The sequence below is a fragment of the Streptomyces sp. 1-11 genome, from assembly GCF_007176755.1.
GTDB lineage: Bacteria > Actinomycetota > Actinomycetes > Streptomycetales > Streptomycetaceae > Streptomyces.
On sequence record NZ_BJTV01000002.1, the window covers coordinates 1 to 56,075 of the forward strand.

The following is a 56,075-nucleotide window of genomic DNA, read 5'->3' on the forward strand; positions in this document are numbered from 1 at the left end:
GAGCGGCGGCCGGCCCGCCTTCGAGGTCCGCGCCGTCCTCGCCGCGACCCTCTCCCCCGCCTGGGGCGTCTACAGCGGCTACGAACTGTGCGAGAACACCCCGCTCAGGGAAGGCAGCGAGGAATACCTCGACTCCGAGAAGTACCAGCTCAAACCCCGCGACTGGGAAGCCGCCGCACGCGAGGGCCGCACCATCGCCCCCCTCATCACCCGCCTCAACGCCATCCGGCGGCAGCACCCCGCGCTACAGCGTCTGCGGAACCTCCGCTTCCACCGGACCGACAACGACAACGTGCTCGCCTACAGCAAGAGCACGGGCCCGGACACGGTCATCGTGGTCGTCAACCTCGACCCGCACCACACCCAGGAGGCCACGGTCTCGTTGGACATGCCGCAACTCGGCCTGGACTGGAACGCCGCCCTGTCCGTGCACGACGAACTGACAGGTGAGAGCTATCACTGGGGCAGGACCAACTACGTGCGCCTGACGCCCGGCCGGACGCCGGCGCACGTGCTCCACGTCGGGCGATCGACGCCCCAGATCGGAGGGCCCTCAGCGTCATGACTGTCAACGACCCCGTGCCGGACACTTTCGAGGACACTCCCGCGAAGGACCGGGATCCGGAGTGGTTCAAGCGCGCCGTCTTCTACGAGGTCCTCGTCCGCTCGTTCCACGACAGTGACGGCGACGGCATCGGCGACCTGAAGGGCCTGACCGCCAAGCTCGACTACCTCCAGTGGCTCGGCGTCGACTGCCTCTGGCTGCCGCCCTTCTTCAAGTCCCCTCTGCGGGACGGCGGTTACGACGTCTCCGACTACACCGCCGTACTGCCCGAGTTCGGCGACCTGGCCGACTTCGTGGAGTTCACCGACGCGGCGCACCAGCGCGGCATGCGCGTGATCATCGACTTCGTCATGAACCACACCAGCGACCAGCACCCGTGGTTCCAGGAGTCCCGCAAGGATCCCGGCGGCCCCTACGGCGACTTCTACATGTGGGCCGACGACGACAAGGGCTACGAGGAAGCACGGATCATCTTCGTCGACACCGAGGCCTCCAACTGGACCTTCGACCCGGTGCGCGGCCAGTACTACTTCCACCGCTTCTTCTCGCACCAGCCGGACCTCAACTACGAGAACCCGGCCGTCCAGGAGGAGATCCTGGCCGCCCTGAAGTTCTGGCTGGACCTGGGCATCGACGGGTTCCGGCTCGACGCGGTCCCCTACCTCTACGCGGAGGAGGGCACCAACTGCGAGAACCTGCCGGCGACGCACCAGTTCCTCAAGCGGGTCCGCAAGGAGATCGACGCCCAGTACCCCGACACCGTGCTACTCGCCGAGGCCAACCAGTGGCCCGAGGACGTCGTCGACTACTTCGGCGACTTCACCTCCGGCGGCGACGAGTGCCACATGGCCTTCCACTTCCCCGTCATGCCGCGCATCTTCATGGCCGTGCGCCGCGAGTCCCGCTACCCGGTCTCCGAGATCCTCGCCAAGACCCCGGCCATCCCGTCGAACTGCCAGTGGGGCATCTTCCTGCGCAACCACGACGAGCTGACCCTGGAGATGGTCACCGACGAGGAACGCGACTACATGTGGGCGGAGTACGCCAAGGACCCCCGCATGCGCGCCAACATCGGCATCCGCCGCCGGCTGGCGCCGCTGCTCGACAACGACCGCAACCAGATCGAGCTGTTCACCGCCCTGCTGCTGTCGCTTCCTGGCAGCCCGATCCTGTACTACGGCGACGAGATCGGCATGGGCGACAACATCTGGCTCGGCGACCGCGACGCCGTCCGCACCCCGATGCAGTGGACCCCCGACCGCAACGCCGGCTTCTCCAGCAGCGATCCCGGGCGCCTCTTCCTGCCCACGATCATGGACCCGGTCTACGGCTACCAGGTCACCAACGTCGAGGCGTCCATGTCGTCGCCGTCCAGCCTGCTCCACTGGACGCGCCGCATGATCGAGATCCGCAAGCAGAACCCCGCGTTCGGACTCGGCTCCTACACCGAACTGCAGTCGTCCAACCCCGCGGTCCTGGCGTTCCTGCGCGAGTACGGCGACGACCTCGTGCTGTGCGTCAACAACTTCTCGCGGTTCGCGCAGCCCACCGAACTCGACCTGCGGGCCTACGACGGACGGCACCCGGTGGAGCTGATCGGCGGGGTGCGGTTCCCGGCCATCGGCGAACTGCCCTACCTGCTGACCCTCGCGGGCCACGGCTTCTACTGGTTCCGGCTCACCCGAGTCGCATCCCGCATCGGCCGCCGCCGCTGAGCGCCCGGCGCCGAGGAAAGGACGCGTCACCATGCCGAAGACCATCACCCTCCGACCGAGAATCGCGGCCGGGTCCGGGGCCGACCGGCCGCTGGCCTCGCTCGGCGGGCTGCTGCGCGAATGGCTGCCCGAGCAACGCTGGTTCGCCGGCAAGGACCGGCCCGTCACCGATCTGTCGGTACTGTCGGTGACCGAGCTGTTCCCCGGGTGCCTGCACCTGCTGGTGCACGCCTCGCACGCGCCGGTGCCCGCGCCGGGCGGCACTCCCCCGCCCGGCGACTGCTACCAGCTGCTGCTCGGGATGCGCGAGCACGTCACACCGCGGCTGGAGCGGGCGTTCATCGGCCGGGCCGGGGAGGGACCGCTGGCCGGGCTCGCCGTCTACGACGCGCTGCACGACCCGCGCTCCGCCCATCTGCTGCTGGAGCGGCTGCGCCACCCCGGATCGGCGGGTCCGCTGTGCTTCGAGACCGCCCCCGCGCTCGAGCTGCCCGGCGGGCTGCCGCCGCGGCTCCTGGACGCCGAGCAGTCCAACTCGTCGATCGTCTACGGCGACGCGTACATCCTGAAGCTGTTCCGCCGCATCCAGCCGGGCGTCAACCCCGACCTGGAGGTGCCCGGCGCGCTGGCCGCGCAGGGCTGCGCCCGGGTGCCGGCGCCGGTCGCCTGGTTCAGCACGACCGCGCCCCGGCCGGCCACGCTGGGCGTGCTGCAGCCGTTCCTGCCGGACGCGACCGACGGCTGGACGCTGGCCCTGCGCGCACTCGCGGCCGACGACGACTTCACCGCCGAGGCCCGCGAACTGGGCGGGGCCATGGCCGAGGTGCACCTGGCGCTGGCCGAGGCCTTCCCGCCCGCGGGGCCGGGCGAGAACGGGCGCACGGCCGAGGCGATGTGCGCCCGGCTGGACGCCGCCGCGCACGCCGTGCCGGGCCTGCGGCCCTACGTCCCCGGGCTGCGGGCCGCGTTCGGCGCGCTGGCCACCTGCGACACCGGGCCGCCCGCCCAGCGCATCCACGGTGACCTGCACCTCGGCCAGGTGCTGCGCGCCGGACGCGACTGGTTCGTCATCGACTTCGAGGGGGAGCCGTCCCGGCCGCTCGCCGAGCGGCGGGCCGCGCAGTCCCCGGTGCGGGACGTGGCCGGGATGCTGCGCTCCTTCGACTACGCGGCCCGGCAGCGCCGCCCCTGGCGTCCCGAGTGGGCGCGCCGCTGCCGGGAGGCGTTCTGCGCGGGCTACGCGGCCCGCGCCGGCTGGGACCCACGCAAGAAGCACGCGCTGCTGCGCGCGCACGAGACGGACAGGGCGGTCTACGAGGTGCTGTACGAGGCGAGACACCGGCCGGACTGGCTGCCGGTACCGATGGCGGCGATCAAGCGGCTCGCCGTGTGGGGAGGCTGACGTCATGGCACTGCGCGACACCGTGCCCCCCGAGTCCGCCGGGCCCGGCACGGCCCCGCCGCTCGACCCCGCGGAGCGCGACCGGCTGCTGGGCGGCGCGCACCACGATCCGCACGCCCTGCTGGGCGCCCACCCGGTGCCGGGCGGCGTCCTGTTCCGGGCGCTGCGCCCGAACGCCCGTACCGTGAGCGTCGTCGTGGACGGCGAGCGGCGGGACCTCGTCTCGGAGGGCGGCGGGCTGTTCGCCGCCGTGCTGCCCTTCGCGGAGATCCCGCCCTACACGCTGCGGGTCGTGTACGACGACGGCGAGCAGGAGGTGCACGATCCGTACCGCTTCCTGCCCGCGCTCGGCGAGCTGGACCTCCATCTGATCCGCGAGGGCCGGCACGAGCACCTGTGGCAGGCGCTCGGCGCCGAGCCCATGACCCACCAGGACGTGACGGGCACCCGCTTCACCGTCTGGGCGCCGAACGCCCAGGGCGTGCGGGTCGCCGGGGACTTCACGTACTGGGACGGCACGCAGTACCCGATGCGCTCGCTCGGCGCGTCCGGCGTGTGGGAGCTGTTCCTGCCCGGCATCGGCGAGGGGGCGCGGTACAAGTTCGAGATCACCTCGCGGTACGGCGCCCGGTTCCTCAAGGCCGACCCGATGGCGCGCCGTACCGAGGCGCCGCCCGACACCGCCTCCGTGGTGACGGCCGCGCACCACGAGTGGGGCGACGGGGACTGGATGACGCGGCGCGCCGGCACCCGGGTGCACGAGGCGCCGTTCTCGGTGTACGAGGTGCACCTGCCGTCCTGGCGGAAGGGGCTGACCTACCGCGAGCTGGCCGAGCAGCTCCCGGCGTACGTGAGCGACATGGGCTTCACCCACGTCGAGCTGATGCCGGTCATGGAGCACCCCTACGGCCCCTCCTGGGGCTACCAGGTCACCTCGTACTACGCCCCGACCGCCCGGCTCGGCACCCCGGACGACTTCCGGTACTTCGTGGACGCCTGCCACCGGGCCGGGATCGGCGTGATCATGGACTGGGTGCCGGCGCATTTCCCGAAGGACGACTGGGCGCTGGCCGCCTTCGACGGGGACCCGCTGTACGAACCCGGGAACGACCAGCGCGCCACGCACCCGGACTGGGGCACCTTCGTCTTCGACTACGGGCGCACCGAGGTGCGCAACTTCCTGGTCGCCAACGCGGTGTACTGGTGCGAGGAGTTCCACATCGACGGGCTCCGGGTGGACGCCGTCGCCTCCATGCTCTACCTGGACTACTCCCGTGACTCCGGTCAGTGGACGCCGAACGTCTTCGGCGGGCGGGAGGACCTGGACGCGGTCGCCTTCCTGCAGGAGATGAACGCGACCGTCTACCGGCGCTGCCCCGGCGTGGTGACCATCGCCGAGGAGTCCACCGCCTGGGACGGGGTGACCCGGCCGACGGACAGCGGCGGACTCGGCTTCGGGCTGAAGTGGAACATGGGCTGGATGCACGACTCGCTGGAGTACATCCAGAAGGAGCCGGTGCACCGCAAGTACCACCACAACGAGATGACGTTCTCGATGGTGTACGCCTACACCGAGAACTACGTGCTGCCCATCTCGCACGACGAGGTCGTGCACGGCAAGCAGGCGCTGGTGTCGAAGATGCCGGGCGACTGGTGGCAGCGGCGGGCCAACCACCGCGCCTACCTGGGCTTCATGTGGGCCCACCCCGGCAAGCAACTGCTTTTCATGGGGCAGGAGTTCGCGCAGGGCGGCGAGTTCTCCGAGGCGCACGGGCCCGAGTGGTGGCTGCTGGACCCGGAGTACTGCGCGGCCGGTGACCACCGCGGTGTGCAGGACCTGGTGCGGGACCTGAACACGCTGTACCGGGACACCCCCGCGCTGTGGCGCCGGGACACCGACCCGGGCGGCTTCCGCTGGGTGCTGTGCGACGCGGCCGACGACAACGTCTTCGCGTTCCTGCGCTTCGACACGGACGGGTCCCCGCTGCTCTCGGTGTCGAACCTCTCCCCGGTCGTCCGGCAGGACTACCGCCTGTGGGTGCCGGAGGAGGTCCCGGCCTGGTCGGAGGCGCTCAACACCGACGACGTCCGCTACGGCGGCGGCGGTGTGGGCGTCGGCGCCCCCGGGGCGCTCAAGCCGGAGGACGGGTCCCTGCGCCTGACCCTGCCGCCGCTCGCCACCGTCTGGCTGCGCCCCGAGCGCTGACCGGCAGGTGTCGACCGCCGCCCCAGGGGCAGTCGGGGTCGTACAGACTCGGCTACCGCCCCTGGGGCGCGGACGGAAGGACGGCACGGCCTTGCGCACGGTGGGAGTGGAGGAGGAGCTCCTCCTTGTGGACCCGGACAGCGGCGAGCCAAGGGCCTTGTCGGCAGCCGTCCTCGCCCGGGCCGCTCAGGACGATCCCGGACAGGACGTCTTCGAGAAGGAGCTGTACGGGCAGATGCTGGAGTTCGCCACGCATCCGCAGTCGGACATGGCGGCTCTGGGCGAGGAGATCGTGCGCTGCCGCAAGGAGGCGGGCCGGCACGCCGGGGAGATCGGCTGCGCGGTCGCCGCGCTCGCCTCCTCCCCGCTTCCGGTCAGCCCGTCGATCAGCATGAACGACCGCTACCAGTGGATGGCCGGGCAGTACGGCATCGCCACCCGGGAACAACTGGTGTGCGGCTGCCACGTGCACGTGTCGGTGGAGTCCGACGAGGAGGCGGTCGCGGTCCTGGACCGCATCCGGCCGTGGCTGCCGGCGCTGACCGCGCTGAGCGCCAACTCGCCCTACTGGCAGGGGCGGGACACCGGGTACGCCGGGTACCGCAGCCAGGTCTGGGGGCGCTGGCCGTCGGCGGGGCCGACGGAGCTGTTCGGCTCGGCCGAGCGGTACCACCGCCGGGTGAGGGACATGGTGGAGACCGGGGTCATCCTCGACGAGGGCATGATCTACTTCGACGCCCGGGTGTCTGCGAACTACCCGACCGTGGAGGTGCGGGTGGCGGACGTGTGCCTGCGCGCGGACACCGCCGTCCTGGTCGCCACGCTGACCCGCGGCCTGGTGGAGACGGCGGCGCGCGAGTGGCGGGAGGGCCAGCCGCCGGCCGACCACAGTGTGAGCCTGCTGCGGCTGGCCGCCTGGCAGGCCGCCCGGTCCGGCCTGGACGAGAACCTGCTCGACCCCCGCACCATGCGGCCCCGCCCCGCCACCGAGGTGCTGCGGGCGCTGCTGGAGCACACCTCGGACGCGCTCGCCGAGAGCGGGGACGCGGACCGCGCCGAGGAGGCCGTCGCCGGGCTGCTGCGCCGGGGCAACGGCGCCCGTGAGCAGCGGCTGCTGATGGAGCGCGGCGGCAGCCTGCGCGACGTCGTCACCGAGTGCGTGCGCCGCACGCAGGACTGAGCGGCCCGGCCGCGGGGCGGATGTCACCCGCCCCGCGGCCGGCGCCGCCCCTCCTCCGGCCGGTCAGAAGATCAGGCTGAGCGCGTAGGCCAGGAAGAAGGCCGCGATCACGACGACGAGGACGAGGATCAGCGTCAGCGGCGCCTTGCCCCAGCCCTTGGCCGTGCTGTGCGTCTCCCGGGGCCCGGCCTCCGGCATGCTGCTCTCGGCGGGCGGCGTCTCGCCGGGCGGGACTCCGCCTCCGGGCTCCAGCCCGGTGGTCCGCTCGGGCTCCGGATCGGGGTTCACATGAGTCATGTCTGCCGAGTCCCCCGGACACGCCCAGATCATCACCCGATCACGACTTGCCTGATCCGGGCCCCGAAACCGCTTCCCTGGGCTACATTCGAGCACCGCCGGCACCGAGCCGACCGGCGCAGTCACCCTCCGTGAACCCCGGGAGCAGCGCATGCGCGACGACGCCCTCGCTCCAGCAGCCGCACGCCCGCTGACCGGCGGGCTCGCCGACAGCGTCTTCGAGACCGCGGAGCGCACCCCGTCCCTGCCGGTCCTGGCCCGCCGTTCGGACGCGGCGCCCGGCGGCTGGGAGGAGGTGACGGCGGTCGAGCTGCGGGACGAGGTGACCGACCTGGCCAAGGGCCTGGTGGCGGCCGGGATCTCGCCCGGGCACCGGGTGGCCGTGATGGCCCGCACCCGGTACGAGTGGACGGTGTTCGCCCACGCGCTGTGGACCGTCGGCGCGGAGGTCGTGCCGGTGCATCCGACGTCGTCCCGGGAGCAGGTGGAGTGGATCCTGCGGGACGCCGGGTGCGTGGCGGTCGTGGTGGAGGACGAACAGGGCGCGATGACGGTCGGGACCGTGTGCGCGGGGCTGCCGCGGCTGCGGCACGTCTGGCAGCTCGACGCGGGCGCCCTGAGCCGGCTGTCCGAGCAGGGCGCGCCCGTACCGCTGACCACGGTGGAGTCGCTGCGCCGGATCGTGCTGCCGGACGCGACGGCGGCCGTCGCCTACACCTCGGGCACCTCGGGCCGTCCGCTGGGCTGCGCGCTGAGCCACCGGGGCCTGGCCTACCCGTGCGACACGCTGCTGGCCGGCTGGCTGCACACCGCCGCGCCGCCGGGCGAGCAGCCGTCGGTCCTCGCCTTCCTGCCCTTCTCCCATGTGTACGGCATCATGATCCAGCTCGTGTGCCTGCGCGGCGGGGTGCTGATGGGGCACGAGCCCGACATGACCGGGGCCGCCCTGGCCTCGGCGCTGCGCACCTTCCGGCCGACGTACCTCTACGGCGTGCCGTCGGTGTTCGAGAAGCTGTACAAGACTTTCCTGCGGACGGCGCACCAGGCGGGCCGCGGTGCCCTGTTCGAACGGGCGGCGCAGACCGCGCGGGACTTCGCCGGGGCCCAGGAGCGCAAGCGGCTCGGCCGCGGGCCGGGCCCGGGCCTGGACCTGCGCCTGCAGCACGCCCTGTACGAGCGGACGGTGTACCGCAGGCTCCGCGACGCGCTCGGCGGCCGGGTGCTGCGGGGCAGCTCGGGCGGCTCGTCGCTCAGCCGCGAGCTGTCCCTGTTCTACGAGGGCATCGGCCTGCGCATCCACGACGGCTACGGTCTGACCGAGTGTTCCGGCGGGATCACCATGCAGCCGCTCGGCCGGGAGAAGTCCGGGACCGTGGGCCGTCCGCTGCCGGGGACCGAGGTCCGGATCGCCGACGACGGGGAGATCCTGGTGCGCGGCCCGTCGGTGTTCCAGGGCTACGTCGGCGACGAGGGGCGTACCCGGGGCGCGCTGCGCGGCGGCTGGCTGGCCACCGGGGACATCGGCCGGCTGGACTCCGAGGGCTATCTGACGATCACCGGCCGCAAGAAGGACGTCCTGGTCACCAGCGGCGGCAAGAGCGTGGCGCCGCAGCCGCTGGAGGAGCGGCTGCGGCTGCACCCGCTGATCCACCAGGCGGTGGTGGTGGGTGAGGACCGGCCCTGCGTGGGGGCCCTGATCACCCTGGACCCGGAGTTCCTCGCGCACTGGCGGGCGGCGCTGGCGCTCCAGGGCGACGCGCCGGGCCGGGAGGCACGCGAGGAGAACGCGCTCATGGAGGAGATCGCGCGGGCCGTCGCCTCGGCCAACAGCGCGGTGTCCCGCGCGGAGTCCATCCGGGTCTACCGAGTCCTGCCGGAGCCGTTCGCCCCGGACAACGGTCTGCTGACGCCGTCGCTGAAGCTGCGCCGCGACGCCATCGCACGGCACTACGCCGCCGAGATCGACGCGATGTACGAGGCACGGTCCCGGACGGCGCGGCGGCCGTCCGTGCGGGAGCCGGCCGACTGGGACGAGCCCGACAGCGTCTTCCGCTAGAGTGCGCGGTCCGCCCGGGCGTCCGGCAGGGCGGAAGGTGCCCGCGGGGCGCCGGGCGACCAGAGGGACGGATATCCCGCCGTGCTGAGGGAACCCGCAGCAGGGACCGACCAGGACTAGACCGCGCCGGTCGGACAGGGCCGAGGCCCCGTCCGACCGGGGCCCGGGGATTTCGATGTCGACGGAGCCGCGTTGGGACGACACACCGCCCTCGGAGGAGAGGTACGAACGCGCCTACTCCTTCCCGGGTGAGCTGCGCAACGTCACGGGCGCCCGGCTCGCCGCCGAGGAGTTCCTGGGCGATCTGGCACGGCACGCCCCGCCGGCCGCGCCGGAGTACTGGGACGACATCCTCCTCGTCGTCACGGAGCTGGCGGCCAACGTCATCCAATACGCTCCCGGGCCGTTCGGCCTGCACATGCGCCGCACCTTCGACGGGGTGCACGTGACGATGCACGACACCAGCACCACCCGGCCCGAGCCGCGGCCCTTCCATCCGGACGCGGGCGGCGGCGGCATCGGCTGGCACCTGGTGCACACGCTGTGCGACCAGGTGAGCGTCGTGGTCCAGGACCGCGGCAAGGACATCCACGTCTTCCTGCCCTGGTGACGGCCGGACCGGTTCACGGGCGCCACGTGTAAGCGCGCGCCATCCGGATACTCCGGCTCCGCGGGGCGCCGGTGCCCCCACCCGTTCGTCTGCCTGCCGCGCCCGGCTGGCGGAACGGCCCTAGTCGCGATGGGATCGCGATGGTGACAGCGATCCGGGGCAGGCGAACGACGTCAGGTCGAACCGCCTGGAGCCGCAGAGAGGGATGGACACCGTGACACGACCCAGGATCCTGGTGGTTGGCGCAGGCTTCGCAGGAGTCGAGTGCGTCCGCCGCCTGGAGCGGAAGCTCACCCCCGACGAGGCCGACGTCACGCTGGTGACGCCGGTCTCCTACCAGCTCTACCTCCCACTGCTGCCTCAGGTCGCCTCCGGCGTGCTCACGCCGCAGTCGATCGCCCTGTCGCTGCGCCGCAGCCGGAAGTACCGCACCCGGATCATCCCGGGCGGCGCGATCGGCGTCGACCTGAAGTCGAAGGTCTGCGTCGTCCGCACCCTCACCGACAAGATCGTCAACGAGCGGTACGACTACATCGTGCTGGCGCCGGGCAGCGTGACCCGCACCTTCGACATCCCGGGGCTCACCGAGCACGCCTTCGGGATGAAGACCCTCGCCGAGGCCGCCTACATCCGCGACCACGTCATCTCGCAGCTCGACCTCGCGGACGCCAGCGACGACCCGGCCGAACGGGCGGCGCGGCTGCAGTTCGTGGTGGTCGGCGGCGGCTACGCGGGCACCGAGACCGCGGCCTGTCTGCAGCGGCTCACGCACGCGGCCGTACGACGCTACCCGCGCCTGGACCCGAGCCTGATCAAGTGGCACCTGATCGACATCGCGCCGAAGCTGATGCCGGAGCTGGGCGACAAGCTCGGCCGCAGCGCGCAGGAGATCCTCAAGCGGCGCGGCATCGAGATCTCGCTGGGCGTGTCGATCGACAAGGCCGGCCCGGAGGAGGTCACCTTCACCGACGGCCGGGTGGTGCCCACCCACACCCTGATCTGGACGGCCGGCGTGGTGGCCAGTCCGCTCATCGCCACGCTCGGCGCGGAGACGGTCCGGGGCCGGCTGGCGGTGAACGCCGAGATGAACCTGCCCGGTCAGGACGGGGTGTTCGCGCTCGGCGACTCGGCCGCCGTCCCCGACGTGGCCAAGGGCGACGGCTCGGTCTGCCCGCCCACCGCCCAGCACGCCCAGCGCCAGGGCCGCAAGGTCGCCGACAACGTCATCGCGGCGCTGCGCAACCAGCCGCTCCAGCCCTACGTCCACAAGGACCTGGGTCTCGTCGTCGACCTGGGCGGCAAGGACGCCGTGTCCAAGCCGCTGGGCATCGAGCTGCGCGGTCTCCCGGCCCAGGCGGTGGCCCGCGGCTACCACCTCGGCGCGCTGCGCACCAACGTCGCCAAGACCCGGGTCGTGACCAACTGGATGCTCAACGCGATCGCCGGCGACGACTTCGTGCGCACCGGCTTCCAGTCGCGCAGGCCGGCCCGGCTGAAGGACTTCGAGTACACGGACTCCTATCTGACGCCGGAGCAGGTCCGCGCCCGGGTCGAGGGTCAGACCGCGGGCAGCCCCTGATGTGACCGGGATCACCGTGGACCGCCGATCATTCCCCAGCGGATCGGCGGTCTCACACGGTGATCAGGAGACATCGACCAAGGGACACCGGCATGACCGAGAAGACCGTGAAGGGCCCGGCGAGCTACTTCCCCGCCATCGAGAAGAAGTACGGCCGTCCGGTCGGCGAGTGGCAGGAGCTGATCCGCTCCTCGCCGCTGACGAGGCACATGGAACTGGTCGCCTGGCTGAAGGACGAGCACGGTCTCGGGCACGGCCACGCCAACGCGCTGGTCGCGCACACGCTGGCCGGGGGCGAGTAGTCCAGGTCCTCGTGCCATGCTGGACCGTAGATCAAGTTCTGGCACGGGAGAGAGCGCGGCGGCGTGAGGCGAGCGGTTCGGTCGGGGTGGGCAGGCATGTGGGACCGGCTGGCCGCGTCCGACCCGGGACTGCTCCGGCTCACCGCGGGCCTGCGCACGGTGACCGCCATCGCCCTGACCCTCGCGGTGCTCGGCGTGCTCGGGGTCCCGGTGCCGCAGCTCGTCGCGGGGGCCATCGCGGCGATGGTCGCGACCTTCGCCATCCGGGAGAAGCAGCGTTCCCAGCAGGCCGTCACCCTCGCGCTGGGACTGCCGGTGGCGCTCGCCTCGGTCTCGCTGGGCGCGCTGCTCAACCAGCGGGTCGTCGCGGGCGACCTGTTCTTCGTCGTGCTGATCTTCTGCGCCGTCTACGGCCGAAGGTTCGGCGACCGGGGCACGGCGCTCGGCCTGGTCGGCTTCCAGGTCTACTTCATGTCGCTGTTCGTGCACGCGACCCCGGCCGCGCTGCCCGCCCTGTACGCGGTGATCTCCGTGGCGTTCGGCTGCGCCGCCGTGGCCCGCTTCGTCCTGCTGCCGCAGACCCCGGCGGGCACCCTGGACCGGCTGCGGCGCGCCTTCCGCGCCCGGCTGGGCCAGCTCTTCGGCACCCAGCTCGAACTCCTGGACGCCGGCCCCGACGACGTGGACAAGGTGCTCGGGGAACTGCGCACGCGTACCGCGCGGCTGCACGAGACGGCGCTGATGATCCAGGGCCGGCTGACGGACGGCACCTCCGACGAGGCGACGGCGCGGCTGCTGCAGCGCCGGATCGCCGACGCCGAGATCGCCGCCGAGCGGCTCGGGCTGCTGCTGCTGACCGCGCGCAGCGCCGAGCGGACCGACACCCTGACCCTGCACCTGCCCGGCGCTCCCCTGCCGTCCGGCGGCGAACTGCCGGTGCGGGACGGGGCCACCGCGCAGTTGCGGCGGGACCTGGCGGCGCTGCGCCTGCTGGTGCTGCGGCCGGCCGGCGAGGCGTCGGGCACGGCGCTGGCGCACGTGCGCAACCGGCTGCTCGGCTACCGCGAGGAGGAGAACCTGCCGAAGGCCTCACCGGCCGTGCAGGACGTCTTCCGGGGCATCGGCGAGGCCGGGCGGGCCGTGCTCGGACTGCGGATCGCCCTGGACGGGCCGCAGGACGAGTCCGACGACTCCCCGGCGACGGCCCGCTCCCGCGAGGAGCTGGACGCCGAGGACGCGGCCATCGGGGGCAGCGAGGAGGCCGAGGCGGAGAAGCCGGAGCCGGACGGGCTGGGACGGCCCACGACCAGGGCCGCCGTTCAGGTCGCGGTCGGTTCCGCGATCGCCATCGCCGGCGGCGAACTGCTGTCCAGCCAGCGCTGGTACTGGGCGGTGCTGACGTGCTGGATCGTGTTCATCAACACCTCGTCCACCGGCGAGATCCTGGTCAAGGGCTACCGCCGGCTGCTCGGCACGGTGCTCGGCGTGGTGGCCGGCATCGTGCTCGCGGGTCTGGTCGGGAACCACACGTGGACGGCGTTCGCGCTGGTGCTGCTGTTCGTGTTCGCGATGTTCTACACCGCGCCCCTGTCGTACACGCTGATGTCGTTCTTCGTCACGGCGATGCTGGGGCTGCTGTACACGCTGCTGAACACCTACAGCCTGTCGGTGCTGGTGCTGCGGGTGGAGGAGACGGCGCTCGGCGCGGCCTGCGGGGTGATCGCGGCGGCGGTGGTCCTGCCGATCCACACCGACCGGCGCACCAACGACCTGCTCGTGGACGTGCTGGAGAAGCTGGCGGAGGTCACCCGCGCCGCGTCCGACCAGCTCAGCGGCGGTCCGCCGGTGGACCTGGTCGACAAGGCCCGCGAGCTGGACCAGGCGCTGGCGGACCTGCGGGCCGCAACCCAGCCGCTGACCCACCCGGTGACCCCGATGCGCTCACGCCGCGACACCGCCCGGTACGTCATGGCGCTGCTGGAGACCTGCGCCTACCACGCCCGGTCCCTCGCGGCCACCGCCGAGCTGCTGCCCACGCACCCGTCCATCGCGGCGGATCCGCGGCTGCGCACGGCGGGCCGGCGGATCGTGGGGAACATCGACGCGATCGCCACCCACGTGGCGGACCCGCGGTCCGCGGCGACGGTCGAGACCGGCCCCAGCATCGCGTCGCTGCTGGAACCGGGCACCCTGCGCAGTCCGCGCTACGGCCGGGTGACGGACCGGGTGCTGCGTCATCTGCAGCGGCTCGACGAGGCGGTGTCCGGCCTCGGCCGCCCGCTCGGCGTCACGCCGGAGCCCCGCGGTCGGTGACCGGCGCGCAGGGACCGGGCCCGTCGGCGCGGGCCCGGTCCGGACCGGGGGGTCACCGGGGTGTCACCGCGGCTTCCGCACGCCCCGCTGGCCCAGCACCTCGTCGCGTACCCGGGCGCAGCTGCGGCTGATGAGCCGGGAGACGTGCATCTGGGAGATGCCGAGCCGGTCGGCGATCCGGCTCTGCGTCATGTCCTCGAAGAAACGCATGTAGAGGATGGCCCGCTCCCGTTCGGGCAGCCGGCGCAGTCCCTCCTTGGCGGCCTCGCGGTCGACGACGACGTCGAACGCGCCGTCCGCCGCGCCGAGCGTGTCGGCGAGGCTGTAGCCGTCGTCGCCGCTGGAGAGTTCGGCGTCCAGGGAGAGGGTGCTGAAGCTCTCCAGCGCCTCCATGCCCGCGGCGACCTCCTCCTCGGTGAGGCCGGTGTGGGCGGCGATGTCGGCGGAGGTCGGCTCGGGGGTGCCGGGGTTCTGGGTGAGCTCGCGGCGGGCCACCCGGACCCGGTTGCGCAGCTCCTGCACCCGGCGGGGCACCCGGAGCGCCCACATCCGGTCCCGGAAGTGCCGCTTCACCTCGCCGGTGATGGTCGGCACGGCGTAGCTCTCGAAGGCTCCCCTGGACGGGTCGAACCGGTCGATGGCCTTGACCAGTCCGAGTGCGGCCACCTGCCGCAGGTCCTCGACGGCTTCTCCGCGGTCGCGGAACCGGCCCGCTATCCGGTGGGCCATGGGCAGCCAGGCGGTCACCAGCTCGTCGCGCACCGCGTCCCGCTCGGGCCCCTCCTCCAGCTCCGCCAGCCGGGCGAAGAGGGCCGCGGTGTCGGGGGCGTCGTCGTGCGTCCGCCGCCCGGACGCGGGGGTCGCGGCGGCGGCGGTGGTGGCGGTGCCGGGGGTGCCGGAAGGGCTTGTCGAGATGTCGGTCAGCATGCGGAATCGCTCCTGAACGTGGTTTCAGGGCATGGGAGGGAACCGCGGTTCCCGAGTCCTGGCCCGAACGGTGCTGTCAGGGTTCGCCGCGGGATGGGTGTCCGGCCCTCCGGAGGGGGGGCCTGCGGCGATCACATCCCGCCGGGCGCGCGCCTCCGGTCCGAAGCACGAGGTTCCGTCTGCCCCTGCCCATGTATGGCAAACGCCGCTAACGGAACTTCTCCTACCGTTCTCAGTGGAGCGGTACGACGGCGGTGATCCGCTTGCCTCCGCGGGGCAGCCCAGCCACGCTGACGTCGCGGGCCAGCAGGCACACGATGGGCCAGCCGCGGCCGCCGAGCCGGTTGCGGCCCCGCTCGTCCACGGGGGCCTCGACCACCGGGACGTCGTCGCTGCGGTCGCTGACCGACACGCTCACCCCGGCGCTGTCGACGTCGACGTCGAAGCCGGTGATGCCGCCGCCGTGCAGGATGGCGTTGGTGGCGAGTTCGGAGGTGACCAGCAGGACGTCGTCGAGCGCGTCGTCGTCGCAGGGGATGGCGCGGGTCCTGCACCGCTCGGCCACCACGCGCCGGACGGTCCTGCGGGCGTCCACCGGGCGGCACGGCACCGGCCGGTGCGGCCGGCGGAGTTCCGCCGGGGAGTCGGTCCTGTGCGTCTCGCGCATCCCTTCCCTCCCTCGGTTCTGCCCGGATCGGGTCTCTTGTGTCGGCTCACCCCTGCGGGCGCGCTCAAACACCCTGGGTGGCGTTGTCATCACCCGGCGCGTGCCGGGTAGGCGGACGGTATGACGGATGTCGTGGACGCGGACGAACTGCTGCGGCGGATCAGGCGGGGCAGGGACCGGGCCGCCGAACAGGAACGGGCCTGGCGGGAGCAGGCGCAGGGCCTCACGGCGACCGATCCGGAGGGGGCGCGGGAGGCGTCCGTCCGGGCCGGGGCGTACGAGGCGGTGCTGCGGGTGCTGGAGGAGATCGTCGACCCGGGCGGAGTGCCGGCGGAGCGGCCGGGGGTGAGACAGGTCACCTGACCCGCTCCCGATTGGGTGAATGGCGCGGAGATGGTTTATCGTTCATACATACGTGGTGACGGGGTCGACCGGAACCGTCCTCCATCACCACCGCGTACGGCCCTGGCTGGCCTCCCCCGTCCAGCCAGGGCTTTTTCATGCCCTCAGGCACGGCGCCCGGCCGGGATCCGTTCCTTCGAGGTGCCCGGGACGGCGGCAGCGGCTGAAATGAACTTGGGGAACACACCCCGACCGTCGTCGGCGAGGAGTCCCGCGCCATGACCAAAGCGATAAAACTGCTGACCGCCCTGCCGCACGCGCAGCGTGAGCGGCTGATGGAGCTGGCCAAGGAGGTCTCCTTCCCGGAGGACTCCCGGATCTTCGAGCCGGGCGGCACCGCCGACCGCTTCTGGGTGATCCGCTCGGGCGCGGTCCATCTGGACCAGCAGGTCACGTCCCGGCAGCGGGTCACCGTGGCCACGCTGGGCGCGGGCGACATGCTCGGCTGGTCCTGGCTGTTCCCGCCGTACCAGTGGGACTTCGGCGCGGTGGCCTTCAGCAATGTGCGCGCCTACGAGTTCGACGGGCCCTCCGTGCTCGCGCTGAGCGTGGAGGACCCGCTGCTCGGGCTGTCCCTGGTGCGCACGGTCGCGGAGATCCTCGCGCACCGGCTGGAGACCACCCGCGGCAAGCTGATGGACCAGTACGCGGTTCGCAGGCGCGGACCGCTGTGAACCGCCCGCAGGCGCGGACCGCTGTGAACCGCTCGCGGGCGCGGACCGCTGTGAACCGCCGGGCGGGCCGCCGCGGGGGCGGCCCGGGCCCGGCGCGTCAGATCCGGTAGCGGCGCAGGGCCGGCACCGCAGCGGCCAGCGCGAGCATGACCACGACCACCAGCGCGCCGCCGCCCGCCACCGCCGCCCTGGGGCCGAACGCCGAGCCGGCGGTGCCGTGCAGCACATCGGCCAGGCGCGGGCCGCCCGCGACCACCACCGTGAACACGCCCTGCATCCGGCCGCGCATGTCGTCGGTGGCGGCGGACAGCAGGATGGCCCCGCGGAAGACCATGGAGATCATGTCGGCGAGACCGGCGAGGGCGAGGAAGGCGACGGCCACCCAGAGGTTGCCGCTCAGCCCGACCCCGGCGATGGCCGCCCCCCAGGCGACGACCGCGCCGATGACCATCCAGCCGTGCCGCCGCGCCCGTGAGAAGACGCCGGAGAACAGTCCGCCCAGCACCGCGCCGACCGGGATGCCCGCGAAGAGCACGCCGAGCGCCAGGCCCTCGCCCCAGGAGGCGTAGGTCTCCGCGGCGAGCTGCGGGAACAGGGCCCGGGGCATGCCGAAGACCATGGCCACGATGTCGGCCAGGAAGGACAGCAGCAGCACCTTGCGCGTGGAGATGTAGCGGAAGCCGGCCGCGATCTCGCGCACGCCCGCACGCCGGGTTGGCCGATCGCCGAGCGGGGGCAGCGCCGGCAGCCGGAACACCGCCCAGACGGTGAGGCACAGGGCCAGCGCGTCGATCAGGTACAGCTCGGGCAGTCCGATGACCGGGATCAGCACGCCGGCCAGCAGCGGTCCCGCGACCAGGCCGGTCTGCATCACGGTCGAGCCGAGCGCGTTCGCGGCGGGCAGTTGGGCGGCCGGCACCAGACGGGCGATGGAGGCGTTGCGGGCCGGGGAGTTCAGGCCGAAGAAGGCCTGCTGCAGCGCGAGCAGCAGCATGAGCACGACCACGGAGTCCAGGCCCGTGACGGCCTGCGCCCAGAACAGCACCGAGGTCACGGCGATGCCGGTGTTGGTGACCAGCAGCAGCTTGCGCCGGTCCACGGTGTCGGCGACCGCGCCGCCCCACAGCGCGAACAGCACCATGGGCACGAGACCGGCGAGGCTGGCGTAGCCGACCCAGGCCGAGGAGTGCGTGATGTCGTAGATCTGCTTCGGCACGGCGACGGCGGTCAGCTGGCTGCCGACGGCCGTGACGATGGTCGACGACCACAGGCGCCGGAACGCCGGTATGCGCAGCGGCCGGGTGTCCATGGCCCAGCGGCGCCAGCCGCGCCCGGGCGGGGCCGGCGCGGCCGGGCTGTCACTGCCGGTGTCGCCGGGGCCGGCGCCGGTGCTCCTCGGCCCGGCGCCGTCGCTCGCCGGCCCGGCGCCGTCGGTCTTCGGTTCGGTGCCGCTGCTTTCGCTCGTGTCCACGGGGTTCCTGGTCGCTCGTCAGGGTCGTTGAGAGGTTGCTCGATACATCTTTCGATGCGAGGGCAACTATCGCAGGAACTCCCGTGCCGTCCGACTCCTCCCCGCCGCTGTGCTCAGCCGCCGCAGATCCAGCGCAGCGGGCCGCGGTGGGTGGCGAGGGAGCCGAGCAGGAACTCGGTGCGCCGGCGCGCGCCCCGCGGGTCCTCAGGGCCGCGGTCCGCCGAGCCGGCCGGCCGCGCTGTCCAGCAGCATCTCCAGCGCGGTCGGGTAGGCGCTGGTGACCATGCGCCTCGCCAGCAGCGGGGCCGCCTCGGCGATGCGGGGGTGGGTGGCGCGGGGCAGGCGGGCGTAGGTGGAGTGCCACTTGTCCTCGTCGGCGCGCTGGGAGGCGCTGGGCAGGGCCAGTGACGCGGCGTCCAGGGCGGCGAAGGCCAGGGTCTGGTCGATGAACGCGTGGTAGACGCGCACCGTCTCGGCCAGGGAGAACCCGGCCGAGCGCAGGACGTCCAGCACCGCCTCGTCGGCGGCCAGTTCGTGGGCGCGGCCGGTGACCCGGCTGGCGGTGAGCAGGGCGGCCTGCGGGTGCGCGACGTACACGCCGTGGATGCGCAGCCCGATCGTCCGCAGGTCGGCCCGCCACTCGCCGGTCGGCCGCCAGCCGGCCAGCGCCTCGCCGATGAGCGCGTCGCCGATGGCCAGGGTCAGGTCGTCCATGCCCCGGAAGTACCGGTACAGCGTGCTGGGATCGCAGTCCAGGGCGAGACCGAGACGGCGGGCGGTGAGCCCGGTGCTGCCGTGCTCCCGCAGCAGCCGGAGCGCGGTCGCGACGATCAGCTCCTCGGACAGCACGGTGCCGCCGCGGGTCGGACGGCGCCTGCGGCGCCTCTCCTCGGGCACGACGGGTTTGGGCACGGTGCTCGCCTCCTGCCTCCACGGCGCTTATGCCAACGCCATTGACCTTACGCCACCGTCCGGCGTTGGATTCCCGGCAAGGCGCGCCTGCCTCGATGTCCCGTTCCGTTCGTGACCGTTCTCGTCCGTGTCAGGCAGGAGTTTCTCGTCATGCGTGTACTGCTCGTGGGAGCCGGTGGTGTCGGCACCGCCATCACCCGGATCGCGGCCCGCCGTCCGTTCCTCGACCTGATGGTGGTGGCCGACTACGACCCCGCCCGGGCCGAGGCGGCGGTCGCGGCCCTCGGCGCGGCCGGGGACCGCTTCCGCGCCGAGCGGGTGGACGCGGGCGACGAGGCCCAGGTCGCCGCCCTGCTCGCCCGGCACGGCTGCGACGTGCTGCTCAACGCCACCGATCCGCGGTTCGTCATGCCCCTGTTCCGGGCGGCGCGCTCGGCCGGGGCGACCTACCTCGACATGGCGATGTCGCTGTCCCGTCCGCACCCCGAGCGGCCGTACGAGGAGTGCGGGGTCAAGCTGGGCGACGAGCAGTTCGAGCTGGCCGGGGAGTGGGCGGAGGCGGGCGCGCTCGCCCTGGTCGGCATGGGCGTGGAACCCGGTCTGTCCGACGTGTTCGCCCGCTACGCCGCCGACGAACTCTTCGACACCGTCGAGGAGATCGGCGTCCGCGACGGCGCCGATCTCACCGTGGACGGCTACGACTTCGCGCCTTCGTTCAGCATCTGGACCACCATCGAGGAGTGCCTGAACCCGCCGGTGGTGTACGAGCGCGGGCGGGGCTGGTTCACCACCGCGCCGTTCAGCGAGCCCGAGGTGTTCGACTTCCCCGAGGGGATCGGGCCGGTGGAATGCGTGAACGTGGAGCACGAGGAGGTGCTGCTGATGCCTCGCTGGGTCGGCGCCGACCGCGTCACGTTCAAGTACGGGCTGGGCCGGGAGTTCGTCGAGACGCTGAAGACCCTGCACCTTCTGGGACTTGACCGCACCGAGCCGGTGACGGTGCCGGGCCCGGACGGACCGGTCGCCGTCTCGCCGCGCGACGTGGTCGCCGCGTGCCTGCCCGACCCGGCGACGCTGGGCGAGCGGATGCACGGCAAGACCTGTGCGGGCACCTGGGTGCGCGGCACCAAGGACGGGGCGCCGCGCGAGGTGTACCTGTACCACGTGGTCGACAACCAGTGGTCCATGGCGGAGTACGGCTGCCAGGCGGTGGTGTGGCAGACGGCGGTCAACCCGGTCGTCGCGCTCGAACTCCTTGCGACCGGCGCCTGGTCGGGGACGGGCGTCCTCGGCCCGGAGGCCTTCCCCGCCGGCCCGTTCCTCGACCTGCTGACCGCGTACGGCTCCCCCTGGGGCATGCGCGAGCAGTGACCGGAACGCGGCCCGCCGCCAAGTCCCGCGCAAGCTCCCTGTTTCATGCCGTCCTGACCGGTCACCCGAAGTGGAAGCACGCATTCGACTGGCACGGACGACTACGACCGGAGGAGACTTCGATGTACAACTGGCGCGAACATGCCGCGTGCCGTCATGAGGACCCCGACCTGTTCTTCCCCATCGGCACCACCGGTCCTTCGCAGGTGCAGGCACAGCAGGCGAAGGCGGTGTGCGGTCGCTGCCCGGTGCGGGAGCAGTGCCTGGACTGGGCCCTGGACACGGGCCAGAGCATCGGCATCTGGGGCGGCACCACCGAGGTGGAGCGGCGCGCGCTCAGGCGCCGCGTCCGGTCCCGGCAGCGCTCCGGCTGAGCCGGCCCCGCCGCCCCGGCCAGCCCGGGCCCCGGCGTCCGTCCCCGGTCCCGCGAGGCCCCGGCGGCGGACGCCGGGGCCTCGTCGTGCGGCGGGGCGGGCCCGGTCGTACGGAGACGGGCCCGCCCCGGCGGCCCGGCCCTAGGGCCGGGCCGGCTTGCCCCGCTCGTACAGCCAGGTGCGGAACAGCGGGTCCAGGTCCTTGCCGGAGACCCGCTCGGCGAGCCGGGTGAACTGGGCCGTGGTGCCGTGCCCGACGCGGTGGCCGGCCGCCCAGGCGCGCAGGATCCGGAAGAAGTCCCGGTCGCCGACGGCCCGGCGCAGTTCGTGCAGGGTCATCGCGCCGCGGGCGTAGACGGGGGTGTCGAAGATGTTCTCCCCGCTGCCCGGGTCGCCGGGCGGGAAGGCCCACAGGCGGTTGCTCGCGGGGCGGGCGTAGAGGTCGTCGAACGCCTTCTGCGCGCTGTCGCCGCCGTGCTGTTCCGCGTAGAGCCACTCGGCGTAGGTGGCGAAGCCCTCGTTGAGCCAGATGTCCTTCCACGCGGTCAGCGAGACCGAGTCGCCGAACCACTGGTGGGCGTTCTCGTGGACCAGGGTGCTCACGTCGGGCGCCGAGTCGTAGAGGGGCCGGCTCTGGGTCTCCAGGGCGTAGCCGACGTCGGGCGCGTGGTCGACGAGCGAACCGGCGGCCTTGAACGGGTAGGGCCCGAACAGCTTGCTCTCCCACTCCAGCACGGAGGGCAGCTTCTTCAGCACGGGCGCCGCCGCGCGCGCCTCACGCGGGTCGACGGCGTTGTACACCTGGACGCCGTCGTGCGTGGTGTACCGCTCGACCTGGAACTTCCCGACGGTGGCGGTGGCCAGGTAGGCGGCCATGGGCTCGGCCTGGTGCCAGCGGAAGGTGGTGCGGCCGTGCGCGGTGCGCGTGCCGCGCAGGACGCCGTTGGCGACGGCGGTGCGCCCCTCCGGGACCGTGATCGTGAAGTCGTACGACGACTTGTCCTTGGGGTGGTTGTTCGCCGGGAACCAGGTCATCGCGCCCTGCGGCTCGCCGGCGACGAACGCCCCGTCGTCGGTGGGGATCCAGCCGTCCGCGGAGCCGTCCGGGTCGGTGACCGGCCCGGGGGTGCCGTGGTAGGAGACCGCGACCTTGAACTCCTGGCCCGCGCGCAGGGCGTGCCCCGGGGTGACGACGAGTTCCTGGCCGTTGCGGCGGAAGCCGGCGGAGTGGCCGCCGACGGTGACGCCGGTGACCTTCAGGCCCGAGAGGTCGAGGTCGAAGCGGGTGAGCCGCTGTGTGGCGCGTGCGGTGAGGACGGCCTTGCCGTCCAGCCGCCGGGAGGCGGTGTCGTAACGGAGCGTCAGGTCGTAGTGGCCCACGTGGTAGCCGCCGTTGCCGCTGAGCGGGAAGTAGGGGTCGCCCGCGCCGGCCGCGCCGGTCGTGCCGGCCGCCGCGGGGCCGGCCGCCCCGAGCAGCGCCGCCACGGCGACGGGGACGGTGGCGAGGACCGCCTCACGGCGGAGAACTGCGGTGCGTCGGCCGGGGACCTGTCTGCGCGGTGGCCTCACGGGCGCTCCTCCAGGGGGGTGACGAATGATCGTTTCGGCACAGACTAGGCGCGGTGCCGACCCGGTTTCGCCCTCATTCCGGTCAAGTCACGCCGCGTCGCCGCCCGCTGGGACGCGTCCGCGGCAGTACTCTCGCAGCACCGTCCGCGACCCGAGAGGGGCCCCACCGTGAGCGTGCGCGTGCGCCGGATCTACGAACCGCCCGAGGCGGACGACGGACTGCGGGTCCTGGTGGACCGGCTGTGGCCGCGCGGAGTGTCCAAGGACGAGGCCCGGGTGGACGAGTGGCCCAAGGGGCTCACGCCCTCGAACGAACTGCGCACGTGGTTCCACTCCTCGCAAGGCTCCTTCGAGGAGTTCCGCAGCCGCTACGAGGCCGAACTCGCCGCTCCCGAGGCCGCCGCCCTCCTCGACGGGCTGCGGCGCTCGGCGCACGAGGGCGAGATGACGCTGCTCACCGCGTCCAAGGCGCCGGAGCGCAGCCACGCCTCCGTGCTGGCGGAGTTGCTGCGGGACTGAAGGCCCGGCCCCGCTGCGTCCGCCGGCTCGTCCTCAGCCCGTCTGCTTCGCCGCCGCCCGCCCCGCCGCGCGGCCCGAGAAGAGGCAGCCGCCGAGGAAGGTGCCTTCCAGGGCGTTGTAGCCGTGCACTCCGCCGCCGCCGAAGCCCGCCACCTCGCCCGCCGCGTACAGCCCCTCGACCGGTGCGCCGTCGGCGCCGAGCGCCCGGGAGTCCAGGTCGGTCTGGATGCCGCCGAGGGTCTTGCGGGTGAGGACGTGCAGCTTGACGCCGATCAGCGGACCCGCCTCGGGATCCAGGATCCGGTGCGGGGCGGCGACCCGGCCGAGGCGGTCGCCGATGTAGCGGCGGGCGTTGCGGATGCCCTGGACCTGCGAGTCCTTGCTGTAGGGGTTGGCGAGCTGGAGGTCGCGGTCCTCGATCTGGCGGCGCACCAGGGCCGCGTCGAGCAGCGGTTCGCCGGTGAGCCCGTTCATCTTCTCGACGAGCTGTTCCAGGGTGTCCGCGGTCACGAAGTCGGCGCCGTTGCGCAGGAACGCCCGCACCGGCGCGGGGGCGCCCTTGCCGAGCAGCCGGTCCCGCAGCACCGCCTTGCGGTCCTTGGCGGTGATGTCGGGGTTCTGCTCGGAGCCCGAGAGCGCGAACTCCTTCTCCACGATCTTCCGGGTGAGGATGAACCAGGAGTGGTCGTGGCCCGCGAGGTCCTCGGTGGTGCGCAGGTGCCTCAGCGTGCCCAGGGTGTCGTAGCCGGGCAGGCACGGGTCGGGCAGCCGGCGGCCGAGCGCGTCGAACCAGAGGGAGGACGGGCCGGGCAGGATGCGGATGCCGTGGCCGGGCCAGACCGGGTCCCAGTTCCGGATGCCCTCGGTGTAGTGCCACATCCGGTCGCGGTTGACCAGGCGGACCCCGGCGGCCGCGCTGATGTCCAGCATCCGGCCGTCGACGTAGGCGGGCACGCCGGTGACCATCTCTGCGGGCGGGGTGCCGAGCCGTTCCGGCCAGTACCGGCGCACGATGTCGTGGTCGGCGCCGATGCCTCCGGAGGTGACGACCACGGCCTGGGCGGTGAGTTCGAACTCGCCCGCCGCCTCGCGGCTGGAGGCGACGCCGCGCGGGGAGTCGTCCTCGGCGAGGACCGTGCCGCGCACACCGCGCACGGCGCCGCCCTCGGTCACCAGCTCGTCGACCCGGTGGCGGTGGTGGAAGGTGAGCAGCCCGTCCCGGGCGGCCTGCCGGGCGTAGCGGACGAAGGGTTCGACCACGCCGGTGCCGGTACCCCAGGCGATGTGGAAGCGGGGCACGGAGTTGCCGTGCCCACCCGCCCGCAGGTCGCCGCGTTCGGCCCAGCCGACCGTGGGCAGCAGCGAGATGCCGTGCCCGGCGAGCCAGGAGCGCTTCTCGCCGGCCGCGAACTCGACGTAGGCGCGGGCCCAGCGCGCGCCCCAGGAGTCCTCGTCCTGAAGGCGGTCGAACCGCGCGCTGCCCTGCCAGTCGCTCCAGGCCAGCTCCACCGAGTCCTTGATGCCCAGGCGGCGCTGCTCCGGGGAGTCGACCAGGAACAGCCCGCCGAACGACCAGAACGCCTGTCCGCCCAGATTGCGGGCGTTCTCCTGGTCGAGCAGGGCGACCCGCCTGCCCCGGCTGGTGAGTTCGTGTGCCGCGACCAGGCCGGCGAGGCCCGCTCCGACGACGATGACGTCCGCGTCCATGGCGGCCATTGCGTCCTTGTCCTTCCGTCCGCGACTCATTCGGGTACCCGTCCCGTGGCGCCGCTGCCGTCGGTCAGCAGGGCGGTGAGCAGTTGTTTCAGCCAGCGGCGTGCGGCGTCGACGTCCTTGTCCAGCAGGAGCTGGGTGGTGACGCCGTCGTAGGCCGCGACCACCGCGCGGGCGGCGTCCTCGGCTCCGCCGAGCGCGGCGGGCAGCCCGGTGCGGCCCCCGGCCCGGCCGAGCCGGTCGGCGACGGCCTCGCGCAGCCGGGTCCGGTGGTCGAGGAGTGCCTGGGCCACGGCCGGCTCGCGGGCCGCGTGGACCAGGAAGTCGGTCTTGACCAGCAGCCAGTCCACGTCGAGCAGCAGCACCTCTGTGACCCGGTCCACCGAGGCCGGGACGTCGAGGCCGGGCCCGTCCTGGGCGAGCGCCTCGGCCACCTGGCCGGCGATGAGGTCGGCCCGCTCCCGGTAGAGGGCGAAAAACAGCTCGTCCAGGGTGGCGAAGTTGGAGTAGAAGGCGCCCCGGCTGTAGCCGGCGGCCTCGCAGACCTCCTCGATGGAGACGCGCCCGAACCCCTTGGCCGCGAAGACCGCGAAGGCCGCGTCGAGCAGGTTCGCGCGGGTCCGGGCCCGCCGTCTGGTGACGCGCGGGGCCGGCTCGTCCTTGACCGTCATGACGGGACCTCCATTTCGATACGGGAACGTATCCGATACACCGGTGTATGGAAAGAGCCCGGGAGTCGGCACCGGTCGGCGTCCGGCTCGTCATGGAACATACTTTCGATTACGGAGTACGCTGGGCTCATGGCCACGCACCTCCAGGGCTCCCTGTTCGACCAGACCGACGAGCTACGGCTCGGCCCGCTCGACGGGCTGCGCCGGACCGAGCTGGGCCACGGCGCCTGGATCGACATGCTGCCGGGCTGGCTGAGCGGCGCGGACGCCCTGTTCGAAGAGCTGGCGGCCGGGGTCCCCTGGCGGGCGGAGCGCCGCAAGATGTACGACAACGTGGTGGCCGTCCCGCGGCTGCTCGCCTTCTACGCGGCGCACGACCCGCTGCCGCACCCCGTGCTCGACGAGGCACGGGGCGCCCTGTCCGCCCGCTACGCCGAGGAGCTCGGCGAGCCGTTCACCACCGCCGGGCTCTGCTTCTACCGCGACGGCCGGGACAGCGTCGCCTGGCACGGCGACCGGATCGGGCGCGGCGCCCGCCAGGACACGATGGTCGCGATCCTGTCCGTCGGCGCGCCCCGGGACCTGCTGCTGCGGCCCGTCGCGGGCGGCGGCCCGGCCGTCCGGCGTCCGCTCGGGCACGGCGACCTCATCGTGATGGGCGGATCCTGCCAGCGCACCTGGGAGCACTGCGTGCCCAAGACCGCCCACGCGGCGGGCCCGCGGATCAGCGTCCAGTTCCGGCCGCACGGGGTGCGCTGACGCGTCCGGCGGGCCCGGGAACGGGCGTCCCGCCGACCGGAGGCGGGCCTTAGGGTTCCTCCCATGGCATTGCAGATCAGCGCCACGAACCCGGAGCACCCGGCGGTCCTGCTCGAACTGCCCTGGGACGTGCCCCTGGAGAAGTGGCCCGAGGAGTACCTCGTACCGCTCCCCCGGGGCATCTCCCGGCACGTCGTGCGCTACGCCCGCGCCGGCGACGAGGTGATCGCCGTCAAGGAGCTGGCCGAGCGGCCCGCGCTGCGCGAGTACGGGCTGCTGCGCGACCTCGACCGGCTGGGCATCCCGGCGGTGGACCCGCTCGCCGTGGTCACCGGCCGCACCGACGGCGCCGGCGACCCCCTGGAGCCGGTGCTGATCACCCGGCACCTGCGCGGCTCGATGCCGTACCGCTCGATGTTCGAGACCACCATGCGCCCGGCGACCATGCACCGGCTGATGGACGCCCTCGCGGTGCTGCTGGTCCGGCTCCACCTGAGCGGGTTCGCCTGGGGCGACTGCTCGCTGTCCAACACCCTGTTCCGGCGGGACGCGGGCGCCTACGCCGCGTACCTGGTGGACGCCGAGACCGGCGACCTGCACCCGCGGCTCAGCCCCGGGCAGCGGGACTACGACCTCGAGCTGGCCCGGGTGAACATCAGCGGGGAGCTGCTGGACCTGGAGGCCTCCGGGGCGCTGCACCCCTCCGTGGACCCGGTCGAGTTCGGGCACGAGATCTGCACCCGCTACGCCGGGCTGTGGCAGGAGCTGACCCGCACCTCGGTGTACCCGGCGGGCAAGTACCACTACATAGAACGCCGGATACGCCGCCTCAACGACCTCGGCTTCGACGTGGCCGAGATGCAGATCGAGCACTCCGCCGGCGGCGACACGGTGACCTTCGTGCCCAAGGTCGTCGACGCCGGCCACCACCAGCGCCAGTTGCTGCGGCTGACCGGCCTGGACGCCGAGGAGAACCAGGCGCGGCGGCTGCTCAACGACCTGGAGAGCTGGATGGCCACCCAGGACGACCACGCGCCCGGCGATCCCCTCGCCGCCCGCCCCGAGGTGCTGGCCCACCGCTGGGTCCGGGACGTGTTCCGGCCCACCGTGCGCGCCGTGCCGCCGGAGCTGCGCGGCTCCATGGACCCGGCCGAGATCTACCACGAGCTGCTGGAGCACCGCTGGTACCTGTCGGAGCGGGCCCAGCACGACATCGGCCTGGACACCGCCGTCGCCGACTACATCGCGAACGTCCTGCCCAGGGCCCGTACGACCCTGGAGCCGACGACGCCGCAGTAGGTCACTCGTGCGGGACCACGGCCACCGGGCACTCGGCGTGGTGCAGCACGCCGTGCGCCACCGAGCCGATCCGGGCGCCGACGGCGCCGCGGCGGGCCCGCCGGCCGACCACCATCAGCTGGGCCCGGCCGGCCACCGACAGCAGCACCTGCCCCGCGCTGCCCATCTCGACGTGCTCCGCGACGGGCACCTCCGGGAACCGCTCGCGCCACGGGCGCAGCGCGTCGGCCAGGGCCTTCTTCTCGTACGGCTCCAGGCCGCCCGCCTCGTCCAGGAGCTTCAGCGAGCCCGGGCTGTAGGCGAAGACCGGCGGCAGCGTCCAGGCGCGGACCGCCCGGACGGTGGCCCCGCGCTGGGCCGCCGTCTCGAACGCGAACCGCAGCGCGGCGGCGCTGTCCTCGGGGCCGCCGTGCTGGCCGACCACGACCTCGCGCCCGGCGGCCTCCGCCGCGGGCCGGTCGCCGGCCCGTACCAGGACCACGGGCCGGGCCGTCTCGGCGATCACCTGCCGCCCGACCGAGCCCAGCAGGAAGCCCATCACCGCGCCGTGCCCGCGCGAACCCAGCACCAGCAGCTCGGACTTGGCGGCCGCGTCGGTCAGCGCGTCCGCGGCGCCGCCCTCGAGCAGGTCCACGTCCACCCGGAGCTCCGGGTGCCTGCCGAGGACCGCGCGCACGGACTCCCGCAGCCCTTCGGAGACCCAGCCGTGCTGGGTGTCCCAGTCGGCCGTGGCGAGCGCCTCGGCGTAGTGCCAGGCGTGCACCACGCGCAGCGGCAGCTCCCGGCGCACCGCCTCCCTGGCCGCCCAGTCCAGCGCGGCCAGGCTCTCCTGGGTACCGTCCACCCCTGCCGTGATCGGGCGTGTCATGCCTCGGGCCTCCTCGTCGTCCGCTTCCTCGTCCGCGGGTCCAGTCTCCCCCACGTGCTGATCATGTCCTGCGCCTGCCCGCGAAGGGGCGGCCGATGAGCGCTCCCGCCCGATCCGGGCGGTCGGCGCCGTACGGCGCGGCGAACCCGGGCGATCGAACATACGATGGGCGGGAACCGGTGCGGCGGCCGAATCGGCGCCGTCCCGGTGATCCGAGCACGGGGTGGGAGAGGCATGGCACAGGCCGCCGACACAGCGCGGACCGTCATCCTGACAGTCGACGACGATCCGGGGGTCTCCCGCGCCGTCGCCCGCGACCTCAGGCGGCGCTACGGCGAGTCGTACCGCATCGTGCGCGCGGAGTCCGGCGAGTCGGCGCTCGAGGCGCTGCGCGAGCTGAAGCTGCGCGGGGACCTGGTGGCGGTGATCCTGGCCGACTACCGGATGCCGCAGATGAACGGCATCGAGTTCCTGGAACAGGCTCTGGACGTGTATCCGGGGGCCCGGCGGGTGCTGCTGACCGCGTACGCGGACACCAACGCGGCGATCGACGCGATCAACGTCGTGGACCTGGACCACTACCTGCTCAAGCCGTGGGACCCGCCGGAGGAGAAGCTCTACCCGGTCCTGGACGACCTGCTCCAGGCCTGGCGGACCAGCGCCTACAAGCCGGTGCCCAGCACCAAGGTCGTGGGGCACCGCTGGTCGGCCCGGTCCTCGGACGTACGGGAGTTCCTGGCCCGCAACCAGGTGCCCTACCGCTGGTACTCGGTGGAGGAGCCCGAGGGGCGGCGGCTGCTGACCGCGGCCGGGCAGGACGGGCAGCGGCTGCCGCTGGTGATCACTCCCGACGGTACGGTCCTGGTCGAGCCGGAGGCGCCCGAGCTGGCCGCGCGGGTGGGCCTGGCGACGACGCCGACGGCCGACTTCTACGACCTGGTGGTGATCGGCGGCGGCCCGGCTGGGCTCGGCGCCGCCGTGTACGGGGCCTCGGAGGGCCTGCGGACGGTGCTCGTGGAGCGGTCCGCGACCGGCGGGCAGGCCGGGCAGAGCTCCCGGATCGAGAACTACCTGGGCTTCCCCGACGGGGTCTCCGGCGCCCAGCTCACCGACCGGGCGCGGCGGCAGGCGGCCAAGTTCGGCGCCGAGATCCTGACCACGCGCGAGGTGACGGGCCTGGAGGTCAACGGGGCGGCCCGGGTGGTGCGGTTCGCCGACGGCTCGGCGATCGCGGCGCACAGCGTCATCCTGGCGACGGGTGTGCAGTACCGGCGGCTGCAGGCCGAGGGCTGCACCGACCTGACCGGCTGCGGCGTGTTCTACGGCTCCGCGCTGACCGAGGCCTCCTCCTGCCAGGGACACGACGTGTACATCGTCGGCGGCGCCAACTCGGCGGGCCAGGCGGCGATGTACCTGTCCCGGTTCGCCAAGTCGGTGACGCTGCTGGTGCGCGGGCCCGACCTGTCGGCGTCGATGTCGCACTACCTGATCCAGCAGATCGGCGAGGCGCCGAACATCTCGGTGCGCGGCCACACGGTCGTGGACGCCGCGCACGGCTCCGGCCGGCTGGAACAGCTGACCCTGCGTCACCTGAGCAGCGGGGAGACCGAACGCGTCGACGCCCAGTGGATGTTCGTGTTCATCGGGGCCGCCCCGCTGACCGACTGGCTGGACGGGACGGTGCTGCGCGACGCACGCGGGTTCATCCTGGCCGGACCCGACCTGACGGCCGACGGGCGCCCGCCGGCCGGCTGGGAGCTGGACCGGGCGCCGTACCACCTGGAGACCAGCGTCCCCGGCGTGTTCGTGGCGGGCGACGCCCGCGCGGAGTCCGCCAAGCGGGTCGCGTCCGCCGTCGGAGAGGGAGCCATGGCCGTCATGCTCGTCCACCGGTACCTGGAGCAGTCGTGAGCGGGCAGCCGGTGCCGTGCAGCCCCCGGGAGATCGGCTCCCTGTTCCTGTTCGAAAAGCTGGCGCCCGAGCAGCTCGGCCGGCTGTGCCGCGAGGGCCGGGTCGAGCTGTTCCAGCCCGGTCCGGTCTACACCGAGGGCGACCCCGCCACCTGCTTCTACGTGATGCTGGAGGGCACGGTCGTGCTGTCGCGGCGGGTCGGCGGCGACGACGTGGAGGTGTCGCGCACCTCGCAGCGCGGGGTGTACGCGGGCGCCATGCAGGCGTACCTGGGCGACCGGGTGCGGCAGGTGTACAACAACTCGATGCGGGTGACGGAGCCGACGCGGTTCTTCGTGCTGCCGGCGGACGTCTTCGCCGAGGTCATGAGCGAGTGGTTCCCGATGGCCACGCATCTGCTGGAGGGCCTGTTCTTCGGCTCCAAGAGCACTCAGGCGGCCATCGGGCAGCGCGAACGGCTGCTGGCGCTCGGCTCGTTGTCGGCCGGGCTCACGCACGAGCTGAACAATCCCGCCGCGGCCGCCGTCCGGGCCACCTCGACGCTGCGCGAGCGGGTCGCGAAGATGCGGCACAAGCTCGCGGTGATCGCCGAGGGCCCGTTCTCCCGGGACGCGCTGGCGAGCCTGATCGAGATCCAGGAGCGCACCGCGGAGCGCGTCGCCAAGGCGCCGGCGCTCAGCCCGCTGGAGGCCTCCGACCGCGAGGACGCGCTCGGCGACTGGCTGGAGGACCACGGCATCGACAACGGCTGGCAGCTCGCGCCCACCTTCGTCCAGGCCGGGCTCGACGTGGACTGGCTGGAGCAGGTCGCGGCGGCCGTGGACGCGGAGATCCTGCCCGGGGCGGTGGGCTGGCTCAACTACACGGTCGAGACCGAGCTGCTGATGAGCGAGATCGAGGACTCCACCACCCGGATCTCGCACCTCGTGGACGCCGCCAAGCAGTACTCGCAGCTCGACCGGGCCCCTTACCGGGTCGTCGACGTGCACGAACTCCTGGACAGCACGCTGCTGATGCTGTCCGGCAAGATCGGTCCGCGCATCGAGGTCGTCAAGGCGTACGACCCCGCGCTGCCGCAGGTCCCCGGCTATCCGGCGGAGCTGAACCAGGTGTGGACCAACCTGATCGACAACGCGGTGTGCGCCATGAACGGCGCCGGCGGGCAGGGCACGCTCACCGTGCGGACCGCGCTGGACGGCGAGCAGGCGCTGGTGGAGTTCCGGGATACCGGGCCCGGGGTGCCGCCGGAGATCAGGAGCCGGATCTTCGACCCGTTCTTCACCACCAAGCCGGTCGGCCAGGGCACCGGGCTCGGCCTGGACATCTCCTGGCGGATCGTGGTGAACAAGCACCACGGCACCCTGCGCGTCGAGTCCGAGCCCGGCGACACCCGCTTCCAGGTGCTGCTGCCGTTGACCGCGGGCACACCCGAGGAGCGGTCCGCCCTGACGAACCCCGAGGAGACAGCATGAGCGGCGAGTCCGCCATCGACCCGAACGTCCCGCCGAGCGGCGCCGGCTGCGTGGAGTGCGACGCGGCCGGCGGTTGGTGGTTCCACCTGCGCCGGTGCGCGGCGTGCGGGCACATCGGTTGCTGCGACGACTCCCCGTCCAAGCACGCCACCGCCCACCACGAGGCGACCGGGCATCCGGTGATCCGCAGCTTCGAGCCGGGCGAGGGCTGGTTCTGGAACTACGACACGGGCGAGCTGTACACGGACGGTCCCGAACTCGCGCCGCCGGCCGCGCACCCGGCCGAGCAGCCGGTGCCGGGTCCGGCGGGGCGGGTGCCGGCCGACTGGGCCGAGACGCTGCGCTGAACCCCACGCGGCGGGGCCCTGGTCAGCCGGGCCGGGGTCCGCGCGCGCAGTCGAGGGTGTGCGGGCCGACGGCGTCGGCCAGGGCCCGCATGCCCGCGTCGTTCAGGTGCAGATGGTCGCCGTCGTCGTAGGCGGGGAGCAGGTGCCCGGGCGCGCGGGGGCTGCGCAGGACACGGTCGAAGTCGACGACGGCGTCGAACTCCCCGCCGGTGCGGACGAACCGGTTGACGTCCTGGCGCACCGCCTCGGCGGCCGGGTCCCACTCGGGCCGGCCCGCGAACGGTGCGACGGTCGCGCCGACCACGCACAGCCCGGCCGCGTGGGCCCGCCGCAGGATCGTCCGGTATCCGGCGATCAACCCGGCGGCGGTGACCCCGGTGTGGGCCCTGACGTCGTTCACGCCCTCGAACAGCAGGAGGGTGCGCGCGCCGGGCTGGGACAGCACGTCGCGCTCCAGCCGGTGCAGGGCGCCGGGCCCGGCGCCGTCGCTGAGCACCTTGTTGCCGGACATCCCCTCGTTGGCCACGCCCTTGACGTGCGTCGCGGCCGGGCGCAGGCGCCGGGCGAGGTAGTCGGTCCAGCGCCGGTCGAGCCCGGGGGTGGACTGCCGGCCGTCGGTGAGGGAGTCGCCGAGCACCACCACGGCGCCGGTCGCGGGATCCGCGGGGCGTACGGAGACCGCGTCCAGGTACCACCAGGAGCCGGTGGTACGGGCCCAGTTCGCCCCGCTCGTCTCGGCGGTGTGGTCGCCCTGGGTGACGTACGACGTCTGCAGCGCCAGGGTGTGCCCGGTGGCCGGGCCGGCCGCGCCGGGGGTGTGCAGGCTGACGGCGAGGTCGGCCCCGGCCGGGACGGAGCCGGGCAGCGGGTCGCTCCAGGCGACCGCGCCGGCGGGCAGGGTGACGGTGCGGGCGCCGCCGAAGGTGAGCGGCCGGTCGCTGCCCGGCACCAGCGCCGCGCCCTTGCTCCGCAGGCCCGCGCGCACGCCGTCCAGGGTCAGGGGGCGGTCGCCGAAGGCGTTGGACAGGCGCACGCGCAGCCCGCTGCCGGCGACGCTGGTGCGCACGATCAGCCGGTAGCCGCGGCCGGGCGTGCCCTCGCCGAGGCGGCCGGCGCTCGCCGCCCAGGTGACCACCTGGGCGTCCCGCCCGGCGGGCTCGGGCGCCCCGGTCGCCGCCGGCACGGGCGCCCACTGGCAGGCGAGGGTGAGCAGCGCCGCGGCCGCAAGGCGCCGGACGCGGGCGGACCGGCCGGTCACCGGAGCCGCTCCTTCGCCCCGGCGGGCCCGCCGGGCTCCGGGCGCGCCGGCCGGGAGGTCTCTGCGGGTACCACGGTTGTCATGGTCCCGCCGCTGCCGCCGCGCCGCCACCGCGGCGGGCGGCAGCGGCGGGACGTGCGGATGCCCCGCGCGGGGCGGGGCATCCGGTGGTGCGCGGTGCGGACGTCCGTCAGTGGCGGGCGGCCGGGGTGTTGGCGGCGGTCACGTTGACCGCGGCCCACGCCTTGCTCACCGTCTTGTACTCGGTGCTGGTCGAGCCGTACAGGTCCTTGGCCGCCTTCAGCGTCGCGACGCGCGCGCCGTGGAAGTCGGTGGTGGAGACCATGTAGCGGGTCAGCGCACGGTAGAAGATGGCGGTGGCCTTGGTGCGGCCGATGCCCTTGACCGTGGAGCCGTCGTAGGTCGGCGAGTCGTACGTGACGGTGCCGATCTTCTTCTTGCCGCTGCCCTCCGCGAGGAGGTAGTAGGCGTGCGAGGAGACGCCGGAGCCGGCGTGGACCTCGGTGTAGTAGGTGTCCTGCGACCAGTAGTCGATCGTGCCCTCGAGCTTGTCGAGCGAGGGGTGGTCGAGGCGGCGCAGGAACTTCTGGTCCAGGCCCAGCTTCTCGCCGACCAGGTAGTCCGGCGTGTCCTTGGCGTTGTTGGCGTAGAACTCGACGTTGGAGCCGAAGATGTCCGCGAGCGACTCGTTCAGCGAGCCGGGCTCGCCGTACTGGTTGCCGTCGGCGTCGACGTAGGTCGGCTGCAGGTCGGCGGTCGCCTCCACCACGCCGTGGGTCAGCTCGTGACCGGTGACGTCGAGGACGACGAGCGGCTTCTTGAACATCTGGCCGTCGCCGTCGCCGTACAGCATGCAGTTGCAGGTCGGGTCCCAGAAGGCGTTGGCGACCTTGTTGCCCCAGTGGACCATTCCGCGGGCGGCCTTGGAGTTGTTGGCTATGCCCTTGCGGTTGAAGGTCTTCTTGTAGAAGTCCAGCGTCTTGGTGATGCCGTACTGCGCGTCGGCCGCGGCGCTGGCCCGGCTGGTGGTCTTGCCGTTGCCCCACACGTTGGTGGTGTTGGTGAACTTCGTGCCCGCGCCGAAGGACTCGGTGTACCTGCCCTTGGCGTCGCGGGTCTCGGTGCCGTACCGGTTGGGGTCCTTGAGCTGGTAGTGCCCGCGCGAGGTGGCCGTGGTGGTCAGGCCGACACTGCCCACGAAGAGGGTCTTGCCGGTGCCCTTGGCGGTCGCCGGGTAGCGCACGGCGCCGGAGACGCCGGAGCCGAGCAGGCCGGCCCCGGTGGAGGAGCCGACGCCGGTGGCCGGGTCGGCGCTCTGGCCGCTCCTGCGCAGCTTGGCGAGCAGCTTCGGCGACAGGAACTCGTCGGCGACGGGCGTGTTGCTGCGCACCTTGCCGGTGACGGCGTCGACGACGACGGTGCTCGCGCTGTCCTCGTCGGTGACGGTGACCTGGTAGGCGAGGGCGGCGGAGCCGCCGCGGGCGTCCACCACCAGTTCGGCGCCGCCGGCCTCGCCCTTGGCGGCGCGGGCGGCCTTGGCCGCGGCCTGAGCCGCGGTCAGCTGCGGCTGGGCGGCGGCCGGCTTCACGGCGTGCGTGGCCGCGCTGGTGACGCCCGTGTAGGCGAGCCGCCGGTCGAGGTGGACGACGAGGTCGCCGCCGAGCACCGGCATCCCGTTGTGCGTGCGGACGAAACGGACGTGGCGCGCGCCCTCGGGGTCGACGAGCACGTCCTGGGCGTGGAGTTCGTCGCCCTGCGCGACCCCCGTGGCCGCGGAGTGCGCGAAGGCCGCGGCGTTCGCCGCCTTCACCACCGCCGTGGCGGTGGTGGCGGAGGACGCGGCGGAGTGCTCCACGGAGGCGGAGGGACCCGCGAAGGCCGTGCCGGCCAGACCTGTGGCGGCGGTCGCCACCGCGACGGCGACAGCCGCGGTGCGTATGTGCGGTCTACGCAATCTGATCAGGGTTCCTTCGTTCACAGGCGGCGGGTTTCCCCAACCGCCCTGAGGCGTGGCGCGGTTGGGCGCCACGGGGGGCTGGTCGGGCCCCGTGTCGCAACCCTTGCGGATCAGTCATGCGCACGTAAAGGCGGAATGATCCATTTCGCGGTCTTCTATGACAATCCTTTACGAATGCCCGCCACAGGGTGATCGCGAGAGGCCCGCTGTGTGTCGACTGTGGAGACGCTGCCGCAATCCCCTAGGTTGCAGGGCGGAATGTGACCGATGTCGCATCGCGAGCCGCGAGGACGGGAGTGAGCCGGATGGTTCCAGCAAGCGTGGGCAGGGGCGCGGTGCTCGGAGCGGCCGTGCTCTCGCTGCTCACGGTCCCGGCCCGGGCCGCGACCTTCGAAGCGGACGCCCACGCGGCGGCGGCGCTGCCCGCGCCCGACGTCACGGGGCTCGACTCGGTGCTGCACTCGGTGGTGGACCAGGGCGCCCCCGGCGCACTGGCGCGCGTCGACGACGGCGACGACTCCTACCTGGTGGCCCGGGGCTTCGCCGACCGGAGCACCCGTCAGGCCATCAGCGCCGCCGACCGGTTCCGCATCGGCAGCGTCACCAAGTCCTTCTCGGCCGTGGTCCTGCTGCAGCTGGCCGACGAGCACAAGCTGGACCTGGACGCCCCGGTGAACCGGTACCTGCCCGGGCTGCTGCCGGACGACCGGATCACGGTCCGGCACGTGCTGAGCCACCGCAGCGGCCTGTACGACTACAGCAACGACATGTTCGCGAGCAGCGTCTCCGGCTTCGAGGCGGTCCGGAACAAGGTCTTCGGCTACCGCGACCTGATCGCCCTGTCGCTGAGCAAGCCCCGCACCAACGCGCCCGGCGCCGCCTACTCGTACTCGAACACCAACTACGTCGTGGCCGGCCTGCTGATCGAGAAGCTCACCGGGAAGCCCGTGCGCGACGCCTACGAGAAGCGGCTCATCACCCCGCTCGGGCTGCGCGACACGTTCTACGTGCACCCGGACACGAGGATTCCCGGCCGCCACGCCCACGGCTACCTCACCCCGGACTCCGCCGGCGCGGAACTGGTCGACGCGACCGACCAGACGGCGTCCTGGGCACAGAGCGCGGGCGCGCTCATCTCCAGCGCCAGGGACCTGAACACCTTCTACTCGGCGCTGCTGCGCGGCAGGCTGCTGTCCGCCGCCCGGCTGGCGGAGATGGAGCGCTTCACCCGGGTCGACGGCACCACCTCGTACGGGCTCGGGCTGCGCCGCCGCGACCTCTCCTGCGGCGTCTCGGTGTACGGGCACACCGGCGCGGTGCAGGGCTTCTACACCTACGCGTTCGCCTCGAAGGACGGCAGCCGGAGTCTCACTGCCGCCGCCAACACCTCCAACAACGCGAAGGTGCTGGGCACGCTGGCGGGCGCGCTGGAGTCGGCGTTCTGCGGGGAGGGCGCCGGCAAGGGCACGACGGGCAGGGCGGCGCGCGTCCCGGCCGCCGCGGAGCGGGACTCGCGGCAGTGAGGGGCCGGGCGCCCGAAGGGGCGGGCGAGGGAACCCCGTCGCCGGGCGGGCACGTTCCGTGATCTTGGCGGAACGAGTTCGTCCGGGACACCATGCCCGGCATGAAGGGTTCCCTCTTTTCCAGTGAGCACATGGTGCAGCCGGCCGTCGAGGCCGGCATGACCGTCGAGAACGCCAAGTGCATCAAGTACGCGGTCGACGGCGAGATGCACGCCCGCCAGGGCGCGATGATCGCCTACCGGGGCGGCCTCCAGTTCGAGCGCAAGGGCCAGGGCGTCGGCGGGATGCTCAAGCGCGCGGTCACCGGCGAGGGACTGCCGCTGATGGCGGTGCGCGGACGGGGCGAGGTCTGGTTCGCACACGAGGCGCAGAACTGCTTCATCGTCGAGGTCGAGCCCGGCGACCAGTTCACCGTCAACGGCCGCAACGTGCTGTGCTTCGACGCCTCGCTGGCGTACGAGATCAGGACCGTGAAGGGCGCGGGCATCACCGGCGGCGGCCTGTTCAACAGCGTGTTCAGCGGACAGGGCCGGCTCGGCCTGGTCTGCGAGGGCAACCCGCTGGTGATACCCGTCTCGGCTCAGTACCCGGTGTACGTCGACACCGACGCGGTGGTCGGCTGGTCCGCGCACCTGCAGACCTCGCTGCACCGCTCGCAGTCCATCGGCTCGATGCTGCGCGGCGGTTCGGGCGAGGCGGTGCAACTGATGCTGCAGGGCGAGGGGTTCGTCGTGGTGCGGCCGAGCGAGGCGACGCCGCAGAAGGTGCAGCAGCACTGACGCCCCGTCGAGTGATCTTCGCCGCACGGGCAACCCAGCCTTCGGCGCCGGCGTCTTGACCCACGACAGACCGTGCCCCGGCCTGCGGGCCGGGGCACCTTTCCGATGTGCTATACACTCCGTGTATACACTTCGTGTATAGAAGGGCACACATGTACGGCAAGGCCTTCGCCCCGGAGTACCAGGGCGCCCTGACCACCCTTTCCGTGAACTCCTCGCTGGTCGACGTGCTGGCCGAGGGCACCGAGCGGCTGCGCGAGGCCGAACGGTCCGGCCTTCCGGGCGAGGTGGCCCGCTGCGGGCTCGCCGTCGCCGAGGCACAGCGCCGGCTGGGCCGGGTGCGGGAGGCGGACCGGGCCTGGAAGGCGAGCTACCGCGCAGCACGGAACGCGGGTGACACGGCCGCGATGGCGTGGGCGCTGTGGAGCGGCGGCACCCTGGCCCGGCAGCGCGGGGCGTTCCCGCTGGCCTGGCGGCTGCTCGGGCTCGCCGCCGAACTCGGCGAGCGGGGCGGCGACATCGTGGTCCGGGGCTACTCGCTGGCGGGTCTCGCGGAGACCGGGCGCATCCAGGGCGACTACGAGGCGGTCGGCCGGCTGCACGAGCAACTGCTCGCCGAGGCCCGCAGGCGCGGGGAGGCCCGGCACACCGTGTGGGCGCTGGAGGGCATCGCGCAGATGCACCGCAACACCGGCGACCACGACCGGGCGTACGCGCTGTTCGAGGAGGCGGCCCGGATAGCCGAGCGGGCCGAGGACCGGCGCGGCCACGCCTGGGCGCTGCGCGGCCTCGCCGACATCGTCTCGGTCCGCGACGGCGACACCGCGCGGGCACTGGAACTGCTGACGCGGGCGGAGACCGCCTGCCGGGCGATGAACCTCTCCAGCGCGCTCGCCTACAACCACAAGATGCGCGGCAACGTCCTTTACCGCGCGGGCCGTTACGCCGAGGCCCGGGAGCTGTACGAACTGGCCCTGGAGGAGTTCCGGGCGATGAGCGAGCCGCGCGGCGAGGCGCTGTCCCGGCTCGGCCTCGCCAAGTCGCTGGCCCGGCTGGGCCGCGACCGCGCCGAGACGGCGGCCGAACTCGCCGAGCTGGCACGGGTGCTGGAGCGGGCCGGACTGCGGCACGCGCGGGAGATGGTGGCCCGGGCGCAGCGGGAGTTCGGCGTGGACGCGGAGGCCGCGCGGTGAGCGCGCTCCCCCCTGCGGTGCAGGCGCCTCCTACGGCCCTGGACACCCTCCACCGCTGCCGGACGCTGGTGCGGCCGGCTCTCGCGGCGGCGGTGGAGCGGCTGCACCCCTGGTTGGCCGAGATCGCCGCGTACTCCTTCGGCTGGTGCGAGGTCGGCGGCGCACCCGCCGCCGCACCGGGCGGCAAGGGAGTGCGGCAGGCGCTCGCGGTGCTCGGCGCGGAGTCGGCGGGCGCCGACGGGCGGGCCGGGATCCCGGCGGCGGTGGCGGTGGAACTGGTGCACGCCTTCTCGCTGCTGCACGACGACATCATGGACGGCGACGCCACCCGGCGCCGCCGCCCCGCGGTGTGGAAGGCGTACGGCACCGGGCCGGCGGTGCTCGCCGGGGACGCGCTGTTCGCGCTGGCCGTGCAGACGCTGGCCGCCGCGCCCGGCGGTCCCGGCGCGGTGCGGCTGCTCTCCGCCGCCCTGGCCGACCTGGTGCGCGGGCAGGCCGACGACCTGCTGTTCACCGCCCGGCCCTGCGCCGGCCCGGAGCGGGTGACACCCGGGGAGTACCGGGCGATGGCGGAGCACAAGACGGGGGCGCTGCTCGGCTGCGCCGCCGCGCTGGGGGCCGCGCTCGGCGGAGCCGGGGAACGGGCCGTCACCGCGCTGGACCGGGCGGGACGGCACCTGGGCGTCGCCTTCCAGCTCGTGGACGACGTGCTGGGCATCTGGGGCGACCCGGAGGTCACCGGCAAGCCCGTGGGCGGCGATCTGCGCGAGGGCAAGAAGACCTTCCCGGTGCTGTTCGCGCTCGGCACCCCCGCGGCCCGCCGCCTGCCCGCGCTGCTCGGCCCCGCGGGGTGCGCCGAGGAGGCGGCCGCGCTGATCGAGGAGGCGGGCGGCCGGACGGCGGCGCTGGCCGAGGCCCGGGCCCGCACGGCGCTCGCGCGGGAGCTGATCACCGGGCTGCCCGGCACCGGGGCCGCCGGGGAGCTGCTCGGCCTGCTGGACCACCTGGTGGACCGCGACCTGTGAGGGTTGACCTCGCACGCGTGCGCGGGTGAGGGTTCCCAGGGCGCGGTCCCAAGCCCCGCGCCGGGAAGGTGAACGACCTTGACCAGCCTGATCGGTCTCCCGGACATCGAAGCCGCCGCACGGCGGATCGCCGGCCACGTCGTGCGGACGCCGACCGTGCCCAGCCCCGGGCTCGCGGACCTGCTCGGCGCCCCGGTCACCGCGAAGCTCGAACTGCTCCAGCGCACCGGCTCGTTCAAGGCACGCGGCGCGACGGCCAAGCTGCTGTCGCTGGGCGAGGCCGAGCGCGCGGCCGGCGTGGTGGCGGTCAGCGGCGGCAACCACGGCATCGCGGTCGCGGAGATGGCGGCGGCGCTGGACGTGAAGGCGACCGTGGTCATGCCCCGCACCGCACCGGCCCGCTCCATCGCTCTGGCCGAGGACGCGGGGGCGTCGGTGCGGCTGACCGACGGCATGGACAGCGCCTTCGAGCTGGTGCTGGAGCTGCGGGACGAGGGACTGACCCTCGTCCACCCGTTCGACGATCCGGTCGTGATCGCCGGGCAGGGCACCGTGGGGCTCGAGCTGGCCGAGGACGCCCAGGGTTCCGACGGGCCGACGGACGTCCTGGTCAGCGTGGGCGGCGGCGGCCTGATCGCCGGGGTGGCGGCCGCGCTGCGCGCCCGCTGTCCGGGGGTGCGGGTGTGGGGCGTGGAGACGGAGGGCGCCGAGGCCATGTCCGGCGCGCTCCGGGCGGGCGGGCCGCGGCAGGTGCCGGTGTCCTCGCTCGTCACCACACTGAGCGCGCCGTCCGTGTCCCAGCTGACGTACGACCATGTGTCGGCGCTGGTGGAGGAGGTCCTGGTGGTGCCGGACCGGGAGGCGGTGCGGGGCTGCCTCGACCTCGCCGACCGGGCCAAGCTGTGGACCGAGCCGGCCGCCGGCTGTCTGCTGCCGGCGGCCCGGCGGGTGCTGTCCCGCGTCGGCGACGGGGCCCGGCTCGGGCTGGTGGTGTGCGGGGGCAACTCGGCGCCCGGGGAACTGTTCGGCTGGGCGGACCGCTTCGGGCTGCTCTGACGCACGTCCCGGCGCAGCCGGTGAACGCGCTGCACACCCGGGCGTCTACCGTCGGTAACCCGCAGGTCGATGCCCGGGCACGGCCCGTCTTCGTAAAGCCGCCGGCACGGTCGGCACGTTGAATAAAAGGCAGGAATGCGGCCGGGGTCGCGGATCCTTTGAACGCACCCCGGCGCGCCCCGCGTACCTCTGGGCAAGTCGAGTCGGGGTCCCAGCGAGGTATGACGATGGACGAGGCGCACGTCTCCGCACACGAGCCGGTCGCCGGCCGGTACCGGCTCCTGGACGTCCTCGCCCGCGAGACGAACCGCCTGTGGTGGTACGCCGAGGACCTGACGACCGGCCGGCCCCGGCTGATGGCGCGCACCGAGCTGCCGGACGCCGGCGCGGACACCGCGCGCCGCGTGGCGGCCCGGGTGGTGCGCACTTCCGAGATCATGCGGCTGCTGTGCCCCGGGCGGGTCGCCACGGTCGTCGACGCCGTCGTGGAGGCGGGCGCCCTGTGGACGGTCACGGACCGGATCGAGGGCACGCCGCTCGGCGAACTCCTGGACCGGGAGGGCCCGTTGCATCCGGTCCGGGCGGCACGGCTGGGCCTGGAGATCCTCGACGTGCTGCAGTCGGCGCACGACGAGGGCATCACCCACGGCGAACTGAGCCCCGGTCAGGTCTTCGTCCGGGACAGCGGCCCGGTCCTGGTGGCCGGGTTCGGCCTGGCGGGCGCGACGCCGGCCCCGCGGCTGACGGCGCCGTCGTACGCCTCGCCGGAGCAGGCCCGCGACGAGCGCGTCGGACCGGCCGCCGACCTGTGGGCGCTGGGCGCGCTCCTCTACACGATGGTCGAGGGACGGCCGCCGTTCCGCGACCGCGGCCGGCCCGACGCCACCCTGAGGGCCGTGGACCGGCTGCCGCTGCGGACCCCGCTGCGCACCGGCCCGCTGACCCGGGCCGTCCAGGGGCTGCTGCGCAAGGACTCCCGGGACCGGCTGAACCGGACCGTGCTCCGGGACGCCCTGACGCGGGCCCTCGACGCGGACTGCGAGGCCGACCGGCGTCCCGCGCCCGCGCCCCGGCCGCGCGGGGCCTGCGCGGCCGTACGGCACACCGCCCCGGCGCCGGGCAGGCTTCTGCTGGTGGCCGGTACCGCGCTGGCGGTCGTCACCGTCGTGGCCGGCGTGCTGGCCGCGACACACCGGCTGCCCGGCGCCTCCACCGCGGCCGCGCCCTCCCGCACCACCGCCACGGCCGCCCCGCCGCCCGGCCGCACCGGTGACGGCGCTCCCGGCGGCGCCACGAGCCCCGCCCCCACCAGGTCGCCCGCCCTGCCCGCCGGGTACCGCCCCTACACCGCTCCGGAGGGCTTCTCGGTGGCCCTGCCGGACGGCTGGCGACGGCTGACCACCGCACGCGCGGCCGACCACGCCTACCGCGTCACCTTCGGCGCCGGCCGCTCCCCCGCTGGCGGCGCCTCCCCCACCCTGGCCGTCACCTACAGCGAGCGGGTCGGCCCGGACCCGGTGGCCGTCTGGCGCGACCAGGTCGAACCCGAGCTGGCACGGCTCCCCGGCTACCGCCGCGTCGGCGCGGTGCGGGCCCTCACCTACCGGACGCACCGGGCCGCCGATCTGGAGTGGCTGGCCGGCTCCGGCCCGGCCCGGACGCACACGCTGGGGCGGGGCTTCCTGCTGGGCGGCGGGCGCGGCTTCTCGCTGCGGTACACCGCGCCGGCCACGGCCTGGGGCGACTCCGCGGGCACCGTCGCGCTCCGGACGTTCCTGCGGACCTTCCGCGAACCGGGGCACTGACCGGCGCCCGGGCCGTTATCCGTCCGCCGGCCCGGGAACTCGCGTCCTATGGTGCAAATCGGATACACGATGATGACCGAGCAGGCCGGCCCCCGGGACCTGGTGGACCACGTGGTACGGGCCGAGGAGGCGGGCTTCGACTTCTCGGTGACCTCGGACCACTACTTCCCGTGGCTGCGCGCCCAGGGCCACGCCCCGTACGCGTGGAGCGTGCTCGGCGCCGCGGCGCAGGCCACCTCGCGGATCCCGCTGATGACCTACGTGACCTGCCCGCTGCTGCGCTACCACCCCGCCGTGGTGGCGCAGAAGGCGGCGACCATGCAGCTGCTGTCCGAGGGCAGGTTCCGGCTCGGGCTCGGCGCCGGCGAGAACCTCAACGAGCACGTGGTGGGCGGCGGCTGGCCCCCGGCGGACGTGCGCCACGAGATGCTGCGGGAGGCGATGGAGATCATCCGCTCGCTGCTGGAGGGCGGCCACGTCACCCACCACGGCACGCACTACGACGTGGAGTCGGCGCGGCTGTGGGACCTGCCGGAGCAGGCGCCGCCGATCGGCGTCGCGGTGTCCGGCGAGCAGTCCTGCAAGCTCGCCGGGGACCTCGCCGACCTGGTCATCGCCACCGAGCCGAAGAAGGGGCTGCTGGAGGCCTTCGACCGGCACGGCGGCGCGGGCAAGCCCCGCGTGGGCCAGCTCCCGGTGTGCTACGACCCCGACCGGGACGCCGCGGTCAAGCGGGCCCACGCCCAGTTCCGCTGGTTCGGCCTGGGCTGGAAGGTGAACGCCGAGCTGCCGCACCCGGACTCCTTCGAGGCCGCGACCCAGTTCGTGACCCCGGACGACGTCTCCTCCGCCATCCCGTGCGGCGACGACCCGGACGCCTTCGTGGAGGCCGTACGGCCGTACGCCGAGGCCGGGTTCGGGGAGATCGCCCTGGTGCAGATCGGCGGCGACTCGCAGCCCGAGTTCCTCGACTGGTCGGCGAAGACCCTGCTGCCCGCCCTGCGCGAGGCGTTCGCCTGACACGGCACTTGCGGACGCGCGGGGAGGCGGCGGGGATTCAGCCGCACGGATGAGCATTTCCGGGCCGTACGGGGTACTAGAGGTCCCTACGCCCATCGCTTCCGGAGGACCTTGCGTGAACCGCTTCGTGCACAAGACCCTGGTGGTGCAGCTCCAGGCGGAGGGTACCGCCCGGTGTCCGGTGCTCGCCCACCTGAGCTACGACGCCGAGGACCCGTTCGCCGTCACCGCCGCGTTCGGCCACGACGGCCGGGTGCTGGCCCGGTGGCGGCTCGACCGGGAGATGCTCCTCGACGGGCTGGCCGGCCCGGTCGGCATCGGCGACGTGCGGCTGCGGCCGGTCTCCACCGGACGGTGGCGCGAGCTGCGCATGGAGTTCCTCGGCGACTACCGGGCCGACGGCGGCCGCCACCACGCGGTGGTGTACGCCTGGGCGCCCGCGCTCGCCGCGTTCCTGCGGCAGACCCACGAGCTGGTGGCGCGTGGTCAGGAGGAGGTCCGGATGGACGACTTGCTGGCGGAGATCCTCTCCACGGGCTGAGTGGCGGGCCCGGGCGCCCTGAGTAGCCGTACTCATGTCCGCGCCCGCCCGCCGGCCGCACGATGGGGCTCCTTCGACCGCCACGTCCCCTGGCAAGGAGCCCCGCCATGACCGCAGTGCGCCCCGCCCCGGTCCCCTCGCCGCGCCGTGTGCCGCCCGCCCTGTTCGCGGTCGTGGTGGCCGTGGGTCTCGCCGTGTCGGCGTGGGGCGTGCGCGACCGCACCACCTGGCTGCTGGAGACGTTCTGGGTGCTGGCGGGGCTGCCGCTGGTGGTGCTGGTCTGGCGGCGCTTCCCGCTGACCGGCCTGCTCTGCGGGCTGCTCGCCGCGCACGCCCTGGTGCTCGCCGTCGGGGGCCACTACACCTATGCGCGGGTGCCGGTGGGCGACTGGGTCCGTGACGAGTTCGGTCTCTCCCGCAACCCGTACGACCGTTTCGGCCACCTGATGCAGGGCTTCGTCCCGGCCGTCCTGGTGCGCGAACTCCTCGTGCGCACCTCACCGTTGCGCGGCAGCCGCTGGCTGGCCCCGCTCACCGTGTGCGCGTGTCTCGCCTTCAGCGCGTCCTTCGAACTGCTGGAGTGGGCGGCCGCCGAGATCGGCGGGCACGGCGCGGACGCGTTCCTCGCCACCCAGGGCGACGTCTGGGACACCCAGTGGGACATGTTCTGCGCCCTGATCGGGGCGGTGCTGTCGCTGCTGCTGCTCAGCAGGGTGCACGACCGCCGGCTGGCGGCACTCGAGGCACCCGCCAGCGGATGAGCGGCGGCGAGTGAGCGGGCCGGTCAGCCGTCGATGCGGCCGGTGTGCCGGCGGCGAGCCCACAGGGGCAGCCCGTACCAGCAGACCAGGTACCAGGCGACCACACCGGCGACGAGGTAGGGCACGTAGCCGTTGTGGGTGGCCACCCGGAGGATCAGCAGCAGCGACGAGGTCATCGTCAACAGCAGCAGGACCAGGCCCACGAAGGTCAGCCGGGAGGCGATCCGCACCGCCTGCGGCTTGACCCGCCGGCCGGAGACCAGGCGGTGCAGCGACACCGGCCCGATGAGGGCGCCGGTCGCGCAGGCGCCCAGGACGACCGTCACGATGTAGATGACCTGGTCGGCGTGGGCCAGGGTTGCGTACTTCTGCTGGAAGACCACGGTGAGCAGGAAACCGAAGAGGATCTGCACACCGGTCTGGGCGACGCGGACCTCCTGGATGAGTTCACCCCACATCCGGTCGGCCCGCTCCTCCTCGGTCTCGTCGCGGCCGGTACGCCGCCCCTCCTGTTTCATGCGATCCGTTTATCCGGGTGAACGTCCGCTCAAACGGACGGTTTCACGGCGGCTACCAGCGGTGTTCGACCTGCTCCCGGATCCGGCGGTCGTACAGGTCGCGGATCGCCGCGTGCGTCTCGGCGGAGAGCGCCGGCAGCTTGGCGGCGGCCGCGTTGGCGCGGGCCTGCTCCGGGTTGCGGGCGCCGGGGATGACCGTGGTCACACCGGGCTGCTCGATGATCCAGCGCAGGGCGAGCTGGGCCGGGGTGAAGCCCTCGGGGGCGAGCGCGGCGAACTCGGCGGCCGCCTCGACGCCGGTCGCGTAGTCGACGCCGGAGAAGGTCTCGCCCTGGTCGAAGGCCTCGCCGTGCCGGTTGTAGGTGCGGTGGTCGTCGGCGGCGAAGACGGTGTCCCTGGTGTACTTGCCGGACAGCAGGCCGGAGGCGAGCGGCACCCGCGCGATGATGCCGACGCCCGCCTCGCGGGCCGCCGGGAGCACCTCCAGGAGGGGCTTCATGCGGAACGGGTTGAGGATGATCTGCACGCTCGCCACGTTCGGCCGGGCGATCGCGGTGAGCGCCTCGGCGCAGGTCTCCACGCTCACGCCGTACGCCGCGACGCGCTCCTCCGCCACCAGCGTGTCGAGGGCGTCGTACACCGCGTCGGAGGAGTAGACGGCGGTCGGCGGGCAGTGGAGCTGGACCAGGTCGATGCGGTCGACGCCGAGGTTGCGGCGGGACCGGTCGTTCCAGGCGCGGAAGTTGTCCAGCACGTAGTTCTCGGGCGTCTGCTCCAGCCGGCGGCCCATCTTGGTGGCCACGAGCACATGCAGGTCGGGCCGGCCGCGCAGGAAGCCGGCGATGGTCTCCTCGCTGCGTCCGTCCCCGTACACGTCGGCCGTGTCGAAGAAGGTGACCCCGGACTCGGCCGCCGTCTCCAGGACGGACAGGGCCTCCTTGTCGTCCACCTCGCCCCAGTCCGCACCGAGCTGCCAGGTGCCGAGTCCGACGACCGACGCCCACTGTCCCGACCTGTCGATTACGCGTTCGTCCATACCGTCCAGTCTGTCATCCGGCCCGGCGGCCCGGCGGACCGGGTGGTTCCGGCGCGGCCCGCGCCTGCCGCACCGGGGCCGCCGGGGTGCCGGACCGGTGGGGCGGGTCCGGCCGGGTCAGGGCGTCAACTGGGCCTGGACGAGCGGGCCGTAGCGGTCGGCGACGGCGTCGAGGTCGGTCCCGCGCAGGTGCGGACCGCGGGCGACGCCGTACATCACGCCCAGGCCCAGCAGGCCCGCGACGGCGAGTTCGGCGCGCAGTCCCGGGTCCGGGCCGGTGAGCCGGGCGGCGAGGCGTCCGGTCACCTGGGCGCGGAAGTTGGCGCGCAGCACCTCGCCGTGGTCGCCGTGCAGGGGGGCGAAGGCGATCCGCAGCAGCGGGTCGGCGCCGCGGTCGCGCTGGCTGGCCAGGACGTGCCGGACCATGTGCCGGCCCAGTTCCTCCAGGGGCGCGTCGAGCAGGTCGTCGGCGTCGGTGTCGAAGGACATCACGCGGGCGAACAGGGCGTCCTTGTTGCCGAAGTACTTGAGGATCAGCGGCGGGCTGACCCCGGCCCGCTCGGCGACCGCCCGGAGGGTGATGTCGGCGTGCGCGTGGCGGGCGAGGAGGTACCGGGCGGCCTTGAGGATGGCCGTCCTGGTGGCCTCGGCGTCGCGCCGGGCGGGCGCGGCCTCACCGGGTGCGGACGCGGGTCCGCGGGGCGCGGGGGCGGTTTCGCGCGGTGCGGGGGCGGCTGCCCGGGGGCCGGATGAGGTGCTCACGCCCTCATGCTCCCTCCATCGCTCCGTCGCGTGCGCCCCGGGTGGCGCCGCGGGCGCGCCGGATGCCGCCGGAGGGCCCGTCGCCGGGTATGGACAGGGCGGCCGCGCAGGCGACCAGGGCGACGGCGCCGGCCATCGTGAACGCCAGCAGGTAGCCGTGCAGGGTGGCCACCGGGACGCCGCCGACGAGGCTGGTGTGGTGGACCAGGACGGCGGCGACGGCGGCGCTGGAGGTGGCCTGGCCGATGGTGCGCATCAGGACGTTGACGCCGTTCGCGGAGGCCGTCTGGGCGGCCGGGACGGCGCGCAGGATGAGGGTCGGCAGCGCGGAGTAGGCGAGGGTGGTGCCGGTGGCGACCACCGTGGCGCCGAGGATGATCATCCACAGGTCGCGGCTGTCGGCGATGCGCAGCGCGTAGCCGCAGGCGATGACGGCGGCGCCGAGGGCGAGGGTGATGCGCGGGCCGCGGGAGGCCGAGATGCGGGCGGACAGCGGCGAGAAGAGCAGCATGGTGACGCCGCCGGGCAGCAGGCACAGGCCGGTGGCGACGATCGACAGGCCGAGGCCGTAGCCGGTGGCCTTCGGCGCCTGCACGAGCTGGGCGGTCACCAGTGAGTTGGCGTAGAAGGCGAACCCGGTCAGCATGGCCGCCACATGGGACAGGCCCACCCGTGGCCGGGTGACCAGGCGCAGGTCGACCAGCGGCCCGGCGGTCCGCAACTGCCACCACCACCACAGGACGAGGATCGCGGCGGCGGCGAGGAACAGTCCGAGGACGCGGGGGCTGCCCCAGCCCCACTGGCCGCCCTGCGACACGCCGAGGAGCAGGCTCACCAGACCGGCGGCCAGGCCCAGCGCGCCGAGGACGTCGAAGCGGCCCGGCTCGCGCACCGGGGACTCCTTGACCGCCCACCAGGTCGCGGTCACGCCGAGCGCGCCGAGGACGCTGGTCAGCCAGAACATGGTGTGCCAGTCGGCGTACTGCACCACCAGCGCGGCCAGCGGGAGGCCGAGCGCGGCGCCGATGCCGACCGTGGAGCTCATCAGCGCGACCGCCGAGCCGCGGCGCTCCGGCGGCAGTTCGTCGCGCAGGATGCTGATGGACAGCGGTACGACGGAGGCGGCGGCGCCCTGGAGCGCGCGGGCCGCGATGAGCACGCCGATGTCGGCGGACAGGGCGCACATCACGGAGCCGGCGGTCATCAGGGCGAGCGCGCCGATGAGCACCCGGCGCTTGCCGTACATGTCGCCCGCCCGGCCGAGCACGGGGGTGAGCACCGCCCCGGAGAGCAGGGTGGCGGTGACCATCCAGGAGACGGCGGCCGCCGACGCCCCGGTGAGCCGCGGCAGGTCGGGCAGCAGCGGGACGACGACCGTCTGCATGACGGCCATGAGGATGCCGCCCGAGGCCAGCACGGGGATGGTGAACCGGTCCCGCAGCCGGGTCGGTGCCGCGCCGGTGCCGGACTGGGACGTCGGTGCTGACTGGGTCATCGGCGCTCCTGCGGGCAGCGTGAAGACGTTGGTGAATAACAATTCACCTTAACGAGTGAATGGCCATTCACCAACGTCTGCGGCTCAGCGCCGGTCGGCCGCCGCCCGGGCGTGCAGGGCACGGGCGGCCCGGGGGCCGAGCCAGCGCTTGAGCCTGCGCAGCACCTCCAGTTGGCCGGCCGCCTTGTCGATGCCGTAGTAGAGCTGCGGCGGCACGTGGGGCAGCAGCGGGGAGTGACGCTGGCCGAGCAGGGCGAACATCCGGTGCGGAGGCAACTGGACGTAGCGCGGCAGGTTCTCGTACCACTGGGCGCTGTAGCGGGCCGCGCTCTGCGCCGAGAGCAGTTCGGACCTGCGCTGCCGTTCGTAGGCGGTCAGCGCCTCGGACAGCGAGGCGTGCCGGCGCAGGGAGCCGGCGAGGCACATGGCGTCCTCCAGCGCGAGGGTGGTGCCCGCGCCGATGGAGTAGTGCGTGGTGTGCGCGGCGTCGCCGAGCAGCACGACGTTGCCGTGGTGCCAGGTGCGGTTGGTGAGGGTTCGGAAGGCCGGCCACGGCGCGCCGCCGCCGGCCGGGGCGCGGTCGATGAGGGGGTGGCCGTCGAGCACGCCGGCGAAGAGCTTCTCCAGCAGCGCGAGCCCCTCGCCCCGGTCCGCCCGGTCGAGGCCGAGTCCGGTGAGGGTGTCCGGGGCGCACTCCACGACGCAGGTGCTGTGGTCGTCGCTGTACTTGTAGCCGTACGCCCAGATCCAGCCGTGCCCGGTCTCCACGAAGGCGAAGGTGAAGGCGTCGAAGACCTTGGTGGTGCCCAGCCAGACGTAGCGGTTGCGGCCCTCTTCGAGCCGGGTGCCGAAGTGGCCGGCGTGCCGGGTGCGCAGCGCGCTGTGGACGCCGTCGGCCGCCACGACCAGATCGGCCTCCGGCACGGCGGCGGCCGGGACCTCGCTGGTGTACTCCAGCCGCACGCCCAGGGAGCGGGCGCGCCCGGCCAGGATCTCGAGCAGGCGGTGGCGCCCGATGCCGTGCCCCTCGTCGCCGGGCTGCCGGGCGGTCCGGCCGTGGATGTGGGCCACGCCCTCGTTCCAGCGCACCGAGCTCTCCTCGATCGCCGCCGCGGACTCCGGGTCGTGTGCGTGCAGCCGGTCGAGCAGCCCGCGCCAGTAGGTGACGCCCCAGCCGTAGGTCGACCCCTCCGGGTCGCGCTCGTGGACGGTGACGTCGTGGGACGGGTGCTGCCGCTTGAGCAGGATGGCGAGGTACAGGCCCGCGGGCCCGCCTCCGACACAGACGACCTTCACGCGCACACCCCTGACGATTACTCAACGTGCTCGGACGAGACCGCAGGGTAGCAGTGGCTCGCCCGTGGGGGCGGGTCGGCGGATCGCGTCAGCCTGGCGCGGTGACGCGCGCCACTCGGGCGGCCCATCCACGGGAAGGAACACCGCGTTCGCGCCCCCGGCCGCAAGGAATTGCCTGTTCCGCGACCGGACGGCCCACCGCGACAGCAAGATCACCTTGGTTCAACCTTGCACGATGTGTAACCAATTGTCCTGATCGCAGCCAACCGCTTCCGGATGATTTCACCCTCCTGCGCGAGGCCCGATAGGCATGCGGGGTCACCACTCACTCCCCTCGCAGGAGAACCCGCATGCCCGAACTCACCCGGCGCCGCGCGCTCACCACGGCCGCCGGCCTCACCACTGCGGCCGGTCTCACCACTGCGGCCCCGGCCGCCGCACTCGCCGCGCCCGCCGCGCGGGCCGCCGAACACCACCACGGCGCGCCGGAGCCCTTCGACGAGGTCTACAAGGGCCGGCGGATACAGGGCCGTCCCTCGGACGGCGGCGGCGCCCACCACGAACACGGCGGCGGCTACGCGGTGTTCGTCGACGGCGTGGAGCTGCACGTGATGCGCAACGCCGACGGGACCTGGATCAGCGTGGTCAGCCACTACGCCCCGGTGCCCACCCCGCGCGCCGCCGCCCGCGCCGCGGTGGACGAGCTGCGGGGCGCCACGCTGCTGCCCTTCCCCGCCAACTGACCGCCCCCGCAGGCACACCCGGAGCACCGCGCACATGACCGTACGCAAGAACCAGGCCGATCTCACCGCCGACGAGAAGCGCCGCTTCGTCGGCGCCGTCCTCGCGCTCAAGCGCGACGGACGCTACGACGAGTTCGTCCGCACCCACAACGGCTTCATCATGTCCGACACCGACACGGGCGAGCGGACCGGGCACCGCTCCCCGTCCTTCCTGCCCTGGCACCGCAGATTCCTGCTGGACTTCGAGCGCGCCCTGCAGTCGGTCGACCCCTCGGTGGCGCTGCCGTACTGGGACTGGAGCACCGATCGCACCGTCCGCGCCTCGCTGTGGGCGCCGGACTTCCTCGGCGGGACCGGGCGCGCCTCGGACGGCCGGGTGACGGACGGCCCGTTCGCCGCCGCCACCGGCGACTGGCCGATCAGCGTGCGGGTGGACGGCCGTACGTTCCTGCGCCGCTCGCTCGGCGCCGGCGTGCGGGAACTGCCCACGCGCGCGGAGGTGGAGTCCGTGCTGTCGATGACGGCGTACGACGCGATGCCGTACAACAGCGCCTCGGACGGCTTCCGCAACCACCTGGAGGGGTGGCGCGGGGTGAACCTGCACAACCGGGTGCATGTGTGGGTCGGCGGCCAGATGGGCACCGGCGTCTCGCCCAACGACCCGGTGTTCTGGCTGCACCACGCCTACGTCGACAAGCTGTGGGCCCGGTGGCAGCGCGGGCACCCGGACGCGGGGTACGTGCCGGCGGGCGGCACGCCGGACGTCGTCGACCTGAACGAGACGATGAAGCCCTGGAACGACGTGCGTCCGGCGGACCTGCTGGACCACACGCGGTTCTACACCTTCGACACGCTCGACCGCTGACGCCCGGCGCGGACCGCGGGGCCGCCGGTCAGGCGTCCGCGGTGCGGCACTCCGGGTGTCCCCAGCCCTGCGCGTTCTTGGCGATGGACTCGCCGGCCGCGTAGGAGCGGCCGCACAGGCAGCGGCCGGGGAACTTCGCCTTGATCGTGCGGGAGGAGGAACGGGCGGCGGCACCGGCGCCGGCGCGGCGGGGCGCCTTCTTCCGTGCGGCCCCGGCCGCCGGCGTGTCGGGCGAGGGCGGGGGCTCGGGCGAGCCGAGGGCGCTGCCGGCCGCCTCCTGCACGGTGGCGGCCTGGCTGGCGGCGCGGTCGGCGAAGTCGTTCAGCGGGTCCCCGTCCACCTGGTGGGCGGGGACGTAGCGGAACTCGACCGACCGGCCGTCGAGCAGCGCGTCGATGCGCACCACGAGCTCCTGGTTGGCGACCGGCTTGCCGGCCGCGGTCTTCCAGCCGTTGCGCTTCCAGCCCGGCAGCCAGGTGGTGACGGCCTTCATCGCGTACTGGGAGTCCATCCGGACCTCCAGCGCGACGTCCGGGTCGACGGCGGTGAGCAGCCGCTCCAGAGCGGTCAGCTCGGCGACGTTGTTGGTGGCCCGGCCGAGCGGGCCGGACTCCCAGCGGGCCGCGGTCCGCTCGTCGTCGGAGACCACCCACGCCCATCCGGCCGGTCCCGGGTTTCCCTTCGAAGCCCCGTCGCACGCGGCCACCACACGTTCACGCATACGGCCGATCATGCCACGCCCGCGGCCACCGCCGGAGCGGGTCCCTCCCGGCCGCGGGTCAGTCGTCGTCGAACCCCGGCATCTCGCCCTCGGTGGTCCGGATGTCGATCACCGAGAAGTTGGCGCCCTGCGGGTCGCTGAGCGATGCGAACCGGCCGAACGGGCTCGTCATCGGCCCGAAGTGCAGGACGGCGCCGAGATCGACCGCCCGGGCCACGGCCGCGTCGCAGTCGGCGACGGTCCAGTAGACGTTGATGTAGGAGGGCACCTCGGGCGGGAAGTCGTCGGTCATCCGCATCCGGCCGAGGACGGTCTCCTCGCCGAGGTCGAACGTGCGGAAGTCGATCGCGTCGTCCGCGATCCGCTTCGCCCGGTACGGGAAGACGGCGGTCAGGAAGGCGTCCGTGCGCTCGGGGTCGCGGGTGAAGACCTCCGCCCAGCAGTAGGCGCCGGGCACCGCGGTGGCGTCGAAGCCCTCGTGGCTGCCCGCCTGCCACACGCCGAACACGGCGCCGCTGGGCTCGCGGGCCAGGCACATGGTGCCGAACTCGCCGACCCGCATCGGCTCCATCAGCACCTCTCCGCCGTTGTCCCGGATCCGCTCCGCGGTGGCGGCGGCGTCCGGAGAGGCGAAGTACAGGCACCACTGGGGCTGGCCCTCCTGCCCCGGCATGGGCGGCACCACCGCGGCCACCGCCTGGTCGTCGGCGTAGGCCTGGGTGTAGTTGCCGTACGACGGCGACGACTCGCCGAAGGTCCAGCCGAGGACCTCGCCGTAGAAGGTCCGGGCGCGCTCCAGGTCGCCGAACATGGCATCGGCCCAGCAGGGCGTTCCCTCAGGTTGCACGGCCATGGTGGCAGCCCTCTCCGCTCGGCCGGTCGGCGCCGGTCCGCCCCTGCACAGAACGCTAGTCATCCCGCGCCCGGCGCGCTCGCCGGGCGCGGGACACCGGCCGGCCTACTCCCCCGCGTACGCCTTCTCCAGCGCGGCGACGTCCAGTTTGCCCATGCTCATCATGGCGCGGGTGACGCGCTCGGCCTTCTCCGTGTCCGGTTCGCAGACCATGTCGATCAGCCGGTCGTAGACGACCTGCCAGGAGACGCCGTAGCGGTCCTTGAGCCAGCCGCAGGGGCCGCCCTCGCCGCCGTTCTCGGTGAGCCGGCTCCAGTAGTGGTCGATCTCCCGCTGGTCGGAGCAGTGGAGCTGGAACGAGATCGCCTCGTTGAACGTGAACTGGGGTCCGCCGTTGAGCCCGACGAACCGCTGCCCGTTGGCCGTGAACTCCACGGTCATCACCGCACCGGCCTGTCCGGGGCTGCCCTCTGGGTAGCGGCTGATCCGGCCGACGCTCGAGTTCTTGAAGACCGAGACGTAGAACTCGGCCGCCTCCTCTGCCTGGCCGTCGAACCAGAGACATGTGACGAGTCCGTCGGTGTTCATGGGTACCTCCCGGGTGTGGAACGCGGTCACCCATGACGACCGGTGCGCCGCGCGGAACTCATCGGCGGCGCGGCCGGACCACCCCCGCGGGTGAACGGGACCCGTGCTCCGCCCGGGTGAACGTGGCCCGCGATCCGCGGGACCGGACGGGAGCCGCGCCTAGCATCCCGATCATGACCTCCTCGCCCGCCGAGAGCATCCGGCCCTTCAGCCTGTCGGTCCCGCAGAGCGACCTGGACGACCTGCACGACCGCCTGGACCGCACCCGCTGGCCCGCCGAGCCGCCGGCCCCGGGCTGGGAGTACGGGGTCCCGGCCGGCTATCTGCGGGAGCTGGCCGAGTACTGGCGGCACAAGTACGACTGGCGCGCCGCCGAGGCGCGGCTGAACGAGTGGCCGCAGTTCACCACCGTCGTCGACGGAGCCCGGATCCACTTCGCGCACCTGCGCTCCCCGGAGCCGGACGCCACCGCGCTGATCCTGACCCACGGGTGGCCGGGCTCCGTCGTGGAGTTCCTCGACGTGGCCGGGCCGCTCGCCGACCCGGTGTCCCACGGCGGCGACGCGGCCGACGCCTTCCACGTCGTCGTGCCCAGCCTGCCCGGCTTCGGGCTGTCCGGGCCCACCACGGAACCGGGCTGGGAGGCCGGGCGGGTGGCGGACGCCTGGGCTGAGCTGATGCGGCGGCTCGGCTACGAGCGGTTCGGCGCCCAGGGCGGCGACTGGGGCGCCGCCGTCTCCCGCGAGCTGGGCCGGGCGCACCCGGACCGGGTGACCGGCGTCCACCTCAACCTGCTCCCGGGCGCCCACGCGGCCACCCGGCCGAGCGAGGAGGAGCTCGGCGCGCTCGGGCCGCGGGAGCGGGAGAACGCGCTCAGGTCCTGGCGCCGCTGGGAGGACTGGACGCGGGAGGGCACGGGGTACGTCGCGCTCCAGTCGACGCGCCCGCACACCCTCGCCTACGCCCTGACGGACTCTCCGGTCGGCCAGCTCGCCTGGATCGTGGAGAAGTTCCGGGAGTGGACCGATTCCCGGGACCTGCCGGAGGAGGCGGTCGACCGGGACCGGCTGCTGACCAACGTGATGCTGTACTGGCTGACCGGTACGGCCGGTTCGTCCGCCGGGATCTACTACGAGCGCGCGCACGCCACCGGCCGTACCGCCAGGCCCGCCGAACCGTCCCCGGTGCCGACGGCCGTGGCCCTGTTCCCGGCCGAACCCCAGCTTCCGCTGCGCCACCGGGCGGACCGGACCGAGAACATCGTGCGGTGGACGGAGTTCGACCGGGGCGGGCACTTCGCGGCCATGGAGGAACCGGACCTGCTCGTGGACGACGTCCGGGCGTTCTTCCGGCAGCTGCGGGAAGAGCCGGCCGGCTGACCGGGGCCGGGCCGGCCGGGCCCCGGGCGGTCCGGTCAGGCCGCGAGGAGGAGCCCGGCGCGCGGCGCCCGGTGCGCGATGCGCTGAGCCGTGCTCGTCCGGCGTACCAGCTCGGACCGGGTGCGCGACAGGAGGTCGCCGAGGTCGAGGCCCAGGGCGCGGGCGGCGGCCGCGAGGACCTCGGAGGAGGCCTCCTTGCGGCCGCGCTCGATCTCGGAGAGGTAGGGCAGGGAGATGCGGGCGGCGTCGGCCACGTCCCTGAGCGTGCGCTCCTGGGCCTGCCGCTCGCGGCGCAGCACGTCCCCGACGAGGTCGCGCCACAGCGGCTCCGCGGGCGCCGGCCGCGGCGCGCCGGGGCGGGCGGACTCCGTGCTGCCGCGCTCGGCGCGGCCGGGTCCGGGGCGGAGGGGGATCACGCGGGCTTCGTCGCTCACCTTGTCGCTCACCCGGTCAGACTAGGGGCCGCCGCCGTCCGCGCGGCCGGACTCGCCCCGATTACCCCAGGGGCGAAATCCCGGAATCCCGCAGGCATGCATCCGCCATCCGGGGGTACCCGGCGCGTGAGCAGGCATGCGTCCCCGGAATCCGGGTATGCGGGGGAGACGCCACATGGGCAGGGATCGGACCACAGTCCGATGCGGCAGGCTCGAACCGTGACTGACGTGGGGAGAGGTAATGAAAACCGCCGGGATCCGGTCGGAGGCAGAGGCCGTCGAGAGGACCGAGCAG

At 73.5% G+C, this 56,075-nt stretch carries 53 protein-coding genes (1 of these 53 running past the window's edge); 33 read left to right on the forward strand and 20 right to left on the reverse strand.

The features are described 5' to 3' along the window. The 5 genes from TNCT1_RS04330 to TNCT1_RS04350 all read left to right on the forward strand — a co-directional run. On the forward strand, positions 1-565 hold a 565-nt coding region (locus TNCT1_RS04330; RefSeq protein WP_143628376.1), incomplete at its 5' end, for an alpha-glucosidase C-terminal domain-containing protein. After that, a complete protein-coding gene (gene treS / locus TNCT1_RS04335; RefSeq protein WP_143628379.1) occupies positions 562-2,280 on the forward strand; it encodes a maltose alpha-D-glucosyltransferase in 1,719 nt (572 codons plus the stop codon). The genes TNCT1_RS04330 and treS, both read left to right, overlap by 4 nt. Before the next feature lie 31 nt (positions 2,281-2,311). Further along, entirely contained in the window at positions 2,312-3,682 is a 1,371-nt protein-coding gene (locus TNCT1_RS04340) for a maltokinase (protein ID WP_143628381.1), read from the forward strand. Between the two features lie 4 nt (positions 3,683-3,686). Next, entirely contained in the window at positions 3,687-5,888 is a 2,202-nt protein-coding gene (gene glgB / locus TNCT1_RS04345) for a 1,4-alpha-glucan branching protein GlgB (RefSeq protein ID WP_143628383.1), read from the forward strand. 91 nt (positions 5,889-5,979) lie between these two features. Next, on the forward strand, positions 5,980-7,068 hold the full coding sequence (locus tag TNCT1_RS04350; protein WP_143628385.1) for a glutamate--cysteine ligase: 1,089 nt from the start codon (positions 5,980-5,982) through the stop codon (positions 7,066-7,068). Positions 7,069-7,131: 63 nt separating this feature from the next. On the opposite strand, the gene TNCT1_RS04355 is transcribed toward TNCT1_RS04350, so the two are convergent. Next, entirely contained in the window at positions 7,132-7,365 is a 234-nt protein-coding gene (locus TNCT1_RS04355; RefSeq protein ID WP_143628388.1) for a DUF6480 family protein, read from the reverse strand. A 151-nt stretch (positions 7,366-7,516) separates the two neighbouring features. Here TNCT1_RS04355 and TNCT1_RS04360 point away from each other — a divergent pair, with 151 nt between their 5' ends. The 5 genes from TNCT1_RS04360 (at position 7,517) to TNCT1_RS04380 (ending at position 14,225) form a co-directional block, all read left to right on the forward strand. Further along, entirely contained in the window at positions 7,517-9,421 is a 1,905-nt protein-coding gene (locus TNCT1_RS04360; RefSeq protein WP_143628390.1) for a long-chain fatty acid--CoA ligase, read from the forward strand. Between the two features lie 175 nt (positions 9,422-9,596). Further along, positions 9,597-10,031 carry an ATP-binding protein gene (locus tag TNCT1_RS04365; RefSeq protein ID WP_143628392.1) on the forward strand — a complete coding sequence of 145 codons (435 nt, stop codon included), beginning with the start codon at positions 9,597-9,599 and terminating at the stop codon, positions 10,029-10,031. 205 nt (positions 10,032-10,236) lie between these two features. Then, positions 10,237-11,610 (forward strand): NAD(P)/FAD-dependent oxidoreductase, encoded by a 1,374-nt coding sequence (locus TNCT1_RS04370; protein WP_174266146.1) that lies wholly within the window; start codon positions 10,237-10,239, stop codon positions 11,608-11,610. A 92-nt stretch (positions 11,611-11,702) separates the two neighbouring features. Further along, a complete protein-coding gene (locus TNCT1_RS04375) occupies positions 11,703-11,912 on the forward strand; it encodes a DUF4287 domain-containing protein (RefSeq protein WP_143628396.1) in 210 nt (69 codons plus the stop codon). Positions 11,913-12,008: 96 nt separating this feature from the next. Further along, the gene (locus TNCT1_RS04380) at positions 12,009-14,225 is read left to right on the forward strand and encodes an FUSC family protein (RefSeq protein WP_143628398.1); all 2,217 of its coding nucleotides are present in this window, start codon (positions 12,009-12,011) and stop codon (positions 14,223-14,225) included. A 63-nt stretch (positions 14,226-14,288) separates the two neighbouring features. On the opposite strand, the gene TNCT1_RS04385 is transcribed toward TNCT1_RS04380, so the two are convergent. After that, positions 14,289-15,152, reverse strand: a complete 864-nt coding sequence (locus TNCT1_RS04385) for a SigB/SigF/SigG family RNA polymerase sigma factor (RefSeq protein ID WP_143628400.1) — start codon at positions 15,150-15,152, stop codon at positions 14,289-14,291. A 232-nt stretch (positions 15,153-15,384) separates the two neighbouring features. Further along, the gene (locus TNCT1_RS04390) at positions 15,385-15,819 is read right to left on the reverse strand and encodes an ATP-binding protein (protein ID WP_143628402.1); all 435 of its coding nucleotides are present in this window, start codon (positions 15,817-15,819) and stop codon (positions 15,385-15,387) included. Between the two features lie 120 nt (positions 15,820-15,939). On the opposite strand from TNCT1_RS04390, the gene TNCT1_RS04395 reads away from it, so the two are divergent. Together TNCT1_RS04395 and TNCT1_RS04400 are read left to right on the forward strand one after the other, a co-directional pair. Then, positions 15,940-16,182 carry a hypothetical protein gene (locus tag TNCT1_RS04395; protein ID WP_143628404.1) on the forward strand — a complete coding sequence of 81 codons (243 nt, stop codon included), beginning with the start codon at positions 15,940-15,942 and terminating at the stop codon, positions 16,180-16,182. Positions 16,183-16,439: 257 nt separating this feature from the next. Next, positions 16,440-16,895 (forward strand): cyclic nucleotide-binding domain-containing protein, encoded by a 456-nt coding sequence (locus tag TNCT1_RS04400; RefSeq protein WP_143628406.1) that lies wholly within the window; start codon positions 16,440-16,442, stop codon positions 16,893-16,895. A 97-nt stretch (positions 16,896-16,992) separates the two neighbouring features. On the opposite strand, the gene TNCT1_RS04405 is transcribed toward TNCT1_RS04400, so the two are convergent. Together TNCT1_RS04405 and TNCT1_RS04410 are read right to left on the reverse strand one after the other, a co-directional pair. Further along, positions 16,993-18,366 (reverse strand): MFS transporter, encoded by a 1,374-nt coding sequence (locus TNCT1_RS04405; protein ID WP_143628408.1) that lies wholly within the window; start codon positions 18,364-18,366, stop codon positions 16,993-16,995. 204 nt (positions 18,367-18,570) lie between these two features. Next, positions 18,571-19,278 (reverse strand): TetR/AcrR family transcriptional regulator, encoded by a 708-nt coding sequence (locus TNCT1_RS04410; protein WP_143628410.1) that lies wholly within the window; start codon positions 19,276-19,278, stop codon positions 18,571-18,573. Between the two features lie 150 nt (positions 19,279-19,428). Here TNCT1_RS04410 and TNCT1_RS04415 point away from each other — a divergent pair, with 150 nt between their 5' ends. Together TNCT1_RS04415 and TNCT1_RS04420 are read left to right on the forward strand one after the other, a co-directional pair. Further along, positions 19,429-20,649: a saccharopine dehydrogenase family protein gene (locus TNCT1_RS04415; RefSeq protein WP_143628412.1), complete on the forward strand. Its 1,221-nt coding sequence runs from the start codon at positions 19,429-19,431 to the stop codon at positions 20,647-20,649. A gap of 122 nt (positions 20,650-20,771) precedes the next feature. Next, the gene (locus TNCT1_RS04420) at positions 20,772-21,023 is read left to right on the forward strand and encodes a WhiB family transcriptional regulator (protein ID WP_143628414.1); all 252 of its coding nucleotides are present in this window, start codon (positions 20,772-20,774) and stop codon (positions 21,021-21,023) included. A 141-nt stretch (positions 21,024-21,164) separates the two neighbouring features. Here the strand turns inward: TNCT1_RS04420 and TNCT1_RS04425 are convergent, their stop codons facing one another. Continuing rightward, positions 21,165-22,592 (reverse strand): M1 family metallopeptidase, encoded by a 1,428-nt coding sequence (locus tag TNCT1_RS04425; RefSeq protein WP_143628416.1) that lies wholly within the window; start codon positions 22,590-22,592, stop codon positions 21,165-21,167. Between the two features lie 168 nt (positions 22,593-22,760). Here TNCT1_RS04425 and TNCT1_RS04430 point away from each other — a divergent pair, with 168 nt between their 5' ends. Beyond that, the gene (locus TNCT1_RS04430; protein ID WP_143628418.1) at positions 22,761-23,111 is read left to right on the forward strand and encodes a DUF488 domain-containing protein; all 351 of its coding nucleotides are present in this window, start codon (positions 22,761-22,763) and stop codon (positions 23,109-23,111) included. A 33-nt stretch (positions 23,112-23,144) separates the two neighbouring features. On the opposite strand, the gene TNCT1_RS04435 is transcribed toward TNCT1_RS04430, so the two are convergent. Together TNCT1_RS04435 and TNCT1_RS04440 are read right to left on the reverse strand one after the other, a co-directional pair. Further along, positions 23,145-24,818, reverse strand: a complete 1,674-nt coding sequence (locus TNCT1_RS04435) for an FAD-binding dehydrogenase (protein WP_143629365.1) — start codon at positions 24,816-24,818, stop codon at positions 23,145-23,147. A 35-nt stretch (positions 24,819-24,853) separates the two neighbouring features. Then, on the reverse strand, positions 24,854-25,495 hold the full coding sequence (locus tag TNCT1_RS04440) for a TetR/AcrR family transcriptional regulator (protein WP_143628421.1): 642 nt from the start codon (positions 25,493-25,495) through the stop codon (positions 24,854-24,856). Positions 25,496-25,624: 129 nt separating this feature from the next. Here TNCT1_RS04440 and TNCT1_RS04445 point away from each other — a divergent pair, with 129 nt between their 5' ends. Beyond that, positions 25,625-26,254 carry an alpha-ketoglutarate-dependent dioxygenase AlkB gene (locus TNCT1_RS04445; protein ID WP_143628423.1) on the forward strand — a complete coding sequence of 210 codons (630 nt, stop codon included), beginning with the start codon at positions 25,625-25,627 and terminating at the stop codon, positions 26,252-26,254. Between the two features lie 63 nt (positions 26,255-26,317). Further along, complete coding sequence (locus TNCT1_RS04450; protein WP_143628425.1) at positions 26,318-27,553, forward strand: DUF4032 domain-containing protein; 1,236 nt, start codon at positions 26,318-26,320, stop codon at positions 27,551-27,553. A 1-nt stretch (position 27,554) separates the two neighbouring features. Here TNCT1_RS04450 and TNCT1_RS04455 read toward each other — a convergent pair whose 3' ends face one another. Next, positions 27,555-28,421 (reverse strand): universal stress protein, encoded by an 867-nt coding sequence (locus TNCT1_RS04455; protein WP_143628428.1) that lies wholly within the window; start codon positions 28,419-28,421, stop codon positions 27,555-27,557. A gap of 234 nt (positions 28,422-28,655) precedes the next feature. On the opposite strand from TNCT1_RS04455, the gene TNCT1_RS04460 reads away from it, so the two are divergent. The 3 genes from TNCT1_RS04460 to TNCT1_RS04470 are packed head-to-tail and all read left to right on the forward strand — an operon-like array spanning position 28,656 to position 32,151. Then, positions 28,656-30,332, forward strand: a complete 1,677-nt coding sequence (locus tag TNCT1_RS04460; protein ID WP_143628431.1) for an FAD-dependent oxidoreductase — start codon at positions 28,656-28,658, stop codon at positions 30,330-30,332. After that, a complete protein-coding gene (locus tag TNCT1_RS04465; protein WP_143628434.1) occupies positions 30,329-31,804 on the forward strand; it encodes an ATP-binding protein in 1,476 nt (491 codons plus the stop codon). The genes TNCT1_RS04460 and TNCT1_RS04465 overlap by 4 nt, the downstream gene beginning before the upstream one ends. Then, complete coding sequence (locus tag TNCT1_RS04470) at positions 31,801-32,151, forward strand: UBP-type zinc finger domain-containing protein (RefSeq protein WP_143628437.1); 351 nt, start codon at positions 31,801-31,803, stop codon at positions 32,149-32,151. The genes TNCT1_RS04465 and TNCT1_RS04470 overlap by 4 nt, the downstream gene beginning before the upstream one ends. A gap of 22 nt (positions 32,152-32,173) precedes the next feature. Here the strand turns inward: TNCT1_RS04470 and TNCT1_RS04475 are convergent, their stop codons facing one another. Further along, a complete protein-coding gene (locus TNCT1_RS04475; RefSeq protein ID WP_143628439.1) occupies positions 32,174-33,409 on the reverse strand; it encodes an SGNH/GDSL hydrolase family protein in 1,236 nt (411 codons plus the stop codon). Positions 33,410-33,599: 190 nt separating this feature from the next. Next, positions 33,600-35,384 (reverse strand): M4 family metallopeptidase, encoded by a 1,785-nt coding sequence (locus tag TNCT1_RS04480; RefSeq protein ID WP_143628441.1) that lies wholly within the window; start codon positions 35,382-35,384, stop codon positions 33,600-33,602. A 308-nt stretch (positions 35,385-35,692) separates the two neighbouring features. Between TNCT1_RS04480 and TNCT1_RS04485 the strand changes: the two genes are divergently transcribed. The 9 genes from TNCT1_RS04485 to TNCT1_RS04525 all read left to right on the forward strand — a co-directional run bounded on the left by TNCT1_RS04485 (position 35,693) and on the right by TNCT1_RS04525 (position 45,090). Next, positions 35,693-36,910: a serine hydrolase gene (locus TNCT1_RS04485; RefSeq protein WP_143628444.1), complete on the forward strand. Its 1,218-nt coding sequence runs from the start codon at positions 35,693-35,695 to the stop codon at positions 36,908-36,910. A gap of 101 nt (positions 36,911-37,011) precedes the next feature. Next, complete coding sequence (locus tag TNCT1_RS04490; RefSeq protein ID WP_143628446.1) at positions 37,012-37,689, forward strand: AIM24 family protein; 678 nt, start codon at positions 37,012-37,014, stop codon at positions 37,687-37,689. Between the two features lie 152 nt (positions 37,690-37,841). After that, a complete protein-coding gene (locus TNCT1_RS04495; RefSeq protein ID WP_143628448.1) occupies positions 37,842-38,882 on the forward strand; it encodes a tetratricopeptide repeat protein in 1,041 nt (346 codons plus the stop codon). After that, on the forward strand, positions 38,879-39,907 hold the full coding sequence (locus TNCT1_RS04500) for a polyprenyl synthetase family protein (protein WP_174266147.1): 1,029 nt from the start codon (positions 38,879-38,881) through the stop codon (positions 39,905-39,907). Before TNCT1_RS04495 ends, TNCT1_RS04500 begins: the two co-directional genes overlap by 4 nt. 87 nt (positions 39,908-39,994) lie before the next feature. Further along, positions 39,995-40,963 (forward strand): threonine/serine dehydratase, encoded by a 969-nt coding sequence (locus tag TNCT1_RS04505; protein WP_143629371.1) that lies wholly within the window; start codon positions 39,995-39,997, stop codon positions 40,961-40,963. A gap of 221 nt (positions 40,964-41,184) precedes the next feature. Beyond that, entirely contained in the window at positions 41,185-42,768 is a 1,584-nt protein-coding gene (locus tag TNCT1_RS04510) for a serine/threonine-protein kinase (protein ID WP_143628450.1), read from the forward strand. A 48-nt stretch (positions 42,769-42,816) separates the two neighbouring features. Further along, on the forward strand, positions 42,817-43,788 hold the full coding sequence (locus tag TNCT1_RS04515; RefSeq protein WP_143628452.1) for an LLM class F420-dependent oxidoreductase: 972 nt from the start codon (positions 42,817-42,819) through the stop codon (positions 43,786-43,788). Positions 43,789-43,903: 115 nt separating this feature from the next. After that, a complete protein-coding gene (locus TNCT1_RS04520) occupies positions 43,904-44,329 on the forward strand; it encodes an SsgA family sporulation/cell division regulator (RefSeq protein ID WP_143628454.1) in 426 nt (141 codons plus the stop codon). A gap of 107 nt (positions 44,330-44,436) precedes the next feature. Beyond that, positions 44,437-45,090 carry a DUF2238 domain-containing protein gene (locus TNCT1_RS04525; RefSeq protein WP_174266148.1) on the forward strand — a complete coding sequence of 218 codons (654 nt, stop codon included), beginning with the start codon at positions 44,437-44,439 and terminating at the stop codon, positions 45,088-45,090. Positions 45,091-45,113: 23 nt separating this feature from the next. Here the strand turns inward: TNCT1_RS04525 and TNCT1_RS04530 are convergent, their stop codons facing one another. From TNCT1_RS04530 to TNCT1_RS04550, 5 genes are all read right to left on the reverse strand, one after another. After that, entirely contained in the window at positions 45,114-45,608 is a 495-nt protein-coding gene (locus tag TNCT1_RS04530) for a DUF6328 family protein (RefSeq protein ID WP_143628457.1), read from the reverse strand. Between the two features lie 52 nt (positions 45,609-45,660). Beyond that, a complete protein-coding gene (locus TNCT1_RS04535; RefSeq protein ID WP_143628460.1) occupies positions 45,661-46,644 on the reverse strand; it encodes an aldo/keto reductase in 984 nt (327 codons plus the stop codon). A 117-nt stretch (positions 46,645-46,761) separates the two neighbouring features. Next, positions 46,762-47,406, reverse strand: coding sequence for a TetR family transcriptional regulator (locus tag TNCT1_RS04540; protein ID WP_143628462.1), 645 nt, complete (start codon positions 47,404-47,406; stop codon positions 46,762-46,764). Positions 47,407-47,410: 4 nt separating this feature from the next. After that, positions 47,411-48,901 carry an MFS transporter gene (locus TNCT1_RS04545; RefSeq protein WP_143628464.1) on the reverse strand — a complete coding sequence of 497 codons (1,491 nt, stop codon included), beginning with the start codon at positions 48,899-48,901 and terminating at the stop codon, positions 47,411-47,413. Positions 48,902-48,985: 84 nt separating this feature from the next. Next, positions 48,986-50,203, reverse strand: a complete 1,218-nt coding sequence (locus tag TNCT1_RS04550) for an FAD-dependent monooxygenase (protein WP_143628465.1) — start codon at positions 50,201-50,203, stop codon at positions 48,986-48,988. 344 nt (positions 50,204-50,547) lie between these two features. Between TNCT1_RS04550 and TNCT1_RS04555 the strand changes: the two genes are divergently transcribed. Both TNCT1_RS04555 and TNCT1_RS04560 read left to right on the forward strand, forming a co-directional pair. Continuing rightward, the gene (locus TNCT1_RS04555) at positions 50,548-50,940 is read left to right on the forward strand and encodes a tyrosinase cofactor (RefSeq protein ID WP_143628467.1); all 393 of its coding nucleotides are present in this window, start codon (positions 50,548-50,550) and stop codon (positions 50,938-50,940) included. A gap of 34 nt (positions 50,941-50,974) precedes the next feature. Continuing rightward, positions 50,975-51,805, forward strand: coding sequence for a tyrosinase family protein (locus TNCT1_RS04560; RefSeq protein ID WP_143628469.1), 831 nt, complete (start codon positions 50,975-50,977; stop codon positions 51,803-51,805). A 28-nt stretch (positions 51,806-51,833) separates the two neighbouring features. Here the strand turns inward: TNCT1_RS04560 and TNCT1_RS04565 are convergent, their stop codons facing one another. From TNCT1_RS04565 to TNCT1_RS04575, 3 genes are all read right to left on the reverse strand, one after another. Further along, on the reverse strand, positions 51,834-52,538 hold the full coding sequence (locus TNCT1_RS04565) for a ribonuclease H (RefSeq protein ID WP_143628471.1): 705 nt from the start codon (positions 52,536-52,538) through the stop codon (positions 51,834-51,836). Between the two features lie 46 nt (positions 52,539-52,584). Further along, positions 52,585-53,379: a VOC family protein gene (locus TNCT1_RS04570; protein WP_143628473.1), complete on the reverse strand. Its 795-nt coding sequence runs from the start codon at positions 53,377-53,379 to the stop codon at positions 52,585-52,587. Positions 53,380-53,484: 105 nt separating this feature from the next. Beyond that, on the reverse strand, positions 53,485-53,967 hold the full coding sequence (locus tag TNCT1_RS04575; protein WP_143628474.1) for a VOC family protein: 483 nt from the start codon (positions 53,965-53,967) through the stop codon (positions 53,485-53,487). 173 nt (positions 53,968-54,140) lie between these two features. Here TNCT1_RS04575 and TNCT1_RS04580 point away from each other — a divergent pair, with 173 nt between their 5' ends. Next, positions 54,141-55,346 carry an epoxide hydrolase family protein gene (locus TNCT1_RS04580; protein WP_143628476.1) on the forward strand — a complete coding sequence of 402 codons (1,206 nt, stop codon included), beginning with the start codon at positions 54,141-54,143 and terminating at the stop codon, positions 55,344-55,346. A gap of 35 nt (positions 55,347-55,381) precedes the next feature. On the opposite strand, the gene TNCT1_RS04585 is transcribed toward TNCT1_RS04580, so the two are convergent. Next, positions 55,382-55,792, reverse strand: coding sequence for a RodZ family helix-turn-helix domain-containing protein (locus TNCT1_RS04585; RefSeq protein ID WP_143628478.1), 411 nt, complete (start codon positions 55,790-55,792; stop codon positions 55,382-55,384). A gap of 229 nt (positions 55,793-56,021) precedes the next feature. Here TNCT1_RS04585 and TNCT1_RS04590 point away from each other — a divergent pair, with 229 nt between their 5' ends. After that, on the forward strand, positions 56,022-56,075 hold the beginning of the coding sequence (locus TNCT1_RS04590) for an RNA polymerase sigma factor SigF (RefSeq protein WP_143628480.1). Its footprint extends 834 nt past the window's final position; 54 of the gene's 888 nt are visible here — the first part of the coding sequence; it begins with the start codon at positions 56,022-56,024; its stop codon lies beyond the right edge, outside the window.

Excerpts from the sequence above, each read along its gene's own strand:
- treS (WP_143628379.1), top strand. The coding sequence starts at position 562 with ATGACTGTCAACGACCCCGTGCCGGACACTTTCGAGGACACTCCCGCG.
- TNCT1_RS04340 (WP_143628381.1), top strand. The coding sequence starts at position 2,312 with ATGCCGAAGACCATCACCCTCCGACCGAGAATCGCGGCCGGGTCCGGG.
- glgB (WP_143628383.1), top strand. The coding sequence starts at position 3,687 with ATGGCACTGCGCGACACCGTGCCCCCCGAGTCCGCCGGGCCCGGCACG.
- TNCT1_RS04355 (WP_143628388.1), bottom strand. The coding sequence starts at position 7,365 with ATGACTCATGTGAACCCCGATCCGGAGCCCGAGCGGACCACCGGGCTG.
- TNCT1_RS04360 (WP_143628390.1), top strand. The coding sequence starts at position 7,517 with ATGCGCGACGACGCCCTCGCTCCAGCAGCCGCACGCCCGCTGACCGGC.
- TNCT1_RS04365 (WP_143628392.1), top strand. The coding sequence starts at position 9,597 with ATGTCGACGGAGCCGCGTTGGGACGACACACCGCCCTCGGAGGAGAGG.
- TNCT1_RS04370 (WP_174266146.1), top strand. The coding sequence starts at position 10,237 with ATGGACACCGTGACACGACCCAGGATCCTGGTGGTTGGCGCAGGCTTC.
- TNCT1_RS04375 (WP_143628396.1), top strand. The coding sequence starts at position 11,703 with ATGACCGAGAAGACCGTGAAGGGCCCGGCGAGCTACTTCCCCGCCATC.
- TNCT1_RS04380 (WP_143628398.1), top strand. The coding sequence starts at position 12,009 with ATGTGGGACCGGCTGGCCGCGTCCGACCCGGGACTGCTCCGGCTCACC.
- TNCT1_RS04385 (WP_143628400.1), bottom strand. The coding sequence starts at position 15,152 with ATGCTGACCGACATCTCGACAAGCCCTTCCGGCACCCCCGGCACCGCC.
- TNCT1_RS04390 (WP_143628402.1), bottom strand. The coding sequence starts at position 15,819 with ATGCGCGAGACGCACAGGACCGACTCCCCGGCGGAACTCCGCCGGCCG.
- TNCT1_RS04395 (WP_143628404.1), top strand. The coding sequence starts at position 15,940 with ATGACGGATGTCGTGGACGCGGACGAACTGCTGCGGCGGATCAGGCGG.
- TNCT1_RS04400 (WP_143628406.1), top strand. The coding sequence starts at position 16,440 with ATGACCAAAGCGATAAAACTGCTGACCGCCCTGCCGCACGCGCAGCGT.
- TNCT1_RS04415 (WP_143628412.1), top strand. The coding sequence starts at position 19,429 with ATGCGTGTACTGCTCGTGGGAGCCGGTGGTGTCGGCACCGCCATCACC.
- TNCT1_RS04420 (WP_143628414.1), top strand. The coding sequence starts at position 20,772 with ATGTACAACTGGCGCGAACATGCCGCGTGCCGTCATGAGGACCCCGAC.
- TNCT1_RS04435 (WP_143629365.1), bottom strand. The coding sequence starts at position 24,818 with ATGGACGCGGACGTCATCGTCGTCGGAGCGGGCCTCGCCGGCCTGGTC.
- TNCT1_RS04440 (WP_143628421.1), bottom strand. The coding sequence starts at position 25,495 with ATGACGGTCAAGGACGAGCCGGCCCCGCGCGTCACCAGACGGCGGGCC.
- TNCT1_RS04445 (WP_143628423.1), top strand. The coding sequence starts at position 25,625 with ATGGCCACGCACCTCCAGGGCTCCCTGTTCGACCAGACCGACGAGCTA.
- TNCT1_RS04450 (WP_143628425.1), top strand. The coding sequence starts at position 26,318 with ATGGCATTGCAGATCAGCGCCACGAACCCGGAGCACCCGGCGGTCCTG.
- TNCT1_RS04455 (WP_143628428.1), bottom strand. The coding sequence starts at position 28,421 with ATGACACGCCCGATCACGGCAGGGGTGGACGGTACCCAGGAGAGCCTG.
- TNCT1_RS04460 (WP_143628431.1), top strand. The coding sequence starts at position 28,656 with ATGGCACAGGCCGCCGACACAGCGCGGACCGTCATCCTGACAGTCGAC.
- TNCT1_RS04470 (WP_143628437.1), top strand. The coding sequence starts at position 31,801 with ATGAGCGGCGAGTCCGCCATCGACCCGAACGTCCCGCCGAGCGGCGCC.
- TNCT1_RS04485 (WP_143628444.1), top strand. The coding sequence starts at position 35,693 with ATGGTTCCAGCAAGCGTGGGCAGGGGCGCGGTGCTCGGAGCGGCCGTG.
- TNCT1_RS04490 (WP_143628446.1), top strand. The coding sequence starts at position 37,012 with ATGAAGGGTTCCCTCTTTTCCAGTGAGCACATGGTGCAGCCGGCCGTC.
- TNCT1_RS04495 (WP_143628448.1), top strand. The coding sequence starts at position 37,842 with ATGTACGGCAAGGCCTTCGCCCCGGAGTACCAGGGCGCCCTGACCACC.
- TNCT1_RS04510 (WP_143628450.1), top strand. The coding sequence starts at position 41,185 with ATGACGATGGACGAGGCGCACGTCTCCGCACACGAGCCGGTCGCCGGC.
- TNCT1_RS04515 (WP_143628452.1), top strand. The coding sequence starts at position 42,817 with ATGGTGCAAATCGGATACACGATGATGACCGAGCAGGCCGGCCCCCGG.
- TNCT1_RS04525 (WP_174266148.1), top strand. The coding sequence starts at position 44,437 with ATGACCGCAGTGCGCCCCGCCCCGGTCCCCTCGCCGCGCCGTGTGCCG.
- TNCT1_RS04530 (WP_143628457.1), bottom strand. The coding sequence starts at position 45,608 with ATGAAACAGGAGGGGCGGCGTACCGGCCGCGACGAGACCGAGGAGGAG.
- TNCT1_RS04535 (WP_143628460.1), bottom strand. The coding sequence starts at position 46,644 with ATGGACGAACGCGTAATCGACAGGTCGGGACAGTGGGCGTCGGTCGTC.
- TNCT1_RS04545 (WP_143628464.1), bottom strand. The coding sequence starts at position 48,901 with ATGACCCAGTCAGCACCGACGTCCCAGTCCGGCACCGGCGCGGCACCG.
- TNCT1_RS04555 (WP_143628467.1), top strand. The coding sequence starts at position 50,548 with ATGCCCGAACTCACCCGGCGCCGCGCGCTCACCACGGCCGCCGGCCTC.
- TNCT1_RS04560 (WP_143628469.1), top strand. The coding sequence starts at position 50,975 with ATGACCGTACGCAAGAACCAGGCCGATCTCACCGCCGACGAGAAGCGC.
- TNCT1_RS04565 (WP_143628471.1), bottom strand. The coding sequence starts at position 52,538 with ATGATCGGCCGTATGCGTGAACGTGTGGTGGCCGCGTGCGACGGGGCT.
- TNCT1_RS04570 (WP_143628473.1), bottom strand. The coding sequence starts at position 53,379 with ATGGCCGTGCAACCTGAGGGAACGCCCTGCTGGGCCGATGCCATGTTC.
- TNCT1_RS04575 (WP_143628474.1), bottom strand. The coding sequence starts at position 53,967 with ATGAACACCGACGGACTCGTCACATGTCTCTGGTTCGACGGCCAGGCA.
- TNCT1_RS04580 (WP_143628476.1), top strand. The coding sequence starts at position 54,141 with ATGACCTCCTCGCCCGCCGAGAGCATCCGGCCCTTCAGCCTGTCGGTC.